The following is a 54454-nucleotide window of genomic DNA, read 5'->3' on the forward strand; positions in this document are numbered from 1 at the left end:
AGGGCGTGGAGGCAACGGCGCGGCGTGAGACGCTCGCGCGCATTACCTATCAAAGGCTTTTCCCGCGCTATCTACGCCTGTCCGGGATGACCGGAACCGGAAAGGAGGTCAGTCGCGAGATCCGGCGAACCTATGATCTGGATTTTGTACGCGTGCCGCTCCATCGGCCGTCGTTGCGGCTTCGCTGTCGGTCGGTCGTGACCCCGTCTCGCGCGAGCAAGTGGCAAGCTGTCGCCGATGCTACAGAGCTTCTTCTGCGCGAAACGGCGCGGCCGATCCTGATCGGAACCCGTTCGGTAGAAGCGTCTGAGGAGATCAGTGCCGTGCTGGGCAGCCGCGGCATTACGCACACCTTGCTGAATGCGAAACAAGATGCAGCGGAGGCTGATGTCATCGCTCAAGCGGGGCAAGCCGCAAGCGTGACGGTGGCAACCAACATTGCCGGACGCGGCACCGACATCAAGCTGGAAGAGCGTGTTGCAGGAACCGGGGGCCTGCATGTCATCCTGACAGAGTACCATGAATCGCGTCGCATCGATCGTCAGTTGATCGGTCGCTGCGCTCGCCAGGGTGATCCGGGCAGCTATGCCACGATCATTTCCTTCGAGGATGCCATTTTCGCCACCTACGCGCCTCGGGCTCGTCGTCTTGCGCAGTGGCTCTTTCGCATTGATCCACGTTTGTCGTTGGGCGCAAACGGCCTTCTACGCTGGTCCGCGCAGGCGGCTGCCGAAGCACGCGCCCGCCGCGCGCGGATGGAGACGCAGGCGAATGATCGCCGTTATGACCAATTGCTCGCCTTCATCGGGCGCGGGGAATAGTTGGTGTGCGTCGGCGACACTGCAGTCGTTCTCGCCCAGCTTGTCGACATGCGAGCTCAGGAAAAGGCGATCGCCTTCCCGACTGACGCGAAGCTGATGCATTGCAATCCTGATCATTCCTGGCTGGATCGGGACTGCCACGGCGGATTCATGGGAACATGAACGCGGCAAGGGCCGCTGGCGTGGCGGTTATGAACGGGACTGGGAAGACGGAGAACGCAAGGTGACGTTCCGCACCGCTGACGGCTGCAAGGTCGAGCGGAAGTGGAAGCACGGCGAGTTCGAAGAGAAGATCAAATGCAAGCGCTGGTGAGCGCAGCGCCCGGCGAACTGGCGGCTATCCGGCACGCAGCCTCCGGCCCGAGGTCATGGGCGTCATGGCCCGGGCCGGAATCTGCGCTGGATCAGTAGTACTCGACCCAGGTGTCGTCGACGTAAACCTCATCTGCCGTGAACCAGTAATACCAATCCTCGGTCCCGTCGGTGAATTCGTAGCCGTAGTACCAGTCGGCGTATTGCGCGACCCGGAAGGCGCCGTCGTCCGCTGCGGCAAGGACGAGGTTCGGCCCGGCGAGCTCAGCGAGCCTCTGCTTGGACTTTACCTTGCGCACGGGGAGATTGCCCTTCTGCGCATGCTTGGCCGTCAGACTGGCGACCTTGCCGCCCTTGACCTCGACCTCGACGTCCACGCTCCCGGACTGAGCGAGCTTGTGTTTGCCGTTCTGTTTGACCTTGGCGCCGAGAAGCTTGCTGCCGCTCTGGTGCTTCTTGGGCTTCTTCTCCTTGCCATCCTTGTTGGCGGGCTGGGCGAGCGCGTTGGCGGCCAGGGCGACGGTGCCGGCGGAAGCCAACAATCCGAGAGCTGCACGACGATTGATCATGAACAATCTCCTTTGCATTACTGCTTTTGCGGTGACCTCAAGCCTGCGCACACAATCAAGTGCGCCTCTGACCGCCGGGTGAGCATTGAGGTGCGCGATGGTCCATTTATGTTTTTAAGTTGACCGAATTCGATATTATCGTTCATTCAGCATTCATTGATTGGCGCCAACGAAATATCTAACCTTCTCCGGATAAGAAACTTACATACCGTTTCAAATTCAGAAGTATTTTCTTGAGTTAGCTTCGAAGTTGCAGTGCCGTTACGCCTCGCAGCTACCGCCGCGGGCCTTGGAGATCGGACGGTTGCGAAGCGATGCCGTGGCTCGACGAGCTGCAAGGAGATTCTCAGCCGATCACAACCTCGACGCACCGGGGTCACGCAAGAGTTTCCGCGAGGGAAGCACAGCCGCAGCGTCTCGTCTTGACAGCCACGACGATCGGCTGGTTGCGCGAGTTGATCGAAACCAGATCGGACATCGATGCCGCGCTTCGCAATGCCAGCGAAGAACTCGCCGAAGCTCGCCGGGGAACAGTACACGGCAGAGATTGCTTCCGGACGTTCCGGGCCCGCCTGTGCCGGCGATCTAAGGAACAGCTCAAGGCCGGAAAATCGGAGTCCGAGGCGATCCGGGAAGCGGGCCTCTTGAAATCTGCCCTATGACATCCATATGCCATCCAGATGGATGGTATATGGATTGATGATGAAAACTCCCGATAGCGAAAAGCTGACACTGAATCTCGGTTTCGTGGATCTCGGCCGCATCGACCTGCTGGTTCGGGACGGCTTCTATTCCAACCGCTCCGACTTCATTCGCACAGCAATCCGCAACCAGCTTTCGACGCATTCCGACGTCGCGGCGAAGGCGACGACGCGATTGGCGCTTGAACTGGGGCTTCGGACATTCACGCGGCGGGACCTGGAGGCGGTGGTTGCCGCCGGGGAACAGCTCGAAATCCGGGTCCTCGGCCTGGCCGTGATCGATAACGACGTCTCCTCGGAGTTGGCGCGGCAAGCTATTGCATCCCTCACGATCCTTGGAGCGCTGCACGCATCGCCTGACATCAAGGCCGCCCTGGCCGATCGACTGACATGACTCAAAGGAAATTCGCCATGAATCCGCGCTTTCACGCCGCCATCGGCGAAGCCATGAGCCGCCTGCGAACAGCCGATGTGACGGGCGCAACGGCTGCGGTGCAGCGCGCTCTTGCCGGGCGCGAGCCTATGCGGAGAGGAGATCCGGATAGCGGCACACAAAGCGGTGACGGTTTCGAAACGCCTTCGGCGCGCGGTCTCCGAGCAATCCTGCAGAAGCTTCGAAATGAGCGGGCGAACTTCGTCCCTACGCCCAGCCATGGCGACGCAATCGCGGAAGAGGCTCGTGACAGTGAAAACTTCCGAGCGCGCAGGTTCCAATCGGCCGTCGGCTCGGTGGCATACAAGCTCTACCTGCCCTCCGATCACGCCGACCGTGAACTCGCGCTGGTGATGATGCTGCATGGCTGTACACAAAACCCGGACGATTTCGCGCGCGGGACCCGGATGAACGCATTGGCCGAGGAATTTGGCCTGATCGTCGCCTATCCTCTGCAGCCGAAATCGGCCAATGCCCAGGGTTGCTGGAACTGGTTCGACGCTCGTCACCAGGAGCGCGGCGCCGGCGAGCCGGCAGTCTTGGCCGGACTCGCTCAGGAATTGGCTTCGGAATTCAAGATCGATCGCAAGCGGGTCTTCGTTGCCGGCCTGTCGGCGGGCGGAGCTATGGCCGACGTCCTGTCCTCGGCCTATCCTGACGTCTTTTCCGCAGTCGGCATTCATTCCGGTCTGCCTCACGGCGCGGCCTGCGACGTCATGTCGGCATTTGCCGCGATGAAGGGAAATGGGAAAGCGGCGGCGAAAGGCCGTTCGCCCATCAGAAAGATCATTTTCCACGGAGGGGCCGATGCCAGGGTTCATCCGTCGAACGGCAAGCGAGTGTTCGATCTCGCACGGTCCGCACATGGCGAACCACCCGAGTTTCAGACCGATACGGTGATCAATGGTAAACGCGTGACCCGGTCGCTGCTCGGACATGGCCAGGATCCCGCAATCGCCGAGCACTGGCTCATCCATGGCGGCGGTCATGCCTGGTCGGGAGGTGATCATCTGGGAAGCTATGTCGATGCGACGGGTCCCGATGCCTCCCGCGAGATGATCCGCTTTTTCCTCGAAGCCTGAGACGATGTTTCGCGATGCGAAAATCTTAGCTCAGTCAAATCCAAGCGGTGCTCGTCACCGATCTCGTGTCAACGAGGAACAAAGGACACTGCGGGCCGTCCGCCATTCATGACCAATCCGATCAAATCTCGGGACGGCCAGTTGCGCGGCGCAGCTCATGCCCCAGTCCATGACATGGATCAGTCGCTTCCGGTCGATTCGCTCAAGAATGTCGCCCGCAAGAGCCAGCAGCTGAAAGCTCGTGCGGTTGCAGGGCGGCATATCGACGAAGCGCTATCCGGCTTGCCCATCTCGGACGACACAAAGGCTTCACGGAAGGCGAAGCTCATCGATGTGCCAGCCGCACGCCGAGATAGAGTTTCAGCCTCGATCGTCAGCGACGGCCGAGGCGGAGCGGCTCGTCACGATGAGGCCTCGTCGCCGCGGTCTCTGGAATGGGCTCGCCTGCAGGTTCCGCGGGTGAAGCGCTCGATCTCGGCGAGCGCCTCGTCGAGTGTCCGGTAAGGCTCCAGCTTCATGGTCGCCATCGTCTGCACAGCATGCCCGGCGGGATGGATTCGGAATGCGCCGGCGGGTTCTTCCACGACGCGTCCCATCTCCCGACCGAGCAGGTCGGTCAGCAGCCAGGCTGACTCCCCCGGTTCTGAAGTCACGTCGATGTCCAAGACAAATCCCTTCGATCAAGCGCCCGCGAACGCCATCAACTTCGCGTTCACTCCGGATTCTTGCGGGTCTTCGACCCAGGCGGAGCTGCCGCGGCGTCCGCGCGCTCAAGTGCCTCCTTGCGCAGCCGCTGTTCCTTCAGCCGGGCCGTGTTCGCGTCTCGCGCCTGGTTGAGGCTTTCGACCTCCGACAGGACGCGATTCCGCGAGAGCGATTGAGTCTGCGTCTTCAGGAACGCAGCCTCCGCCTGAGTGCGGGATTTCGAGTGCTCGGTCATGCTGCTTTCCTCCTGATTGGCGGCTACAGCCGCCCCTTCCGCCCGGTCGCCGATGCCGAGCTGCTCTTGATCATCCCCGAGAGCCGGATGCCGGCGATTTTGCCTTCGCTTTCGAAACGATGATCTGGTTGTGACCGATCGCCCTTTCGCGGCCGTCGATGCCTCGAATCCGGTACTGGCGTTCACCGCTCTCCCGCGCCGGCATCACGCGGATAATCTCGTAATCGCCCTCTCCCGAGCGATCGGCGAAGCCGAATGACAGGCGCACGATGTCGCCGACCTTGATGGGGCGTTCGGTCATGGCTTTTCGCTTTCGAGGATGGGCTGCCTGGTGGAAAGCCGCTTGTCTTCGCCGCGTGCATCTGTCAGCGCGTCGCAAACTTCCATCGCCTCCAGCAGTGCGGCGATCTTCACCGTGGCGAAGTGGCAGAAGGTGTCCGAGACCGCATAGGGCAGGACAATCATGTCGCCGTGACGCATCGCGCCGCAGGTGTAGACGACGTTGGGAACGTAGCCTTCCCGTTCCGACGGCTCGGGCTGGACGAACGGCTCGCGCAGGCGACCCAGCACTTTCGAGGGGTCCGCCTTGTCGAGCAGAACCGCGCCGATCGTGTATTTTCGCACCGCCCCGACGCCGTGGATCAAGAGCAGCCAGCCTTCGTCGAGCTCGATCGGCGAGCCGCAAGTGCCGATCTGCACGAACTCCCACGGAAACTGCGGCTTCAGGATCGCGACCCCGCCGGCCCAGGTCAGGAGGTCGTCCGAATAGATCAGGTAGAGGTTTTCATTGTCCTGCCGGGAGATCATCGCATAGCGGCCGCCGAGCTTGCGCGGAAACAACGCCATGCCCTTGTTCACGGCGGCGGAGCCTCGCAGCGGCGACAGCCGGAACGACAGGAAGTCGCAGGTCTCGATCAGCTCCGAGCGGATCGACCTACCGTCATAGGCGGTATAAGTAGCACGGTAGACGCTCTCGCCGCCGTCCTGAAACGCGACGAAGCGCGCATCCTCGATGCCGTTCGACTGCGATGCGGTGACGGGAAAAATCACCCGCTCGCTGATGTCGCTATCGGCCGCGAAGACGACCTCGACGTCCTCGCCATCGAGGCGCGCCATCCGGTTGTGCAGGGTGGCGATAGTCGCCAGGCGCGAGGTCGGGTCGACGCTGACGCCGCCATCGGCCGCGATCGATCCGGAACGGAACGTCAGGGACGAGATGTGTCCCTCTCCAACGGCGCGAACGCTGAGGATGAAGCGAAGCCCGCCTGCGGGAGCGCCGGACTGGTCGGGATGCAGCACGATGCTCGGATTGAAGAGCGCCGCCGCCTCGAACGAATACTCGTGCATGAAATAGGAGCCGACCAGTTGGCGCTGGACCTTGGTGAAGGCGCCATGACTGGCGAAGACATCCTCCATCTCGTCGGCGCGCGTCTCGAATCTCTCCAGCAGGTTGCGATGCCGGCCGTTGAAATTCTCCAGCACCTCGGCAAGCAGGCTCGCTGCCGCCTCCGGGGCGAGCGACAGAACCCGATCGACGATATGGTTCGCTTTGGCCTTGTCGGCAGCACCGAAATCTCTGGGTTCGCCTGCGGGGCCGAACCTACGCACGACGACCCTCGATGGATCGGGATGCAGATACAGGGCCTGCCTGTTCAGAAAAGTGGGCTGGGACAAGACGTCCGCCGATCTGTTTGTGCAAGGTCACCGAAGGCTCAGGCATGCAAGGCCCGAAGCGGCGCCAATTTCGGGCGATCCCCGCTGATGCGGGCAAGCTGGCGAATCTCGGCGAGGCCGAGCAGATAGGATACCACGGATTCGCCGCCGCGGTTCTCATTTGGCCGATCGCGATGCAGGCCGTCTCGGCAGGCGCCGGTGTCCAGGTCAACCAGTGGCGATGAGAGATCGTTATCGCCCAGGAACCAGGCGAAAGCGCGTGTAGCTTCAGTGCGCCATTGCGGATCGCCATCGGCCCGCCAGGCTGCGAGGCAGGCGGAAATCGTCGCCGTCGCTTCCAGTGGCTGCTGGTCGAAAGCCTTCGGCGCAGCACGGCGGTCACTGAAGCTCTCCGAGCCAACCGGTCTGAACAGGCCCGCCGGCGTCGTCTGAAGATGCGCGAGCCACCGCAGCGAGCGCAGGCCGGCCTCTACATAGGCTGGAACCTCCATCGACATCCCGGTCGCGATGAGGGCTTGGGACAAGCGCGCATTGTCGTAGGAGAGCCCGTCCTCGAACCAGACCCAGTCCGGCGTCTCGACCGTCGAGATCAGGCCAAGCAGGCGGTCGGCGAGAAGCGTGCGCGTCGAGGCGGCAACGGCGGACGCACCGGCAATGGTGCAGTACGCATCGAGGCCCAGCAAGGCAAAAGCCCAGGCGCGCGGGGAGCTGAAACTCTCGATGACGGGCAAGGCTTCGGCGAACAGCGCGGCAGCCCAGCGCCGCCGCGAAGCGCTCGCGTCGTCACGCGCGCAGATACCGAGCGCCCAGAGCGTGCGTCCATGGCTGTCTTCCGACCCGGCATCCTCGAGCCAGCGCCGGTCGAAGCTCATGAAGTTGCGGAAGCGCCGTCGATCGGGATTCCAGGCATGCTGGACGAAGGAGGCGAAGCGCGCGGTAAGCGCGTCTGCCAGACGTGGCTCGCCGGCGCCGTTCAGAACGCTGGCGAGGAGCAGAGCGCGGGCATTGTCGTCGACGCAATAGCCATGCGTGCGATCCGGCACGGAATGGACGGCGTGCTGGAACAACCCGGTATCGTCGCACATGCACAAGAGGTGGCCAGTCTGCATCGCGGGCGGTGCCGCTGCTGCCGGCAGGGCCCTTGGTTGGCTGGAACCCGCAACAACGCTCAGCGCACGGCCTCGGCGGGCAGTCTCGAAGGCTGCGAGGTAGCGCTTCGCGGTTCGCTCCCATGTCATCGAACGGCTGCTCGCATAGGCGCGCAGCCTCATGGCCTGGCGTCGGGGAGCATCGGTCAGCAAGCCTGCTATCTCGTCGCCGATGGCGACGGCATCGCCGAAGGGCACGAGGATGCCGCGCCCGTCGGCGAGCAATTCCCTCGCATGCCAGTAGGGCGTCGAAACCACCGCCTTGCCGAGCCCGAAACTGTAGGCCAGCGTGCCCGACGTCATCTGCGCCTCGTTGAGATAGGGCGTGACATAGACATCGCACATCGAGATGAAGCCGAGCAGCGTCGCCTGATCGACGAACTGGTCGAGAAAGACGACGTGGTCCTCGACCCCAAGCTCACGCACACGGGCCATTAGGCTCTCGCGATAGGCTTCACCATGCTCGCGAACGAGATTGGGATGCGTCGCGCCCAGAACGACATAGATCGCATCGGGGCGGCGCCTCAGGATCGAGGGCATCGCGTCGATCATCACTTCGATGCCTTTGTTGGGCGACAGAAGGCCGAAGGTCAGGATGATGGAGTGACCGCTGAAGCCCAGCCGCTCCTTGGCTTCATCCGGCTCGACAAAGGCGAATTCGGGAATGCCATGCGCGATCACCTCGATCTTGTCGGCCGGCAGCCGGTAGACGGTGCGCAACAGATCGCGCCCCTTCTCGGCCATGACGACAACGCGGGCCGAGGCATCGACGATCCGTTCCATTACGTTGCGCTGCAACGGCGTCGGCTCGGACAGTACAGTATGCAGCGTGGTGACGACGGGCATCGTCAGGCGCGACAGCAGCGCCATGATGTGCCCCCCGGCCTCGCCACCGAAGATGCCGAATTCGTGCTGGAGGGAGACGACGTCGAAGCGGCCTTCATTCAGGAAATCGGCGGCGCGGGCATAGTCCTCGAGCCGGTCGTCGACGATCTGACAGTGCACGGAGAACGGATAATCGTAGCCGTCGCCATGGTCGTTCATGGCGACGATGGAGGTGTCGACATCGGAGGATGCTATCGCCTGCTGAAGATCCGTGGTGAAGGTCGCGATACCGCAGCGACGCGGTAGCGAGTTACCGATGAAGGCGACGCGCGTGGCCTGGTTCATGACAGCGCCTCCGTGGACGAAACCTGGGATGTTGCAAATGTCGGAGGCGGCCCGGTCGGCGGTGAAACCGTCTCGCGGAGCGCGGGAACGTCGCTGCCATCGACACGACGCAGGAGGTCGCGGTTGGGCGCTGCGGCGTCGTAGGCGACAAGACAGGACATGCCTCCCTCGCCCGGCACGATGCGTACCGTCTGCGCCTCGATGAAGCAGCCTTGGCCGACACCGACCTGCAAGACGCCGACACCGCCATCGCCGGCGATGATGGCAAGCCAGGTCTCGCATCGGGCATCGAGGTCCCAGATCGATCCGGCAGGCAGGTCAATCCGCTCGAAGACGAAATAGGGGTTTGCGACGAGCACGGTCCGGACGTAGCTCAGGCGCCGCACCGGCACGGCGCGTTTCGCAGGTCCGGCATGAGCGACCGCGATGCCCTGCTCGATATGAAGCTCGCGGGGACCGCCGTGGTCGAAGAGACGGAACGTCGTGTCGCTGCGCTGCTGAATCTCGGCGAGCACGAGGCCTGCGCCGATCGCGTGGATCGTTCCGGCCGGGACGGCGATGACGTCGCCCTCGAACGGCCTGTGCCATGCGACGAGCTGGGCGATCGAGCCATCCGCAACAGCGGTGCGCAGTTGCTCCGGAGTGATGGCCGCGTTCAGGCCGAGACCGACAGTAGCGTCGGCCGCCGCGGACAGGATGTACCAGGCTTCCGTTTTGCCACGCGGCAGCCCCATCCTATGGGCGGCAGCGTCGTCCGGATGCACCTGGATCGACAGCGCTTCCTGTGTGAACAAGAGTTTGAGCAGCAAGGTGGGCTCCGGCGCATGCGGATCGCAGCGCTGGAACCAGAGCTCGCCGATCGGAACGCTCGGGTGCCCGGCCGCACTCCAGTGAAGCAGATCGGTCGTCCCCCAGGGCTTGGGGATCATCTCTATGCAGGCCTGTTCGAGCGCCATGTCGGGCTCCTGGTGCGTATTGGCCGGCAATCGAACGGCGGAATGCCGTACGATGCAGCCATGGTAAGCAGCGGCTTGTCGTGACACCGGTGCGTCGGTCGTTCTTCGCAAGCGACATCGGGGGAATGGCGCGCGTTGGAAGGGCACCACCTGCGCTCCAAGCTTGGAGCGGTTTTGCGAGTGATTACGTCGATAGAGCCGCCTTCGATGTGGCGGCGAAATCCTCGGTGCCAGAGCAGGGTCGCCGAATTTCCTCGTCGGAGAAACCGCATGCGCGGGGTCCGCAGAAATTATCCCCGCCGTCCCTCCGCATCGATGTCAGTCTCAGCGCCGCCATCGGTTTCCAAAGCGTGCGCCAGTCCGCTGGAACTCACCGAGAAGACCTGTGGGCGGTCGGGTGTCGAGAGGGCCGGGGCGGACAACCGGTGGCGATCTGTCGATAAACGAGGAAGAGATGGCCGGAATCTCCTCTTCGTCCACCACCACGCGATAGTCCCGGCAGGCTGCACATGGTCGAGCCCGCTCAGCCTGAACGGGTTCGTGAATGAGACTGTGGTCTCCCGGCTGCGGATGTTCACGTCAGCTCTTCTTCTTCGGCTTACTCGCTAGTGTGAGCACCGCCGGAATCCCCTTTGCCGATACGGGCACTGCCGCAGCTTCCTTCTTCTTTTTGGGCTTTTTGGCCTCCCGATTCCCACGCATTTGTCCCTTGGCCATGATGATCTCCGATCGCGTTGGCGACATCGGCTCTGCTCCGCGCCGATCACGCGAAGCGGCTCATGTCCGCTCGACAGATGTTGCGTCCTGCCCGGGGGGGAGGGTGGTGCTCAGGTCTTAGGCATGCCGAGTGTTTCGGCGCAGGCTTTGGCCACCCCCGAGTCCGGCGACGAACTACCGACCATCGTGGCCCAACCGCCCTTGGCGATGAAGTCTCCCTGACTCCACGAACTGATCTTCTTCAGTTCAGCGAGGGCGGCATCGGCATTGGGTTGCTGTTGGAAGTTGCTCACGCAGATCGGCGACAACGCAGCGATGACGGCATTCTCGGCTCTCAGCTTCGCGAGGCGTTCACTTGACGAAGCCGTTGACCAGCCACCCCAGGTGAATCCGACAACTGCGAGGGCGATCGCACCGCCAACCGCGCCCCAGATTGCAGGTTTGGTCTGTGAGGGGATTTTCATGGAAGATCCTTCCGTTTTGCGGAAGAAAATCTTCCGTAAAATATAATAACACACTATGCGAAAATTATTCAGAATAATTATTGCGCGAAAGTGTGTTCTAATATTTTACGAATTTCAGAATTTTCATGAATTTCCGAATTGGAAATTGCGATCCTCTCACACAAAATTCAGCATGGCGCAGCCATTATCCGCTTGAAACCTGTATTAATATTGAATTCATCAGAATTTCGGCGTGAAGCAAAGCGTGGCGGCAAAAGGTCGTTCGCCTCAGATTCCGGTTCTCAAGAGAAATTCTCGACGGTCAGCCGGTAAAATCCCGAGCGATGCCTCCCATAAGCAGATCGAGCTGCTTGCAGTATCACCTCGCGGTTTTGATCGAACACGACCAAGGCTGCGGCCTCCCTGGCGTCGAACGGAGCGGGGCTGAGCTTCCGCAGCGCCTCGAAATCAATCTGGAATGCTACCTCCAGCGAGGAGTCGGAGCCCCAAAAGCTCACGCATGATCGCCCTGCTTCAAAGCGCCGAACGGTATTGGGAAAATTGAGTGGCATCGCATCGCTCCCAGGTGGACATCCAAGCTAAACGGGGAAGCCGCATCGGCTTCGGCCGACTTGCGCATTCGCCCTCCGCTAGCAGGCCTTCTTTCCTTGGCCAGCATGAGCGGCCGGTTGCTGATCCAAATCCGCTCGATAGGCCCGAATGTGACGGCTTTTCCGCGTTCTCCGCAGCCAGACACCGATGACGAACGAAGCGGCGGCGCAAATCCCCAGCAGCGCCATATGAGGCAACATGGGCACGTCGTGGAAGCGGCTTATGCCCTGTGCCCCGACACCGAACAGCGGGATGCCAACGATGCCATACATCATCGTCGACTCTCGGGGCGCCGGTGCATATCTGGATGCAGCATTCAGCGCGTCGTTCTTGCGCTGCTCGAACCTCATCACAGCAGCACGACGGCGAAGGCGAGAGCGAAGGCCGCGATCAAGCCCAGATGGGCGATCCAGCCGAGATATCGCGCGGCTATCCAAACGCGATAGAAATACCAAGGTATTGAGATCGTTGCCATATCGGGCTCCAAATGCTGGGCCCAAGGCAGAAAATCTGCCGAGTCATCATAATGACCCTCAAACAATAAGCAAGGTCATATGAGCCATGTTTTGATAATAACACTCGATCAGGGAAAAGTCCATTTTCATAATTTTATTTGGTGAGATCGACGGATTTTTGATTTTATTATTTTGTTTTATTTCGAAGGCGGCCTATGATGCGTTTATCGGCAGTCTCTTATCAGGGCGCTGTCGGCTGAGGGCGTTCGCGCTCTGGCCCTGACCGGGGAGGGCGCCATGTCCTCAACCTTTCTGACAACAGGCAACACAAAATTGATCGAGCACCTGCTCGATGAGATTTACGAATCCTGGGTGCAGCGCGGCATCGATGTCGAGCAAGCCCGTGCTGAACTCTTCGCCCGCGCTCATGATATCGGTGCTCGCATCGATACCAACTTCGGCCGACGCTTGGGAAATCAGACGGGAGGGGCCGACAGGGGGGATACCCCCTATCTTCGACAAGAACACATGCTCCCTTCGCCAGATGAGGAGCTCAATGCGGCGGCGGAAATTCTGCCAATTTCAACAGCTCGTCATACCGATGTCCTGATCATCGGACGGAATTTCAGCGGCGAAGCGGCTTTGATCCGATGGCTCTCGGACGGTCCTTCGCCTCGGACAAATGGATTCTGGGCGCGATGCGACAACGACGAACCATTCGCGGCGACGCATTGGATTCCATCAACCTGGACGGCTGATGAGGAGCAGAAACATTCTGGCCGACGGGCGCACGAAGACGCCAACCCGGAACTCCTGTCCCGCCTTGATCTTCAGTCGGCTATTGCGGCGTTTCTAACGCTCTGCCAGGTCGAAGCTGGCGCGGTATCTGCGGCGACTGCGGCAGACGCTATTCGACGTATCTTCCCCAATTGGAAGGCCGCGGGGATCGACCTTGCCACAGCAATCGCAGAGGAAGCACGCCGCCAAGGCTTTCCGATTGATGAGGGAGTGAAACCGCCCATCCCACTCTCTCTGGAGAACTGGGAGAATGAAGGTGGTGCCGTAGCCGAGGAGAAACGTCATCGAGCCATTGCTAGCCAAGCCCTCTGTTTCTCCTCCATGAGGCCAGGCTGATTTGCGAAGACGGGCAGGTCGTGAACCTCGCGATCACCGACCACAGTAGCGATGGAGCGACCTTCGTTGGAAGGCTGCTCGACGAACGCTGCAAGACTGAGGAACTGAGTCATGCCCAGCAACTACCAGCAAGGTGATGTCATCAGCCTGACCTTCGGCTTCCTGGACCGACCGGGTGTGGGAAATTTCCAGATCATACGGGTGCTGCCGGTGAACGAAAAAGGACAGAGGCAATACCGGGTTCGCGGCGCCGATGGTCGCGAGCGCGCCATCGAAGCGCATCAGATCCGGTCCCGCTCAAAAAGCCTTTCGGAAATCTGAGATAGGCACGGCTTCAGCGGGGTGAACAAGCGGCCATGATCATCGCAGAGAATTGCAGGCGCGGATTATGACGGACCGGACCACAGTCGAGATAAATTGGCCAGCGGCATCATACCTTCACGACTGGCTGTGTGCAGACATTGAGGTGCGATGTCGAGGCGGGTTCGAGGATCTCGTGACCGAACGCTTTGAGCCTGACTCGCTCAGACAGCACAGCGCTCAACTTCGGAGCTTCCTGGGCATGTCCTCCAGAGCCCAGGCCTTGTCCGTGAGAAGCTGCGCCACGGCCAGACCCATTGCGATGGCGCCGAGGACGAAGCCGGCTTGGGCCCCGGTCGTGAGCGCTGCGCTCTCACGTCGCCGCGGTTGAGCAGCGTCATGGTGTCGTAGGCGAGGAGGCCTGGAAACATCACGATGACGCCCGGCACGGTCAGCGCGATGCGCGGCTTCTCGACATGGGGACCAACCCTGGTCGCTGCCAGCCCGACGACGAGAGCGCCGATCGCCAGCCCCGCGTGCCATGTGCTGTTGTAGAGAACGGCAAATCCCACGCCGCCGGCGAAGCTCGCAGGCGCGTAGATCAGGGATGGCGAGGCTGGACTGCCGATGTTCGCCGTCGGCATGGTCGGCGCCAGTCCAGCTGGCGACCGATGCGTTCCGCACGCTCACTGCATGAACCAGCCATGGCTTACGACGAGGGACTGGCCGGTCAGCGCGTTGTTCTTCGCCGCGGCGAAATAAAGCACCGCGTCGGCGACATCGTCGGTCGTCGTGAACTCGCCATCGACCGTGTCCTTGAGCATGACCGTCTTGACCACCTGCTCCTCGGTGATGCCGAGCTCCTTGGCCTGCTCGGGAATCTGCTTGTCGACGAGCGGCGTGCGCACGAAGCCGGGGCAGACGACATTGGCGGTGACGTTGTGCTCGGCGCCTTCCTTGGCCAGGACCTTGGCCAGGCCGACCAGCCCGTGTTTGGCCGTGACATAGGGCGCCTTCAGCTTCGAGGCTTCCTTGGAATGCACCGACCCCATGTAGACCACGCGGCCGTAATTGGCGGCGTACATATGCTTGAGGCAGGCGCGCGTGGTCAGGAAGGCGCCGTCGAGATGGATCGAGAGCAGCTTCTTCCAGTCGGCATAGGGGAAATCCACGAGCGGCTTGACGATCTGGATGCCGGCATTGCTGACGAGCACGTCGATCTTGCCATACTTCGCAACGACGTCGGCGACGCCCTTCTCGACCTGATCCTCGTCCGTCACATTCATCGCGATCGCAAAGGCATCGGCCCCCGTCGCCCTGATTTCGGTGGCCGTCACGGTGGCAGCGTCGAGATTGAGGTCGGCGATGACCGGGATGCCGCCCTCGGCGGCGAAGCGGATCGCGATCTCCTTGCCGATGCCGCTCGCGGCGCCGGTGATGATGCCCACTCTTCCATCGAAACGAGCCATGATGCCGTTCCCTTTCAGGTGTTTGAGGTTTCGGTTGCCAGGTAATCGAACACGACTTCGCCGAGACCGAGCGTCAGATCGGCGATGTAGTGGCTCGCGGAGACGACTTCGCGTACGGGTAGACGCGCCACGTCGCACATCGCATGCTCGAAGAGTTGCAGCGCGGCCGGGCCGGTCCAGGCGCCTTTCAGCGTCACGTCTTCCATGTAGTAGCGCACCAGCTCGCAGATGCGCGGCGTGCCGTCGACATGCGGGATGATCTTGACCATGAAGGCGGGCTTTTCCATCGCCTTGGCCAGTGGCGCGAGCGGCAGTTCGCGGTGCTTGTAGCCCATGGTCGCTGTGACACAGAGCACCGAGCCGTAATGCAGGGTGCCCACCAGCGTCTCCTGCTCATGCATCAGCTTCGGCGTCGCCAGCTTCTTGGGAAAGCCCCAGATCTCGCGGCCGCCGGCGATCGGCGAATTGTCGTCGAGATACATGGCGTGCACGTAGCTGCCTTCCTGCACCTCGCCGGACGGCGTGGTGTAGCGCACCGGAATGACCTGCCCGGTCTCGGTATAGTCGCCGAAGCCGGTCGAATCCGGCATGCGGATGAACTCATAGGCCACGGTGTCCCCGACGAGCTCAAGCGGCTCGGGCACCACCGAACGCAGGCGTTCGGGATCGGTCCGGTAGGTGATGACGACGAATTCGCGATTGTAGAACTTGTATGGCGGCTTCGGGTAGGCGGGGTCGTGCAGCGGCATGGCGAAAGCCCTGGCGCGGACATCGGCGATCTTCATCGGTGCTGGCCCTTTTTTCGTGTTCCGTGACTGGGGCGGAGGGAAAATGAGCGGAGTCGGCGATCACCACGGGCCGTTCGCAAGCCGCTATTCGCGCGCCCGCGCCGCCGCTCCCGCGAGGTCGAATGTTGCGACGCCGTCCGGCGTCTGCGGGCGCCGGAACACGTCCGGATTCCTCAGGTTGAGGAGCGCGTCCTCATAGCCGGACGCCCAGTGCTCCTCCATGGTCGCGCGCGAGAACTCGTAGTCCTTGGAGGAGCCTTCGTAGCTCTTGGCGCGGTAGATCAGGTGGACGATGTTGTAGACTTTCTCGTCGGCCTCGGCGAGCAGCGCCAGCACCTCGGGGTCAGCCTCAGCCAGCGCCGCCTCCGGAATCCGCTCGATCAGATGCCCCAGCGCGCGACGCAGGCTCTGGGCCTTGCGGAACTGATCGGTCGCAGCGCGGGTGCGGCTCGAGAAGCGGATGTCCTTCAGTCGCAAGTCCTGGCTGGCCAGATTCTCGGGAAACTCACCCTTTGCGCTCCACAGATCGACCTGGAAAGCGAGGGTGTCCTGACGCGGCTTGCTCTCCAGGACCCATTGCAGCGGGGTGTTCGAGATCAGCCCGCCGTCCCAGTAGTGCTCGCCGTCGATCTCGACGGCCGGGAAGCCGGGAGGTAAGGCGCCACTGGCCATGACGTGCTCGGGACCGATGACATGGCTCGTCGTATCGAAATAGACGAAGTTCCCGCTGCGCACGTTGACCGCGCCGACGCTAAAGCGCATCGGGCCGGCATTGATGCGGTCGAAATCGACCAGCCGCTCCAGCGTGCCCCGCAGCGGGCCGACATCGTAGAAGCTCTGGGCGGCTGGTCCACCGGTAATCGACAGGAAGGGAGGGATCGGACGCGGGCTGAAGAAGTCCGGCGCGCCGCCCGTCAAGGTGATGAAGGCGCGCATCTGGTTGAGCCAGCCATGAGCCAGGTCGTTGTTCCATTGGGTCACGCCCAGCATGGAGGCGAACAGGGATGGAAGAGCTGCGGGCGGCGCTGTGATTGCCTCCCAGAATGCGCGTAGTGCATCGACGCGCCGCTCGGGCGGGTTTCCGGCGATCAAGGCGGAATTGATCGCGCCGATCGAGATGCCCGCGATACAGTCGGGATGCAGCCCGGCTTCGGCAAGCGCCTGATACACCCCGGCCTGATAGGAGCCGAGTGCCCCGCCTCCCTGCAGGAGCAGCGCGATGCGTTCGAACGGCGGTCGTTCGCTCATGGGGCAGGTCTCGCTCGTGACGGATGAAGGGCTGCTGCACCGCAAGCAAAGGCGATTGCAGCCGCGCAGGCAAGAAGGACAATCTTCAACACGCAAATCCGTCTCTCATCCGGAACGGCCAACGGAAACCCTATCGGGCGATAGGCGCCGTGGGGACCTATTCCCAGCGAACGGGAGCGGTCTAGCCTGCGCTGCCCCGCAATCGTTACGGTGAGACACCACGCCGACAGAATTGGGACGCCATGCCGAACAGAACGGGCTTTCAGGGCGGTGATGCTGCTTTGTGTTTGGTAATAAACAGACAGCCTAAATATCAAATGCAAAATGATTTAAGAAAATTCGCTTCAATCTTTATCCTGACAATCGCAACGTCTCCGGTCGTTGCCTAAGTCCTCCCTCTGCCGCCCGCTGCTCCTTTGCCGGTAGATGCCAATACCAAAAATCCGGAAAAGCCATTCTACGTTGATCTTACCGGCCTCGATTTCGCGACAAACCCACCGACGCGCAATCCGTACAATCCCGCCTACCCGAAAGCCCTGGAACTAAAGGATGCGACAAAGGTCTGCTAAGGCTCGCGACGGAACGCAGCATCGGTGCCACAGCACCGCCCGCTATGGGGCCGAAACCGGATATCCACTTCGCAGCATGTGAATGTCCGCTCCCGGGCGAGCAGCTAAGGTCTGCTCATGGCGCACTAGCGAATCCAACATCACAGCGTAAGTCTCGTTGCCATATGGTTTGGCTTCCGTCGGCAATCTTGTTGCGATTGGCCGCCGAGTTTGCGGCGCTTCTGCCTGGGTGAGCTGCCCGGATCTGTTGCCCGTCGGATTGTGGCGTCGTCCCGATCAGCGGCCGAAGGTCGCCTTTAGCAGGTTGCTGCCCATCATCAAGGCGCTCAGGCTAATAGCTGCGGCCAGCATCACGTACCAGGCCGGCGCGAGGGCGCTTCCCGTCTGGGCGATCAGCCAGGTGGTGATGAACGGCGCGAACCCGCCGAAGAGCGTGACCGCGAGATTGTAGGCGATGGACAGGCCGGTCGAGCGCATGGCCGGCGGGTAGAGCTCCGCCATCGCTGCTGGCGCGGGGCCGCTGAAGCCCGCGATCAGCACGGCGAAGACGATCTGCGCGAGCACGAGGTTGAACACGCTGGGCTGGCCCGTCAGCCAGAACAGCAGTGGCCAGCTCAGCAGGAGTATCCCCAAAGCGGACGCCAGCATGATCGGGCGCCGGCCAACCCTGTCCGACCAGTCGCCGAAGACGGGCGCCAGCACGACGATCAGCACGAGCCCGATGCTGTTGGCGAGAAGGCTCGCACTCTGCGGTACGCCGAGCTGGCGTACTGCATAGGTCGGCATGGTGACGAGGAAGAAATAGGTGCAAACGGTCCAGGCGATGGTGATGCCGAAACCGGTGATCACGGCGCCGCGGTGGCGGTCGAGCGTGTCGCGCAGCGGTGAGAAGGTGGTCTCGGGCCGCGCCGCGCGCTCGCGCAGGATGGCCTTGAACGCCTCGGTCTCGTCGACACGGGAGCGGATATAGAGGCCGACCGGCGCGATCAGGAGCCCGATCATGAATGGCACGCGCCAGCCCCAGGCCTCGAGCTCCGCCTGCGGGAGAAACCCGGTGAGCAGCGCGCCGGTCAGCGACCCCAGTAACAGGGCTCCCGCCTGGCTCGCCTGCTGCCAGCTCGCATAGAGGCCGCGGCGCTCGGGGGGAGCATGCTCGACCAGAAAGGCGGTGGCACCGCCGATCTCGCCGCCGGCGAAGAAGCCCTGGATCAGCCGCGCGAGCACGATGATCGCTGGCGCCCAGGCGCCGGCCGTCGCGTAGGTCGGTGCGAAGCCGATCATGGCTGTGCCAAGTGCCATCAGCAGGATCGTCAGCGAGAGCGCCGCCTTGCGGCCGCGCCGGTCGGCGAGCGTTCCGAGCACCAACGCACCGACCGGACGCATGACGAAGCCGACGCCGAACGTGGCGACGGTCAGCAGGAGCGATACTGTGGCGTCGCCCGTGGGGAAGAAGAGCTTGGCGAGCGTCAGCGCGAAGAAGCCGTAGACGGCGAAGTCGTACCACTCCAGCGTATTGCCGACGACCGCGGCAATCACCGCCCGTCGCCGCGAAACCTTGCCGGTTGCCGTTGCAGTCGCAGGTTCGGAATCGGAATGGGTAGCGGCGAGTTCTGTCATGGTGATCCCCTCTTTAGAACGAGCCCTGGCGTCGAGGCCGTGGGCTGTCAGGTTGCTTCGCGACTGGCCCAGCCGGTGAGACGGGCGAGGAAGGCGTCGGTAGCCTCGAGCTCGGCGCGCGCGATCCACTCGTCCGGCTGGTGCGCCTGCGCGATCGAACCAGGCCCGCACACGACGGCTGGGATGCCCGCCGCCTGGAAGAATCCCGCCTCCGTACCGAAAGGCATCGGGAGGGGAGGCGTGATGCCGCCGAGTGCGGTCGCCACGGCGAGCGCGGCCTGTTCGCTACCCGCAGACAGCGGCGGGACATGGATGTCCCGCAGGATCGACAGACGGATATCGTCCGGGACCGCGCGCGCGAGATAGGCGCGGGCGAGCGCTTCGATCTCGGCAGCATCGATGGCCGTGACCGGCCGGAATTCCCAGAGCACCTCGCAGAGGGACGGCACGATGTTGATCGCGGTTCCGCCCTCGATCCGGCCGACATTGATCGTCGTCCCGTCGGCTCCCGCACCCGTGCGGTGTCCGATGGTCTTCAGGAAGCCGACGAAATCGGCGGCCGGATAGATCGCGCTGGCGCCGGCGCCGGGGTCGCTCGAATGCGCGGCCCGGCCTTCGAAGCGCGTGCGGAAGCCGAGGAAGCCGCGATGGCGGTCGCCTATCCGCATGCCGGTCGGCTCGCCGATGATCGCGACCTCCGGCTTCTGCTCATGCGCGAGCAGGTCGTCGAGCAGGCGCGGCACCCCGAGGCAGCCGACCTCCTCGTCATAGGACAGCGCGATGTGGATCGGCCGCGCGAGATCGGTGCGCGCGAAGCCCGTGGCTGCCGAAAGGCAGGCCGCTACGAAGCCTTTCATGTCGGCGGTGCCGCGCCCGTGCAGCCTGCCGTCGCGCTCGGTCAGGCGAAACGGGTCGGAAGACCAGGCCTGGTCGGCGACTGGAACGACGTCGGTGTGACCCGACAGGACGACACCGCCCGATACCTGCGGCCCGAAGCTGGCGAGGATGTTCGCCTTGGCGCGGGTATCGTCGTAGCTCAGCCGGACTCGCGCACCGAGGCTGTCGAGCCGGTCGGCGACGCGACTGACAAGAGCCAGATTCGACCGGCTCGATGTGGTGTCGAAGCCGACAAGCTCTTCCAGCAGGGAGATGGTTGCGCTAGTCACTTAAGCCGCCAGCGCGTGCTGCGCGGCGCGGGCGCGTGCGAGGCGGGTCTGCGCAAGGCGTCGTGCAGTCGCCTGAGTGGGCACGCCATCCGTTTCCGCGCTTTCGAAGATCGCGCGCAGCGTGCTGCCGATGCCCTCGACTCCCCGATCGACGAAAGCCTGATCGTAACCGTCGCGCTCTGAGGCGACGCGGATCATCCCGCCGGCATTGATCACGAAGTCCGGCGCATAGAGGATCCCACGAGCGCGCAACTGTTCGCCGTGCTCCTCGTGGGCAAGCTGGTTGTTCGCTGCTCCGCCGACGATGCCGCAACGCAGTTGGGCGATGCTCGCACCGTCGAGCACGGCGCCCATGGCGCAAGGGGCGAAGATGTCGACCTCGGCCACATCGATCGCGTCGGGAGCCGCTGCGCGGGCCGAGAATGTCGCGACGGCATTCGCGACGCGGCTCTCGTCGATGTCGCTGACCACGAGCGACGCGCTCGCTTGGTGGAGGAGCTGGCAGAGATGCCAGCCGACATTGCCCAGCCCCTGGACAGCGATCGAGCATCCGGACAGGCTCGTCGCACCCCAGCGATGCCGCGCGGCCGCGTTCAGGCCATGGAAGACTCCAAGCGCCGTGGTCGGCGACGGGTCGCCGCTGCCGCCAAGCTCGATCGGCAGGCCGACGACATGGCCCGTCGTCTTGCGGACCTCGGCGAAATCGGCCACCGAGGTCCCGACATCCTCGGCCGTGATGTAGCGGCCGCAGAGCCGCTCGACTGCCCGGCCCATGGCGCGGAGGAGCTCCGGTGTCTTCTGGCGGCGCGGATCGCCGATGATCACCGCCTTGCCGCCGCCGAGGTCGAGCCCCGCTGCCGCGGCCTTGTAGGTCATCCCGCGCGAGAGCCTCAGCACATCGCGCAGCGCCGCCTGTTCGTCGGCATATGGGTACATGCGGCAGCCGCCGAGCGCAGGGCCGAGCGATGTGTCGTGGATCGCGATCAGGGCCTTCAACCCGACGGCCTCGTCTGAGACAAACACCACCTGCTCGTGATCGGCGAAGGCGTCGTGAGAGAAGACGGTCATGATCTGAGTGCTCCGGAGGGGCGGGATGCGGTGGGGCGGCCGCTGGTGGCCGCGAGGCCGAAGCCGCAGAGGATCAGAACGGCACCGACGAGATGAAACGGGTGCACGGGCTCGCCCAGCAGCAGGAAAGCGAGCACGGCGGTGAACAGGGCGACGAGGTGGAAGGAGGCCCCGGTGACGCTTGGCCCCAATGTCGCGACGCAGCGATTCCAGATGACGAAGGCCAGCAGCGAAGCGAAGACACCGATGTAGAGCACGGCCGCGAGCGGGCCGGGCGCAGTCGGAATCGCCGCGCCGCTGGCCAGTTCCCAGATCCAGAACGGCAGCAGCACGAAAAGCCCTGCCACCATCGTCGCCGCCAGGAAGACGAGGGGATCGAGATCGGCGGGGCGGCGGCGCAGCAACACCGAGTAGACCGCATAGTTGGCGACCGCGATCAGGACCAGCGGCTCGCCGCCGCTGAAACCTAGCCGAGACAGCGTCGACGGCTCGCCGCGCGCGACGATCCAGGCCACCCCGACGAAGGAGATGGCTATGCCGGACAACGTGCGGGCTGAGACCTTCTCAACCCCGAGCACAAAGGCCGCAAGCGGTACCATCAGGGGCAGGGTCGAGTTGAGGAAGGCGACGCTGGCTGCGGGCGCGCTCTGCAGGGCGAGATAGCCGAGCGCATTGTAGCCGGCGATGCCGAAGGCCCCGCAGGCCAGGACGAGCCAGCGGGCGCGAAGGAGTGCCTGCCGCTGCGCACTGATCGCTCCGAGCACGAAGGGCGCGAGGCAAACGAGCGCGACGAGCCAGCGTCCGACGGCGAGCGAAACCGGCGGGAACGAACCGGCCAACGCCCGTCCAAGCACGAGGTTGCCGGCCCAGAACAGGGGCGGCAAGGGGAGCAGCAGCAGCGGCTGGTTCCAGAGGCGCTGGAGGAGTGTCATCGCCGGTCTCACAGAGTGCCGGCGAGGCCGATCCGCAGGCGGCGGTTGTGCCGGCCCTTGTTGTCGATCTTCAGGATGCGGATCGGCGGCGAGCCGCCGGTCGAGGCGAGATGGGTGCCGCCGCAGGCCTGACGGTCGAGGCCAACAACCTCGACGATGCGCACCCGCCCGTCCGCGGTGGGCGGCGGGGCGACCGAGCGCGAGCGGATCAGGCCCGGCTCCGCGAAGGCGGCCTCTTCGAGAAGATAATCCTGGCGGATCGTGAGGTCTCGCCGGATGAACTCGTTGACCGGACTTTCGATCGCGCGCACGCGTTCGTTGTCGGCGTCCGGCAGATCGAAATCGATGCGCGCGGTGCCGTCCTCGTTCATCTGGACGCCGGTGACGAGCGCCCCGTCGAAGCCCTGAAAGACGACGGCGTTGACGATGTGCAGATCCGTGTGGAGCGCGCGCATCAGCTTGCGAAACGCTGGGTCGACCCGTGCCTCTACGGCGCCGCTCTGGAGCTCGACAGGGTCGGCGAGCAGGTGGCGAAGCCGGTTTCCCTCGCTCTCGAAGCCGGAGATCGCCACTTCGCCGCCGGCCCAGGTCAAGGAGCCGCGATCGGGCAATTGCCCACCGCCGCCCGGATAGAAGGGGCTTTCCGCGAGAACGACCCAGCCTGGCCCCGCCTCAACGACCTGCGTCGCGAGCGTCATGACCTCCGGATTGTCGAGGCAGAAGTAGCGGGACATGCATCTCATCCTTTCCGCGATGCCGACGGGGCATCTGCTCGGGGACGAGATTGGCGCGCCGAACCGCGCGGCTATTGGCGGAAATTGAGAAAGCGGGTCAGCCGGTGGTCGCGCGCACCCATTGCAGCGGGGTGATGCCGTAGCTGCGCTTGAAATGCCGTGTCAGCGCGCTCTGGTCGTAGAAGCCTGCGTCGAGGGCCGCGGCGGCGATGCTCGTGCCGCGGCCGAGCGAGGCGATTGCGGTCTTCAAGCGCAGTTGCGTGAGATAGGCGTGCGGCGTCAAGCCCGTCGTGCGCTTGAACAGCGCGATCAGCTGGAACGGCGTGAGCCCAACCATGGCGCCCAGCTCCTCGAGGGTGAGCTCCGCCATGTGACGTTCGCGCATGATCTCGCGGACATGGGTGGCCTTGTTGGCATCGCGCCCCGGCAGCGACAGGCTGGGCTTGCCAGCGGCGTGGCGTCGGATCAGGGCCCCGAAGCTGCGCAACAGCAACTCGCGCTCCTCGAAAGGATCGTTGCCATCGTCGAGCACACGGTGCAATTCGAGGAAGGCCTCGATCAGATCGGCGTCATGAAAGGTGTTGCGGCAGAAATAGGCGGTTGCCTCCAGGCCGAGCGCCGAATTGAGTGTCTCGATCGCGGACGGAGTCAGATAGAGCCCGCGATAGCGCCAGCGTTCGCTCCAGCCCATGCGTCCGGAATGTGGCTCGTCGGGGTTGAACACGAGCAGCGTCGAAGTCTTGGCCTCGTCGCTCCGTCCCCGGCTCTTGAACTCGGCGCCGCCGACCTCCGTCACCGCGACGACGAAGGCCTCGTGGCTGTGGGGCGCATAGTCGTGGCTGGTGAAGTCGGCAACGAGACAACTCAGGCCTGGAACCCGAGGGTCGCGCCAGTAGCGGGACGAATTGCGCAGGTCGGTACGGGCCAAGATCCGATCCGGTCTTCAGGAGAGCCGCGATCGTGCAACGATCGTGCCGAGATCGCAAGCGTGAGGAGGGCTACTGAGGGCACGATTGAGCTCGTTCTGTTCTATGCCGAGCGGCTCATGGCTATGGACCGGGTATCGGGGCTGGAGCATCCGATTGAGACGCACCTGCGCAGAAATCTCGATGTGACGGCGAGCGGGATGTTCCTGCCGCATTATCTCGAACGTGCCGCCGCCCTTGTCGGCACGGATCGGCTGCTGTTCTCCTCCGACTATCCCTACCAATACCGCTCCGGCGGCGACGCGCGGCAGTTCGTGGAGACTTGCGGCTTCGATGAGCCCGCAAAAGCCGGGTTCGCGCATGGCAACTGGCTACGCCTGGTCGGTGACGACGCGCAGTCGTCCCGCGGCCAGCGAGCGGAGAGGCAAGCGTCGAGCTTACCAACTGGCGTACTGAGCGCGAGAAGTCCGACCGGACGTCGACGATCCCGATGTCCGCATTCGGGAACCATGTCCGTTCTTGATGCTGTGGACGGCTCTCCAGCCCCGCGGGAGCATAAGCTCTCGCAGAGATGGAGGAGAGCATGGATCAGGCAATCACGATCGGGTTGGACATCGCGAAGTCGGTCTTTCAGGTTCACGGTGTCGACCGGAGCGGCACAGTCGTGGTCCGGCGGCAGGTTCGGCGAGCGCAACTCCTTCCGTTCTTCGCCAAGCTGCCGGCTTGCCTGATCGGGATCGAGGCGTGTGCCACGGCGCATCATTGGGCGCGCGAGCTGATCAAGCTCGGCCACCAGGTCCGGCTGATGCCGCCGAGCTATGTGAAGCCGTATGTCAAGCGGCAGAAGAATGATGCGGCCGATGCGGAAGCGATCTGCGAAGCCGTGACCCGCCCGACCATGCGCTTCGTCGAGGTGAAGAGCGTCGATCAGCAGGGCATCCTGGTGCTGCATCGTGTTCGGCTCATGCTCATGCGCCAGCGCGTCCAGCTGTCGAACGCGATCCGAGGCCACATGGCGGAGTTTGGGCTGGCGGCGCCGATCGGGAGGGAAGGTCTGGGGGCTCTCATCAGGCTCATCGCCGACAAAGACGAGCGTGTGCCCGCCGAGGCGCAGATGTGTCTTGGAAGGCTGGCTGCTCAACTCGCGCTGATCAACGATCAGATCTTGGAAACGGATCGCCGGATCAGAACTAACGCCCGCGCGACCGAGATCGGCCGCAGGCTGATGGGTGTGCCGGGCGTCGGTCCTCTCCTGGCGAGCGCTCTCGTAGCCACCATACCGGATCCCAAAGCGTTTCGGTCAGGCCGAAACTGGGCGGCATGGATCGGCCTCGTGCCTCGGCAGAACTCAAGCGGCGGGAAGGAGCGCCTGGGCGGCATCACCAAACAGGGCGACCGTTACCTGCGCCAGTTGCTGGTTGTCGGGGCTCTGGCTGTCGTGCGCTACGCGCAGCGGAACGGAACGCGGCGGCCATGGCTGGTCCAACTGTTGGCCCGGCGAACGACAAAGATCGCGACCGTCGCCTTGGCCAACAAAACGGCCCGGATGGTCTGGGCGATCATGACCACCGGTGAGGCCTATCGCGAGCCGGTCTCGCGGGCCGCATAGAGATCAGGCGAACCGCACCGACGAGCTTGGGAAGGGCGAAACGAACGTAACGCAGCCAGCCGGTCGAACCGAAGAACGGGAAAACCCACACGCGCCACAGCGCCTTCAAGCGCGCGGTTTTGGTCGGGACCCGTCCTCGCGGAAGGCATTATGGCCAGCGGCCATGCGCGCCGCACCAACAGATCCCATGATTGCGGCGCAGGCGGATACGCTGCGTCATCCAAAAGAGAGGGATCCCCGGCCATGTCGCAGTCATCCAACACTCTCGGCCCTGTTCATTACGATGGAACGCTCGTGCTCGCGATCGAGCTGAGTAGCAAGAGTTGGGTTCTGGCGGCGCAGATCCCCGGTCTTCCGCAGACGCGGGCGAAGCGCACCATCGATCCGGACAAGCTCGCCCTTCAATCCGCGATCGACGGCTACCGCGCTCGTGCGGCTGCTGCCGGCCACTCGGTCGACCGGGTCATTGCGACCTATGAAGCCGGGTGGTCCGGGTTCTGGCTGGCAAGATGGCTCATCGCGATGGGCGTAGAGGTCCATGTCATCCAGCCTTCGAGCGTGCCCGTGGATCGGCGTATGCGCCGCGCGAAGTCCGACGGCATCGATGCCGAATTGCTCCTGCGCACGCTGCTCGCATGGCTCCGCGGCGAACCCCGCGTCTGTTCGATGGTGCCGATCCCTGATGAAGTCGACGAGGATGCCCGGCGCTGCGTCCGGGAACGGACCGAGCTGGTCTCCGAGCGTGTTGGCCTTGTCAACCGGATCGGTGCTGTTCTGGCGACGCTCGGAGCCGGCGACTACAATCCCCTTCTCCAAAATCGCCGCCGCCGGCTGGCTGAGCTGCGGACCGGGCTTGGCAAGCCGCTCCCGCCAAACGCGCTGGCCAAAATCGAACGATTGCTCACCAGGTTGGAACTTGTGATCGCGCAAATGGCGGAGTTGGAGCGCGACCGCGATGCCGTTGCCGAGGCCGTTGCGCCAGACGAAGGCGGCAAGATGATCCAGCAACTTTGCAGCCTGCGCGGCATCGGTGTGCAAAGCGCGACCGTGCTGGTCCGCGAGGCCTTTGTGCGCCGCTTTGCCAACGGGAAGGCGCTTGGCTCATACGCCGGTCTTGCTGCGACTCCGTACAGCAGCGGCGGGATCGAGCGCGAGCAAGGGATCGGAAAAGCTGGCAATCGACGGCTCAGAACCGTGATGGTCGAGCTCGCCTGGCTCTGGCAGCGCTATCAGCCTGGTACAGCGCAAGTGGCCTGGTTCCGCGATCGCGTCGGCTCAACCGGCCGGCGTGTCCGCAAAGTGATGGTGGTCGCCCTCGCGCGCAAACTCCTGATCGCCCTGTGGAGGTTTGTCATTGACGGTATCGTGCCCGAGGGCGCGATCATGAAGCCCTCGGCGTAGACCATCTCCGAGATCGGGCTGCACTGCTACGGCATTGCGGCCCGGTGATCCGAGGGAACGTCGCCGTTGTTCGGCGTGGCGCCTGGCGCCGTCTTCACAGAGTGGTGCCGTTCCTTTGGAGCTCTCCCGTCCCGTATGCGGGACAGTGGTCGGGATCGCCATCCCGCCGGATGTGAGGTTTGCAGGCAGGTCCTGCCGCGAGAGAGCTCACCTCGGTTCATGATCGGAAAAAACCGTTGACCGGAGAATCATCATGTGAGGTCGAACACATGGCCGCACCGACCAGCCCTGCAGAACGCTCGAAAGCCCTTGCCAACGGAGAGCCGTCCACACATGGCGCGGTTGGGTCGCTTGGGAACGGAAGGTTCGCTGCTTTCGCTTGCGCGTTCCAGTCCGACACATCGACAAATATGGTGGCTGCGGGTGTTACGAGTCGCTATTTGAGCGGCGTTCTCGCATATCGACCCGGCGGCTGGCCGACGTGGCGGCTGAAGGCCGTGCTGAAAGTGCTCGCGGAACCATAGCCGACACGCTTGGCGACTTCGTCCAGCGCAACATCCTGGCCGCGCAGAATGTCCTTCGCCACAGCCATGCGCCAGGCGAGAAGATATTCCATCGGACGAAGCCCGACCGTGCGGGTGAAGCGGTCGAAGAAGGCGGAGCGCGACATTCCCGCTGCATCGGCGAGTTCGACTACCGTCCAGGCGCGTTGCGGATCGCCGTGCATATCGCGCAATGCCTTTGCAACGCGTGCATCCGACAGCCCGCGCAGCAGGCCGGGCGGCGTATCCTTTCCTTGCGACGACCGCAGCGCTTCGATCAGAAGCACTTCGACGAGGCGGGCTAGCACGAGGTCGCGGCCGACATTCTCTGCGTTCGCCTCCTCGCCGACGAGCCGCACAAGCGTGGACAGCCGCTCGACGCCGCGGATGTGCACGATTGTCGGCAGCAACGACACCAGCAGAGCGGTATCCGGCGAACCGAACTCGAAATAGCCACCGAGCAGGCGGACATCGGGTGGGCCATCGGGGCGGCCATGCCGGACCTCCTCCGTCGGGGCAGGCGTCGCCTTGGGATCGATGCGCTTTGGCGTCGCCCGCTCGAAGCCCGACATGGTGAAGGCCGGCGTTGCCGGCAGCAGCACGAAATCACCGTTCTCGAGCGTGACAGGCTGCTCTCCATCGACCGCAAGGCGGCATCTGCCCTCTAGGACGGCACAGAAGCCCGGCTTGCCGAAGGCGGAATAGCGAACGGCCCAGGGACCTGCGCCGCTCATGCCCTTGGAGAAGACCGCGCGCGGCCGCAGCAATTCGATGACTTGGGTGAGCGGATCGAACATTCGGACTATTACAAATGAAATGCGGACTTATGATTGATGATAGTCCTGATTGTGAAGGCCATTTCTCTCTCGTCAACACGAAAGAGGACCTTCTCCATGAAAACCGTGCTCATCACCGGCTGCTCGTCAGGCTACGGCCTGGAAACCGCACGCCATTTCCATGATCAGGGCTGGACCGTCATCGCCACCATGCGGAATCCGCGCGAGGGCAACCTGCCGAAGTCGGACCGGCTGCGCGTGCTGCCGCTCGATGTCACCAAGCCTGAAAGCATTGCCGCCGCCCTCGACGCGAGCGGGCCCATCGACGCTCTCGTCAACAATGCCGGCATTGGCGTGGTCGGCGCCTTCGAGGCCACGCCCATGGCGCATGTGCGCAAGGTCTTCGAGACCAACACATTCGGCGTGATGGCGATGACGCAGGCAGTCATCCCGCAGTTCCGCGCGCGCCGCTCGGGCGTCGTCGTCAACGTGACATCGAGCGTGACGCTTGCCCCTATGCCGCTGGCAGCGGCCTACACCGCGAGCAAGCAGGCCATCGAAGGCTTCACGGGGTCCCTGGCGCACGAACTCGGACACTTCGGTGTCCGGGCCAAGCTGGTCGAGCCGGGCTACGGGCCGACGACACGCTTCGCGCAGAACACCAATGTGCGCATCGAGGACCTGATTCCGGAAGCCTATGCCGCATTTGCTGCCCCGATTTTCGAGGCGTTCGCAAAGCCGGCAATGGTGACGAAGGAGACCGATGTGGCAGAAGCCGTCTGGCAGGCGGTCAATGACGTCTCCGGGCAGCTCCGGTTTCCCGCAGGTCCCGACGCCATAGCCCTGGCGCAAGCGCTCCCGGGCTGAGAACCGCCCGGAGATAACGAAAGGCGGCGCGACTTAAACGACCTTGCCGCCATCGTAACCTTTCAGCGCAACAATCCACCGAGGATGCCGGCGACGTGCTGAAGCGCGGCATCCTTCGCGCGCCAGCGATGCCAAGCGAGATGCAGCAGAAAACCGGGCACTGGAACAGGTGGCAGGAAGGATACGAGCCCTTCGAAGTCGGGCAGGATGCGCGAGGGCAGCAGGGCGATCATGTCCGAGCCCAGAAGCAAGCCCGGCACCATCTGGAAGTTCGGCGCCGTGACAGGCCACGGCTTACCCATTCGGCGTCGACCGGCGTGCGCGTGTCGCCCCGGCCCGAAAGGATATGTGGATAGCCCTGAAATGTCCGGTTACGGACGGCGAGGCAAAGTCCGCAAATGGCGCGGGGCTACCCCGATCGTTGGCAACTTTGAATTGGCATGTTGATGAGGCGTAGCCAGCGAGTGCCGGCCACGAGGATAAGGAGCTATCATTCGAAAGGGCTCATAAGGCACTCTAATTAATGGCGCAGCCGAACTTCAACGATCTCGCCGCCTTCGCCATGGTCGCAAAGGAGCGTAGCTTCACCAAGGCTGGTGCCAAGCTGGGAGTCTCGCAGTCCGCTCTCAGCCAGACCATCAAGGCTCTCGAGGAACGCCTCAGATTGCGGCTTCTGACGCGCACGACCCGAAGCGTCGCCCCCACCGAAGCCGGCATGCGGCTTCTCGAAACCATCGCGCCGCGCTTCGACGAGATCGAGGCGGAGATTGCGGCGCTTGGCGAATTGCGGGGCAAGCCGGCCGGGACGATCCGCATCACGGCCGGAGAACATGCTGCGATCGCAGCCCTGCAACCCGCCCTGAGGCGCTTCCTACCGGATCATCCCGACATCAAGGTCGAGATCATCGTCGACTATGGCCTCGTCGACATCGTGGCGGCGGGCTACGATGCGGGGGTGCGCTTGGGCGAACAGGTTGCAAAGGACATGATCGCCGTCCGGATCGGCCCCGAGATGCGCATGGCCGTGGTCGGATCGCCGGCCTATTTCAAGCGCTACGGTATTCCGGAAACGCCGCAGGATCTGACCTCTCACAACTGCATCGCGTCTCGTCTCCCGACCTATGGCGGGCTGTTTCCCTGGGGCCTCGAAAAAGATGGCCGCGAGGTCAAGGTGCGTGGCGAAGGGCAACTCGTGTTCAACAGCCTCGCGCTCCGCCTGAGTTCGGCGATCGACGGCCTTGGGCTGGCCTACATCCCTGAGGATCAGGCGATCCCTCATATCCGTGCGGGCAGGCTCATACGGGTGCTCGAGGATTGGTGTCCGCCATTCCCCGGCTATCATCTCTACTATCCAAGCCGGCGGCATTTCTCGCCGGCCCTGTCGGTGCTCGTCGACGTCCTGCGCTATCGCGGTTGATGCCGGATCCAAAAGCGGATCGCGTCGTCGATCCAGCCTTCGGCGCTCGTGCCGATGCCCAGGCCGAAACCATGGCCGACGCCGGGATATTCGCGATAAGCGACTTCGGTCCCGGCACGACGCAGCGCGCTGACGCGCCGCTGCATGGCGGAAGGTGGAGAGATGCCGTCCTGCTCGCCGATCACGACGAAGGTCGGGGGCTCATCGGCAGCAAGGTCGGAATGGGCCGTATAGGCGATCACGACGGCTGACGGCTTGGCGAGCTCCGGGTGGCCAAACTTTGCCGTTCCATGGCTACCGATCGAAGCCGCCATGCGGGCGCCGGCGGAGCTGCCCCAGAGCGAATAGCTGGCCGTGCCGACGCCAAGCCTGTCCGCGTTCTGGGAAACGAAGCTGATCGCGGCGGCGAAATCCTGTGTCGCCACCGCGCCACCAAGTCCGGCGCGATACTTCAGCATGAAGGCGTTGAAGCCGGCCTCGCTGATCTTGGCGGCGTAGGGAAAGCCCTCATGGACGGAGCCGACATAGGCGAAGCCGCCGCCCGGGCAGATGACGGCGAAAGGAGCGCCGGGGCGTCCGCGGAAAAAGAACAGCCCTGTCTGGGCCTTCGGCTGCTCGCGCTTGTCCGCGTCGGAGTAGATGTCGAAGAAGATCGTCCGGCCTTGGCCTGCATCGTCGATCATGCGGTTCAGCGCAGCGACGGTCGACGCCGCATCGACATGATTGTGATAGGGCAGCAGGCTTCCGATCGCATCCAGCGGCGTGCGCTCGTTGTAAGCGCGATCATCCCAGGGCAGGACCCGGCCTGCAAAGCCCGTGAAGGCAGGATGACGCAGCAGGTCGCCGATCGTGCTGTCGGGATTGAGATGAGGGTATTTGCTGTCGATCTGCGAACTCTCTGATCGTTCCTCGCCACTCTGGTGCGGCCGGGCGATGCCAAGCCTGGATGGCGCGACGAGAAGCGCCAGGGCGAGGCAGCCCCGTCGCGATGCGCGGCTCGGGAATGGAACGCGAATGCCGGCGTTCATCGTCGCTCACTTGATCGGCGCGCGCTGGCGCTCTTCGCCGACAGCCAGGCGTTCCGACCTATGCCCCTTCGCCGACAGGCCGAGCTGGAGCAGCTTCAGCCCGTAATATGTGACGACCATCACGAGCCCGGCGACGGCTGCGCAATGGATGAAGAAGCCCGCGACCGCTTCTTCAAAGTTCCACCAATCCAGCGTCATCTGCATGGAGAGCTTCGTACCCAGGCCGAGCTGGTGGAAGCTCCAGACACCATGGATCGCGATGGCCACCGCGATCGCCCGCAGCACGAGCGTTCGCAGCGGGTTGGTTCCTTTGATCCCGAGCAGGTTGCGCGCCACGCCCATCAGCATCGGCCAGCGCAGGCCGAGATGGATCGCGACGATAACGAGGCCCCAGTAGGCTGCCAGCGTATGGATCTGGCGCACCGTGAAGCCACCCCAGGGCGGGAGATACGGAGCCAGCGCGTTCGAGATCAGCACGCTGGTGACGAGCAATATCAGCATCGCGGTCAGCAGCGCGAAGGTGAGCCCGGCATTGAAGATGCTGCGCGGCTCTCGCCGCGTACGCGACAGGCTCCCGTACCAGCGCCGGTTGAAGACGTTATGGGCGATGAGGAGCAGGAACATGACCGTTCCTGCGAGCTCGTGGACCGCATTGCCCAGCCACCAATAGGCGAGGGCGAGCAGCAGCAAGACTGCGGCGAGGCCATCGAGCCACAGCCGAAGGAGGAAGACCCGGCTCACGACACGCTCCCTTATTTGACCGGCGTGCCGTCGAAGCGCGGGATGCGATAGCCGGTGAACAGGTACTCGCTGCCCGACTGGCTGCTGTGGCAGGACTGGCAGCGCGCCGTGTTGTCGCTGGTGTTGATCGTGCGGTCCGGCCAGAACCACTGGAACTGCCAGTCGCCGGTGCGGCGGCGTTCATCGTAATCAGCGCCCCAGCCCTGACCTTTCTCCATCACGAAGTAGCGGAAGAGCTTGCCGTCGCGGTGGTCGACGAGCACGAAATGCGTGCCTGCGGGCACCGGTTGGCGGTTTTTGATCGCCTGGATCGCCTCGGGCGTCGTCATGATGTGCTCCATGACGTTGCCGCGCCGCACCGTGGTGTAGTGCACCAGCTTGTCGAGCTGTGGGAAGGTGACCTTGTTGGCCTCGGCATGGACCTGCCAGCCGACTGTAAGCACGACGGCCATGGACAAGCTCGTCAGGATGATCTGGCGTGTTGGGATTTTCATGATGGTCTCGTGAGGGGCCAGGGGTGCTGCACGCGGCCGCTAGCGCCGGTACTGCTCATCCGTGACGTGCTCCAGCCAATCCACGGTCTTGCCGTCGAGCGCCTCAGAGATGGCGACATGTGTCATTCCGGTGGTCGGCGTGGCGCCGTGCCAGTGCTTGACGCCGGGCGGAATCCAGACGACGTCGCCTTGGTGGATGTCCTGAATCGCTCCACCCCAGTGCTGCACCAGCCCAGCGCCAGCCATGACGATGAGGATCTGGCCAAGCGGATGCGTGTGCCAGGCGGTGCGTGCGCCGGGCTCGAATGTCACCGTGCCGCCGCTGACCCGCGCCGGTGCGGTGCCCTTGAACGGACCGTCGACGCGCACGGATCCCGTGAAATTCTGGGCGGCGCCGACGCTCGGCTTCTGAGAGCCGGCGCGTTGGACGACGACCTCCTGGCCGGTCTGGGCGAAGGCCGAAGCTGCGGGCAGCAGCATGGCGATGAGTGTGAGTCCTGGAGCGAACATCCTGGCCATCATTTCGGCTTGAAGACGTCGCGGGCGACCGTGATCGCCGTGATGGCGTTCGGCCAGCCGGTGTAGAAGGCGAGCTGGGTGATCGCCTCGACGAGCTCCTCCTCCTTGACACCGTTCTGTCGCGCCAGCGCGAGATGGGAGCGGAGCTGGTCGGGACGGTTCAGCGCGATCAGCGCGCTGACGGTGACGAGGCTGCGATCGCGCTTGGCGAGGCCCGGTCGCTCCCAGATGTCGCCGAACAGCACGTTGTCGGTGAGTTCCGCCATCTTCGGCGCGATGTCGCCCATCAGTTGCTGAGCGCGAGACGGCGACTTGGCCGGAGCTGTATTGGAGGCGGCGGGAGGCTGGTTTTGGGCGATCGCCATCGTGGACATTCCTCCGGAAAGAACCAGGCCGGCTGCGGCAAACAGATTTCTGGCGAGCGTCTTCAACGTGCGTGTCTCTTCAGATCGGGGGAAGAACACGGCGTCTCGAAACGGGCCCGGGACGCCATGCTAGTGACAGCTTTCACTGGAGACCCGTCGGCAAACGAGGTGGCCGCGGGCTATGAGCGGTCAAGCAAGGGTTCGGGCGAAAAACGGCGTCAGCTTGCCCAGCGCGGCGTCGACATATTTGGGAACCCAATAGGTCTCGATGTGCGTTGCGCCGTCGATCTTGAACAGTTCCTTGTCCTTCGTGCCGGTGGCCTTGGGGAACGCGTCCTCCGTCATGTACAGGCTGTCGGCCTTGCTACCGGCGATCATTAGCAGCGGCTGGTCGATCAATTCGATCTGGTCCGTGGCATCCCAGCGCATCAGATCCAGCAAGCTGCTCATTGTGTATTTGAACGTGGAATTGGGATGAGCGTGCGTCTTCCAGTAGTACTCGTAGCCCTGCCGGTACATTTCAAACGGCAGTTTGGCGATCTGCTCGTCGGTCAGGTTCGCATCACCCGCATAGAGAATTTCTCCGCCGGCCATCTCCTGGGCGCGAGCCTGCGAAACCTGCCGCAGTCGCTCCTGGATCGTCTTCAGCTGCGAATCCGCGAAATCGTTGCGACGAACCCGTCCGGAGTTGAACATGCTCAGCGTCGCGATCGACCTGAAACGCTTGTCGGCCTTCGCCGCGGCCAGCGCGTAGCCGCGACCGCCGCAGATGCCGAGCAGGCCGAGGCGCGCGACATCGGCGCCCGGATAGCGGGTGATGAAGTCCGCCATGCCATGGATGTCCTCGATGCGATATACCGGCTTGTCTACGCTGCGCGGCTGGCCGCCGCTCCCGCCCTGATAGGCGGCATCCGCAGTGATCGTGATGTAGCCCTTTTCCGCCAGGCGCTGAGCATACAGGCCCGCGACCTGTTCCTTCACGCCGCCGTTCGGGTGCGCCACCACGAGGGCGGGATATTTCTGCTTCGCGTCATAGTTCGCCGGGGTGTAGACGTTGGCGACGATGTCCAGCCCGTTGAGCTTGTAGGTGACCGGGTGGATATTGACCTTGCCCGGCTCGTTCTTCGTGATCGCGCCCTCATAGACCAGGGTGAACGGATTCTGCTTCCGCTGCGACAGTGGTGGGATTGGCCATTGCTGAAACTCCTAGAACTGTACCGGAGAGCACAAGCGCAGAGGTTCCGAGGAACTCGCGCCTGCTTGTGTTGATGACTGTCTTGGTCATTTCGACCTCCAATCCTTGATCCGAGGGAGTGCGATGCCCGCGCCGTGCCGGGCGTCGCGCAGGTGGGTCAATCCAGCTTCTTCTCGGTCAGAAACTTCGAGACCTGATCTGCGATCGCGACATTGTTCAGGTCGGAGAAGGGGAAGTGCGTGTTGCCCTTGATGCCAATCTCGGGGAGATGGACCAGAGTCACCTGGCCGCCATGCTTGTTGACTGTGTCGCGCCAGATCCGGGCCATTTCCAGCCGGCCGCGCCAGGCATCCTGCGTCGGCACCTCTGTCCGTTCGGCCGGGATATTGTCACCGTAGAAGACGATGATCGGCAGCTTCGTCAGCGCCATGAAGTCGGACATCGGCACCGGGACGCCTTCGAGCGTGTCGAAGGAGGTCGACACCGGCTTGGGCAGTTCACCCTCCGGGAAGACGAAGCCGCTGCCCGGCTCGAAGGCGACGACCGCCTTGACGTTCTGGTTCTTGATCGCGGTCAGCCAGCCCGGCCCGCCGCTCTGCGAGTGGGTCATCAGGATGCCGGGGCCGATCTTCGTGAACAGCGCGGACACGCTGTCGGAGATCAGCTTTGCGTCGTAGGAGCCGGTGTTCGGCGTCATCGCGCGGAAGTACTGATTCAGCGTCTCCGGCTTGCGGTCGAACTGGACGCCCTCGAAATAGTTCGGCCAGATGCCGACCCGGAACTGGCCGAACCAGAAGTTCTCGTCGGGCGTCGGCTTGATCGTCGCCTCGACCGTGCTGCGCCCGGCATTGCCGCGACGCGGCTGGTCGATGAGGTAGGTGGCGAAGCGGCGGCGCAGGAAGATGGTCTGGAAGCCCTCGCGCCCGTCCGGCGTCGTTTCCCAGGTCTTCGAGAACTGGCCGGCACCGTGCCACATCACGATGGGGAATTTCCGGACGTTCACCGGCACCTGGTAGAAGGCGTAGAGATGATCGCCGTGGAAGGTCTGGCCGCCCGGCTGCAGCGGCTCCAGCGGATCGAAGATGCCAGACGCGGTCGTGACCGTGCCGCCGACAGCGAAGCTGCCTTGGTCCTGAATGACGAGCGGTTCAGGCTTGCCTGCCTGTTGAGCGAGCGCCTGCGTCGAGCCCATGAGACCCACCGCGAGAAGGACGGGCGGGATAAGGAGTTTGGTGTCGATGGCAGGCATTCGCCCCTCGTTCGCTATGTCAGCTCGCGAGGAACCTAATCACCGGCTCACTCTTCGATTAGCCATCTCGATCCAATAGGACCAATAAGCCTTGCTAATGAATGCGCAGGCGACCGTAAGCGCTCAATGCCTGCTCTCCGGGAGATGTCTAAGTTCCGCTTTTGGCGCTACGCCGCCTCGAGGCTCCACCCGCGGCTAACGACTGACTTGGGTGGATCGCTGGCCTCGGATGCTCCGATCTGAAAGCCCGGCGCGCGCCCACGACCTGAGATCGGCTCTCGACCTGAAGGCCGAGATCAATCTGCTATTGTCTCGCCGACACCGTGCCAGATTTGATCCTTTAGCGCTATGAGCGGGGGCGCGGGAATCGTCACAGGCGGCTCGTTTCGCCTGACGCCATCGATCACCAAGGTGGCGATATGGATCTCCCCATCGGTATAGTAAGGATCGCCTTCGCCATTCCGACCGAACAAGGTTGGGCCTACCCCGGAAATCTGGAAGACGTTCTGGACCATGCCGGCCTTGCTGAGATCACGCATCAGCATGTCACGCTCGGCGTCGATGTCGGGTGCAATGTGGTGCGTCACCTGACCGGTGTCATGGCTGAAGCCGACGCCTCGGTCGAAAGTAACCGAGCCAAGCCAGACCTGCCGCCCGCTGCCACCCTTATCGAGGACCATCCAGAACCGCACGTGGTGTCGACGGTCCGCGCTCGTGCCCTCGGGCTTTTCGAACGCGAGCTGTTCTTTTCTTCCGTCGTAGTACAGCGGACTGACAGGCGCTTCATGATAGGGCCGGTCGAGTACCACGCTGCCGACAATCTCGATGCTCGTCCGCAACGTAATCGGGTCGGCCGGATACCAGCCTGCCGCATGCATGGCGCGGAGGGCATCTTCCTTGCTGCCGACGAACCCGACATTAAGCGCGTCGCCTGGGATACCGCTTGCGGTGCGTGTCACCATGGGCAAGGAGGCGAGGCCCGGCTCATGTTCGTAATGACGCCACAGGAGGGGCAGTATCAGATAGGCAAGCAGCAGGTAGCCGACGAGCGCACCTGTCAGAACGAGCCACCACCGTCGCCTGCTCGCGATCTGTCCCATCTGACATCCACTCGATTGCACTCACTGCATTCTGCGGGGCGTCCCACTGGGGAAGCTCCGTACCTTTGCAGGCTAGTCCCCGGCAAAGTGCGCCGGCTATTGTCCCTTGGTGTTCACCCCGTCGCCTTCAGCGTCGCATAGCGGTCGACCTCGGCGCGCAGGTGATACGGGCGCTACATGGCTGAGATCGAGCTGGAAAGCGGACCATTCCAACGTCCGAGTTGGGTCGTTTGCTGACGCTTAGAGCGCTTACCCATAGGCCATTGTTGCATCTCTTTCGACGTGACAGGTTGAATGCTGGGAGGTTCGCATATGCCTTCGTCTCCAAAGCGAGCCATGCTCGCCATCCTAACGATGCTGCTTCTCGGGCTAACGACAAATTCGCATGCTGAGGAGGTCGTTCAGTTCCCCTCGATCACCTATCGCCTGAGCGATTTCCAGAAGGCGCGGGCCACGGCTCGGGGAGAAAGTGTCGAGAGTTCTCCGGGGCTTGTGATCACGGGGTATCTCTCGAAGCCAGCGGGAGAAGGCAGGCACCCGGCAATCGTTCTGCTACATGGTTGCGGTGGGTTGAGCACGTTCCATCGACGCGAGGCCGAAGCAATCCGCGACTGGGGCTACGTTGTGCTGGCGCCGGACAGTTTTACCCCGCGAGGTATGAAAGACGCCTGCGTGCCGGAACGACGTGACATGGCGCCTCGGATCGAGGACGCATTCGGAGCGTTGTTCTACCTGTCAAAGCTCCCCTTCGTTGATCCAACTCGGATTGCTGTCGTGGGCTATTCGCATGGAGGTGGGGTAGCGCTCAGGATTGCGATGCAGTCGCATAAGACACTCTATGAAATGCCCGATGAACTCAGGTTCAAGGCGGCCGCAACATACTACCCGCCTTGCGAAATCCTTACCGAGCGCTTGGTCATCCCAACACTCATTCTCATCGGTGACAGGGACGATTGGACTCTCGCATCTAACTGTGAAGCAGCCGCCCGGCGCCAAGTCGGCGGGCCCGCCCCGCTGAGCCTCACCGTTTTCCCAGGAGTGTACCACTCATTCAATTTCCCCGGTTTCGTAGAGCCACGTCAAATCTACGGGCACTGGAGCAAATTTGACGAGGGGGCGAGCAAGCGCGCGACATCCGAACTTCGCGACTTCCTTGAGCAGGAATTGGCTAGATAGCCTACTTCAAAGGGCGGGGCGGGCTGTGAACCCGCCATCCGAGTATTCGTGGGCAATGCCCGCTAAGGGTCGTAATCCGGCAGTTCCGCTTGGATGGGTTTCGACGCGACAGAGCCGCCATCGGCGAGGCCGGCCGGGGCGTGCGGACGCAAATAGGGAGGATAGGAGGCTGGCAATCTCCTCGGGCCATCGCCGTCCCGCCGAAGATCGGGATTGCTGCATCGTATCGAGATCGCGTGTAAGGTTCTCGGCATCGGAGACGGTTGGCGCGGCAGCGCCGGCCGCAGGCTGCGCTTCTGCCAGGGATAGCTGAAGCGCAGTTGCGCGCAGGCCGGCGTGGGCGGGACATCGTTCTTGGGAACTGCCCTTGTCATGCAGCGCCACCACCATTGGTGGAGGTTGTCATGAGGAAACTCGCAACCCTGGCCACTGCCGCTTTGATCATGACCGGCAGTATCGGAGCCGCCAACGCGCAATATTGGCGCGGGGGCGGTTGGGGATATCGCGGCGGATATTATCATCGTGGCTGCTGCGGCGGCGGTGCCGTTGCGGCCGGGCTCATCGGCGGGGCGCTCCTGGGAGGCTTGCTCACTGCGGCAGCAACAGCCCCGGCCTACGGTTATGGATATGGTTATCCGGCCTATGGCTATGGTTACGGATATGGCTATCCAGCCTATGGCTATCCAGCTTATGGCTATGGTTACTATCGTCCGCGGCTCTATTATGGCCCGCGCTACTATGTGCGGCCGGTTTACTACGCGCCCCGCTATTATGGCTGGCGTCGCGGATACTATGGCCCGCGCTACTATTACGGCCGATACTATTGAAGCCCTTGTCGCGTCGGAGAGGACAATCCGGAAGCGGTCTCATCGACCGCTCGCCGGCGCCTACTCCATCACTGCCGCCTTGAGGATGCAGACCATCAGGGCATGGCCGGGCTCGTTGCCGACGCAGCGGACGACGTGACGGCGGTCGCAGCGATAGCGCAGCGTCTCGCCGGCCTTGGCGCGCTGGATGATGTCGCCGACCTCGACTTCGAACTCGCCGGCCGTGACCGAGAGCGACTCGATCGAGCCGCGCTGGTGCCCTTCGGAGTCGAGCTCGCCGCCGGGTTCGGCGGAGACGTCGTACCATTGCAGCCATTCGACCGTCTTGATCCAGCCGATGATGCCGAGGCGCAGCTTGCCGTCTTCCGAGACCAGGATCGGCGTGTCGGCGCGCGTGGTCTTCTCGATGAAGGGCTCTTCCTCGCCGCTGGAGAGGACGCGCTCGATCGAGATGTCGAGCGCCTGCGAAAGCCGCCAGATCGTCGCCAGCGTCGGGTTGGTCTCGTTGCGCTCGATCTGGCTGATGATCGACTTGGCGACGCCCGACTGCTCGGCGAGGTCCGAGAGCGAGAAGTTATAGGCCTTGCGCAGGCGCTGGATGGTCTTGCCGAGCTGGCCCGAGATCACCTGAGCCCCGGATTCAAGCTCCCGCCCGCCGCGCTCTTTCGTCTCGATTCCCATGAATTCGGCCCCTTTCGACTGTGAAGTCGTTTGTAACGGCGGACGATCGTTTGAACAAGCGAACAATGCCCGAAGGCCGGCGAGAGACCGGGCCATCCGCGACAGAAGGTCCGTGTCCGCTCTCAGGTGATGCGGCTGGGGCCGACCTCGCGCTGCTCGCGCCGGGCGAGGCCGAGCTGGTGCTCGCGCAGGATCACATAGATGCCGGAGGTGATGACGATGAAGGCGCCGATCAGGATCGCCGTCGCCGGCCACTCGCCGAACCAGATCCAGCCGATCGCCACCGCCCAGAGCATGGTCGAGTATTCGAAGGGCGCGATCAGCGAGGCGTCGCCATAGCGGTACGCCTGCACGATCAGGATCTGGCCGAGCCCGCCGAGGATGCCGATGACGACCATCAGCGCCGCATCCTTGAGATCGGGCATGTTCCAGCCGAGCAGGATGGTCGAGAGGCCGAGCAGGCTGGTCAGCAACATGAAGTAGAAGACGATGGCGCCGGTGCGCTCGGTCTGGGTGAGGAGCCGGACCTCAACCGAGGCGAAGGCGGAGCAGAACGCGCCGGCAAGGCCCAGCGCCGCGCCGATCGCAGCGTTGCTGCCGACCGGATGGCTGCCGGCGCCGAGATGCGGCGAGAGCATGATCAGCACGCCGATGAAGCCGATCATCACCGCTGTCCAGCGATAGATGCGCACCTTCTCCTTGAGCACGAGCGCGGCGAGCACCACCACGGCGAGCGGCGCGGCATAGCCGATGGCGACCGCCTCGGAGAGCGGCAGGAACTGCAGGGCCGCAAAGCCGCAGAACATGCCGGTCGAGCCCATGATGCCGCGCTTGAGATGGCCGCGCAGATTGCTGGTCTTCAGTGCCGCCGGCAGCTCGGTGCGCCAAGCCAGCCAGATGAGCAGCGGAATCATCGCGAAGAAGGAACGGATGAAGACGATTTCGCCCGTCGGATAGCGCGTCGAGATCGACTTGATGCCGGCCGACATCAGCGTGAACGCCAGCGCCGAGATCAGCTTGAGGGTGATGCCGAGAAGAGGAGACAACGGAGCGCGCGACGGGAGGGCAGGAACGGTTTCGGCCGAAACCGTTCCTCCTTAGACCATGCCGAAGCGGGGCGGCGAAGCGTGAACTCTGCAACCCCGCCACGCTGCAGGCGTGGGGGGCAAGACGTCATTGCGAGGAGCGAAGCGACGAAGCAATCCAGGCCGCGAGGCTGAACGATTCAGCCCAGTCCCCCTGGATTGCTTCGCTTCGCTCGCAATGACGGTACGCGGCCGGCAGGCGGCCTGTCGAACTCAGAACGTGCCGCGGAAGGCGCCGCCGTCGATCAGGAAATTCTGGCCGGTGAGATAGCCGGCATGGGCGCTGGCGAGGAAGGCGCAGAGCTTGCCGAATTCGTCCGGCGTGCCGAGGCGGCCGGCCGGGACCGAAGCGAGCCGCCGCTTTGCCGCTTCCTCGATGCTGATGCCCTGCATTTCGGCGACCTTGCTGGTCGCGGTCTTGATCCGGTCGGTGTCGAACACGCCCGGCAGGATGTTGTTGATGGTGACATTGGCATGCGCGACCTCGCGGGCGACGCCGGAGAGGAAGGCGGTGAGGCCGGCGCGCGCGGCCGAAGAGACGTCAAGGCCGGTCAGCGGCGTGACGACGCTCGCCGAGGTGATGTTGATGATGCGGCCGAAGCCGCGCTCGATCATGCCGTCGATGACGCGCTGAACCAGTTCCAGCGGCGTTGCCATGTTCTGCACGACGCCTTCGAGCAGGCCTTCACGCGTCACCTGGCGGAAGGGCTTCGGCGGCGGGCCGCCATTGTTGTTGACGAGGATGTCGGGGTTGGGCGCCGCCGCCAGCAGGGCATCCTGCCCGGCCTTGGTCGAGACATCGGCGACCACGGCGATGACGGTCGCGCCGGTTTTGGCACGGATCTCGCTGGCGGTCGTTTCCAGGGTTGCGGCATCGCGGCCGTTGATCACGACGGTGCAGCCGGCTTCCGCCAGGGCCTCGGCGCAGCCGCGGCCGAGCCCCTTGCTGGAGGCGCAGACGATGGCCGTGCGGCCCGAAATTCCAAGATCCATCACGTTCCTCGGTAAACTCAGCAAGCTGCCATCACGCGGGCGCCTGTCGGCAAGCCTGATCATGGATTGGCCGCGCCGTCATCAAAGCGCAACGCAAATCAGACACACGCCCGGAGCATCGCAACAGCGGGGGCTCTCCGGAATGGCCGACGAGGACGACGCGAAGCAGGTTCGCAGCATCTTCATCTCGGATCTGCATCTGGGGACGCGTGGGGCACAGGCCGATCTCGTCCTGGAATTCCTGCGCGCCTATGATGCGCCGACGATCTATCTCGTCGGCGATATCATCGATGGCTGGCGGCTGAAGAGCGGCTGGTACTTCCCGCAGACGCATAACGACGTGGTCCAGAAGCTGCTGCGCAAGGTGCGCAAGGGCTCGAAGCTGATCTATGTCACCGGAAATCACGATGATTTCCTGCGCGACTTTACCGGGTTGCAGTTCGGCGGCATCACGCTGGTCGACGAGATCGTCCATGAGACGGCGGATGGCAAGCGCCTGCTCGTCATCCATGGCGACCTGTTCGACCTCGTGGTGCGCAACGCCAAATGGCTCGCCCTGCTCGGCGACTGGGCCTACACGGTCGCGCTTGCGCTCAATATGGGGCTCAACAAGGTGCGCCGCGGGCTGCAGCTGCCGCACTGGTCGCTCTCGGCCTGGGCCAAGCACAAGGTCAAGAACGCCGTGAACTATATCGGCGAGTTCGAGACCTGCCTCGCCAGCGAAGCGCGCCGGCACAATGCCGACGGCGTGATCTGCGGCCACATCCACCATGCCGCCTATCGCGAGATCGAGGGACTGACCTATATAAACACGGGCGACTGGGTCGAAAGCTGCACGGCCTTCGTCGAGCACCATGACGGGCATTTCGAGCTGATCCGCTGGCCGCAGGGCCGCCTGAAGGGCGAAACGGCGGTGCCGGTCGTCGTGCCGACCCGTCCTGTCGCCGTGCCGGAACTGGTCGAGGCAGCCCGAGGCAAGCTCCGGCCTTTCGAGTTGGCGCGCGTTCTCGGCGTTCAGCCGGAAGCGGCCGAGCGGAAGGCGCGCTGATGCGCGTCCTCGTTGCGACCGACGCCTGGCGCCCGCAGATCAACGGGGTCGTGCGCTCGCTGGAGCGGATGATCGCGGCGGCGCCGGATTTCGGCGTGACCGCGCAGGCGCTGACGCCGGAGGGCTTCCATCAGATCGGCCTGCCGAGCTATCCGGATATCCGCCTGGCCCTGGCGACGCGCCGCGCGCTTGCGGCGCGGATCGCCGAATTCGGGCCGGACCATATCCATATCGCGACGGAAGGACCGATCGGCTGGCTGACGCGGGCCGTCTGCCTGGCCCAGAAGCGCCCGTTCACGACCAGCTATCATACGCGCTTCCCGCAATACATCGCCGCTCGCTGGCCGATTCCGGAGAGCTGGAGCTACCGGCTGCTGCGCCGCTTCCATGACCCTGCTGCCGCGGTAATGGTCTCCACCGCGACGGTGGAGGACGAACTGCGCCAGCATGGCTTCCAGAATCTGGTGCGCTGGGGGCGGGGCGTCGATCTTGGCCTGTTTCATCCGCGCCCGCAGAGCGTGCTCGATCTGCCGCGGCCGATCTTCCTCAGCGTCGGGCGCGTGGCGGTGGAAAAGAACCTCGAAGCCTTCCTGCCGCTGCGGCTGCCGGGCAGCAAGGTCGTGGTCGGCGACGGGCCGGCGCGGGCCGACCTGCAGCGCGCCTATCCCGACGTGCATTTCCTCGGCGTGAAGGAAGGCGAGGAGCTGGCGGCGATCTACGCCTCTTCGGACGTCTTCGTCTTCCCGAGCCTGACCGACACCTTCGGCATCGTGCTGCTGGAAGCGGCGGCGAGCGGCCTGCCGGTCGCGGCCTTCCCCGTGCAGGGGCCGCGCGACGTCTTCGTCGGCAGCGGCGCGGCCGTGCTCGACGAGGACCTGCGCAGCGCGGCGATGCAGGCGCTCAGGGTGCCGCACGAGACTTGCCTTGAGCTGGCTGCCCGATACAGCTGGACGAGCAGCGCGGCGCAGTTCTACGGGCATATCAGGCGGGTGGCGCAGCAGGCCGGCTACCTGCCGCGCGAAGCGGGAGCTACCGGCTTCACAGCCTTCGCGAGCGGGCGTGGCGCGGAAGGGCGGGGGCTTTCGCAGCGCCTGCCGGCTTGAGCTGGGCGCGGAAACCGTCGCGCCGCTCGTGGACCGAGGCGATGACGAGGCCCATCGGCACACCGAGACCGACCAGCGCCGCCTCCGACAATTGCAGGCTCGCTTCGATCGTCTCAGGCACGGCATCGTTCACGCCGATCTCGTAGAGATGGCGGGCATGGGCTGCATCGCGGGCGCGGGCGACGATGACGATATCGGGCCTCAGCGTGCGCGCGGCCTGGACGATGGCGTCGACGGCGCGCGCATTGTCGATCGTCACGATCAGGGCCGTCGCTTCCTCCAGGCCGCAGAGCCGCAGGAACTCCGGCTTGCTCGCATCGCCGTAGAAGGCCGGGCGGCCGGCTCGGCGCTGGGCGGTGATCAGTGCGGCATCCGAATCGATGACGATGTGGGACTTGCTGTGCTCGTCGAGCATCGAGGCCACGAGCCGGCCAACGCGCCCGCCGCCGACGACGATGGCGCGCGGGGCATGGTCGGCCGGAGGCGGGACAGTCGCCTCGTCTGGCAGGATCACGGGCGGCGCCAGCTTCTGCGCGAGATTCCGAGCGATCCTGGCAAGGAGCGGCAGCGCGACCATGGTCAGCGACACGGCGGCGAGCGCGATGCTGGTTGCCCGATGACCGATAAGACCGGTGCCCGCCGCGGCATTGAGCAGGACGAAGGCGAATTCCCCGCCCGGCGCGACCATGATCGCGGTTTCGAGCGCGGCCGCGGCCGACAGCCTGAAGCGGCGGGCGAGGATGAAGATGATCGCGGCCTTGGCCAGCACCAGCCCGGCGGCAACGGCGAGGATGGTGCCGGGATTGGCCGCGATCTCGGCCGGGTTCACGCCCATACCGACGGTGAGGAAGAAGACGCCGATCAGCAGCGACTTGAACGGGTCGATGGTGACTTCGATGGCGCGGCGGAACTCCGTTTCGGCAAGCAACAGCCCGGCGATGAAGGCGCCCAGCCCCATCGAGAGGCCCGCCGCAGCGGCGATCAGCCCGGTGCCGAGCGCGGTCAAAAGCGTTGCCGCCATGAAGCTCTCGGCCGACTCGGTCGAGGCGACGAGGCGGAAGAGCGGGCGCAGCGCCAGCCGGCCGATGACGATGATGGTGGCGATGGCGGCGAAGGCCTGGATGAAGGCCTGCGCCAGGCCCACAAGCAGCGAGCCTGAGCCGTTCTGCGCGTCGAGCACGCTGATCAGGAAAAGCAGCGGGATGACGGCGAGATCCTGGCAGAGCAGGATCGCAAAGCTGGTGCGGCCAGCCGAGGTCGTCATCCGCTTCTTGGCGGCGAGCAGCTCGACGACCATTGCGGTCGAGGAGAGGGCGAGGCCGAAGCCGATGATGAGGGCTGCCGCCGCAGGCTGGCCGACTGCAAAGGCGACAAGGCCGATAATCGCGGCGCTGAGACCGACCTGGCCAAGGCCGAGGCCGAAGACGAGGCGTTTCATCGTCATCAGGCGCTCGAAGGACAGCTCGAGCCCGATGACGAAGAGGAGGAAGGCGACGCCGAGCTCGGCCGGGCCGGCCAGGGCCTCCGCTTTCGAGACGGTGATCGTGCTCAGCAGCGGAAGCTTGGCTGCGAGACCGCCCAGGCCATAGGGGCCGAGCAGGGCGCCGCAGGCGACGAAGGCGATGATCGAGTTGACCCGGAGGCTCTTGGCGAGCGGCACGATCACGCCCGCCGTCGCGAGCACGACGACGGCATCCTTGTAGACGGAGGGATCGACTGTTCCGGCCAAAGGGCGACCCTGCGATTCGAATGAGTAGAAATGGTCCGGCAATTCTTGCGTTTCGCGGCGGCGCAACACAACCTTGGAATCGCTATGGCGGGGAGAATTTTGCCTTACCTGCCGAGCCCTTAGGCAAGAAGGCTCAGGTCGTCGCTCGAAAAGCGGTTTCCGCCATCGATCGGGATGGGATAGCGTCCGCAGCTCGATCAGAAGGACTGTCCATGCGCTTTTCCGGCACCGAGAACTATGTCGCGACCGAGGACCTCACCGTTGCGGTCAATGCCGCGATCCGGTTGGAGCGCCCGCTGCTGGTGAAGGGGGAGCCGGGAACCGGCAAGACCGTGCTGGCGGAGGAGGTGGCAGCCGCGCTCGGGGCGCCGCTCATCACCTGGCACATCAAGTCGACGACCAAGGCGCAGCAGGGTCTCTACGAATACGATGCGGTCAGCCGCCTGCGCGACAGCCAGCTCGGCGACAGCAGGGTCTCGGACATCGCCAACTACATCAAGCGCGGCAAGCTCTGGGAGGCTTTCGCCTCGCCGGTCAGGCCGGTGCTGCTGATCGACGAGATCGACAAGGCCGATATCGAGTTCCCGAACGACCTCCTGCTCGAGCTCGACCGCATGGAGTTCCACGTCTACGAGACGGGCGAAACCATCAAGGCAGCGCAGCGGCCGGTGATGATCATCACCTCCAACAACGAGAAGGAGCTGCCGGACGCGTTCCTGCGTCGCTGCTTCTTCCATTACATCCGCTTCCCCAACGCCGAGACGATGCAGGCGATCGTCGAGGTGCATTTCCCCGGCATCAAGAAGCGGCTGATGGAGGAGGCGCTGCGCCTGTTCTTCGAGGTGCGCGAGGTGCCCGGCATCAAGAAGAAGCCCTCGACCTCGGAACTGCTCGACTGGCTGAAGCTGCTCGTCGCCGAGGATATCGGGCCGGAGGTGCTGCGCGAGCGCGATCCGCGCAAGCTGATCCCGCCGCTGCATGGGGCGCTGCTCAAGAACGAGCAGGACGTCTCGCTGTTCGAGAAGCTCGCCTTCATGGCGCGGCGCGAGAGCCGCTGAGGGGCGGCGTCAGCCGACGCCGAGGAGGGGACGGGCATTGAGCGCTGCGATCAGCGCCGCTGCCGTCACGCAGCCATAGACGAGCGCGAAGGCGTCGATGGCACGCGGCGCTGCCGCCTTGCCCAGCAGCGCGGCCAAGAGTGCGAAGGCCGGCACGTTCTGCATTGCGTGCAACGCCAGGAAATGGGCGAGGCGCAGGTCTCCCGCGGTCAGCGACCAGCCGAAGAAAGGGACGACGGCAGCCGAAGCCGCCGGTGCTCCGACCGTGTGCCCGCCGGCCGCACTCAGGACGGCGCCGGAGAGGATGCCGAGAACGCTGGTCAAGGCGAGGCCGAGGACGAGCGAGCGGCGCAGAGCCGGTGGCAGAGGCGCTGCGTCCTTGCGGGCGAGGCCATAGGCGAGGATGCCGCTCGCGGCGGTGAACAGCACGGCAGCGACCCCCATCGCTGCGTAGAGGATGATGGCGACCAGGCCGTCCCGGTTGTAGTGGGACGCTTCCCCGCGCGAGGCGCGCCAGGCGATGTAGACGAGCTCGAAGAAGAGCAGGGCGATCACCGGCCAGACCGTGAAACGGCCGAGCCGCGAGCGCTGGAAGGCTTCTCCGGTCAGCGGCAGAAGCAGCGCGAAGGAGAAGAGGTAGATCGCGATCGAGATCTCGAACTTCAGCGGCTTGAGCCAGACATTGTCGCCGTTGAAGAGGCGCGGATCGACGGCGTAGGCAAGCGCCGTCGGGATGATGAGCAGCGTCATGGCGATCGCGGCTGCAGTGAGCCGAGGCTCCCATTCCAGGGCGCGGAACGGCGCCGGCAGTCGCGCAAGGAAGCGTGGAATCCGGTCCTCCGAAACGACGTCCCGGCTTGTCGCGACGAGGCGATAGAGCAGATAGCCGATCGGACCGAAGAGAAAGGTCAAAGCGAGGACGGGCACCATCGCCCAATGCGGCACATATTCGCGCTGCGAGCAGCGCAGCAGCCAGGCGCCGATCAGCAGGTCGAAGGCGAGGTAGTGCACCCAGCCGGCAAGCAGCAGCGGCCGCGAAGTGAAGAGAGCGGCGACGTTCGCGAGCGAAGAGAAGCCGCCGCGCGCCTCGTGCCAGTGCACGCTGATCAGGACGAAGTAGCTGACGGATAGCAGGGTTGGGACGGCGAGGCCGGCGATGACTTGGCCAGCCCGCCAGCGCGGCGTGGCGATCAGCAGCAACCAGCCACAGACGGCCAGCAGATTGGCTCCGGAAAAGGCAGCATCCAATGTCAAAGGCGGCATGATGCTCTCCAAACTTGACAGTGTTCAGTTGCGGGGAGGTTCTGACTCGTTATCTTAACGGCGTCAAGATTATTTTGACGTTGTTAAGATTGACGGAGTCTCCGATGGTCGAAGCGCCGCCCCGAGCCGGACGCGAGCACTACCACCATGGCGCCTTGCGGCAGGCGATGATCGCGGCGGCGGAAGAGGTGTTGGCCGAGCGCGGGCTCGGCGGCTTCACCTTGCGCGAATGCGCCCGGCGGGCAGGGGTTTCGCCGGCGGCTCCGGCCCATCATTTCGGCAACCTGACCGGTTTGCTGACAGCGATTGCGACGCTGGGCTTCGACGATCTCTCGACGGCGATGGAGGCCGCCGTCGCGGCGGCGCAGGCAGAGAGGCGTAGCAGGCTTGCGGCAATCGCGCGGGCCTATGTCGAGACGGCGCTCGCCAATCCCGGGCGCTTCCGCGTCGTCTTCGGCCAGCGCGAGATGGACCGGCAGGATCCCGCCTTCCGGACCGCAGCGGCGCGGGCTTTCGGCATCCTGGTGCGCGAGGTGCGGCTGAGCCGCGGCCTGGCGCCGCCTCGTTCTCCGGAGGAGAAGCCCGCGGCCGAGGCCCTCTCCCCCGATCTGCCGGAGGTGCTGCTGGCCTGGTCAGCCGTCCATGGCTTTTCGACGCTGCTGATCGATGGAGCGCTTGATTTTCTTGCCGCAGAAGACAGCCGGCAGGCATTTCTGGACAAGCACGCGGCGCGGCTCTTTGCGCTGCTGGCGTCGGCGCTTTCGGCTGGGAAGGAGCCGACACGACAGAGGAAGCGCGGCCGGGCATCCTCCGGCGAAGCTTGACGCCGATTGCGCCCGGTGTCCGCGGCTGCGAGAGGCTGACGAGCGTTGGTCAGGAAGGCTGCTTCGATCATGCGTTGCATGGCGGAATAGCCGTAGCCAGATCGACCTTGGGGTCGACTGAGCGGACGGCCTCGCCCAGATCGACATCGCGAGTCAGCAGGACATAGTCCTGCGTCTCGGATGTCTTCAGATAACTCGTCATCGGGATCGGCTTGCCGGAGAGGTCGCCGAGCCGGCAGGCCTTGTCTGCGCCGAGTGAGAGGCTGCCGCGATTGCCGCTGTTCTGCGGCCCGACGAACATTTCCTCGCGGAAAGCCCCCAGGCGCGCCGCGTCCGCAGAGCTCAGCCTGAACAGTGTGAAGCGCCGTCCCGGCGCCGCCAGCGTCGGCACGGAGGAGAGTTCTGCCGCGTCGCGCACCTCCTCCAGCACGACCTTGCGCTCGTGACGGCCGCCATCCTCCGGCAAGGCAACGATCGTCATGGTGACGCCGCCCGGGAGCGGGCGGATATCGGCCGGCAGGCTGATCCCGGCGCGCAGCTGCGCGAGGTCCGTCGTCCTGACGTCGATCTTCGACAGTTTCGGCAGCGAGGTCAGCGGGACATGGCCGCAACCGGCGAGCAGGCAGGCAAGAAGGAGGTTGGCGGGCAGGGCGATACGCATGGGAACTCTTCAAGCTTGATTGGCTTTGACATTCAAAAATTCATCTATTAGTTTAATTTTGTCAATCGAGGGAATAATCATGCCGATGTCGTCCCGGCCCGTGACCGCATTTTCTCAGGAAGCGGCCGGCCGCCTGCGCAGGGTCAGCCGGTGGGCACGCGCCTTCAGCTATGCCGCAGCATTGCTCATGCTCTTCGGCCTCCTCTGGCTGTGGACCGATGCGGAAGCGCTCGCCCGTCACGCCCGGAGCACGATCGGGCTCGGCAATGCTCCTCTCGCCTCCTCGGCGAGAGGGTACCGGGCGGCGTTTGCTCTCGCCTGGATCCCGGCCGCGCTCTTCGTCCTGGCGATGCTGCGGCTGGGGAGCCTGTTTCGGGCTTTCGGCGAGGGCAGGGTTCTGGTCGAGGAGAATGCCGCCGGGCTGCTGCGCGTCGGCTGGCTTCTGGCTGGCTTCGGTGCCGCGACGCCGATCGTCCGCACGGCGCAAAGCATGGCGCTGACTTTCGACAACCCCGAAGGGCAAAGGCACATCGCGGTCATGCTCGATCCCGGCATCTTCGCCGCGCTCGCTGCCGGAGCCACGCTCATCGCCTTCGGCCTCGTGCTGCGGGAGGCGATCCGGCTGTCGGACGAGAATCAAAGTTTCGTGTAAGCCGGCGCCATGCCCGTCGTCGTCGAACTCGATGTCATGCTGGCGCGTCGCAAGATGCGCTCGAAGGAACTCGCCCAGCGGATCGGCCTGACCGAGCAGCAGGTCTCGCAGCTGAAATCGGGAAAGGTGCGCGGCATGCGCTTCGATACGCTGTCGCGCATCTGCGCCGTGCTGCAATGCCAGCCGGGCGATCTGCTGCGCTATGAGCCGGGAGAGGAAGTCGAGGGCGATTGACCCCTCGCAAATCATCGACGGCATCGCTAGGTTCTCCCTATGCGACGCCTCATGCTTCTGCGCCACGCCAAGTCCCAATGGCCCGCCGGGGTGGCCGACCGCGACCGACCGCTCGCCGCGCGCGGGCGGGAGGCTGCTCCCGCGATGGGGCGCTACCTCGCCGATGAGCTGCTGCTGCCGGACCTCGTGCTGATCTCGCCTGCCAAGCGCACGGTGGAGACCTGGGAGCTGGTGGCGCCGATGCTGCCGGAGAAGCCCGCGACGCAGTACGAGGCGCGCATCTACGAGGCCAAGGTGGGGCGCCTCCTCGACGTCGTGCAGGACATCGAAGGCGATGTCCGCACCCTGCTGATGGTCGGCCACAACCCTGGCTTCCTCGAACTCGCGACGCTTCTGACCGGTCATGGCGACCGCTACGCGGCGGCGCGGATGAGCCAGAAATACCCGACCTGCGGCCTTGCCGTGCTCGACTTCGCCGTCGACGACTGGCGCGACGTGGCCGAGCGGGGCGGAAGGCTTGACCGCTTCGTTACCCCAGCCTCGCTTGGCGAGGGACCGGACGAGTGAGTCTGTCGTCGTCGTGAGCGACACTTCCTATCTCGACAGCGCCCGCAACGCGGCACTCGCCTTCGGCGACAGCCTGCTCGGGCTGGCGCGGCCGCGTCTGCGCATCGGCGTCACCGGCCTGTCGCGCTCAGGCAAGACGGTCTTCACCACGGCACTGATCCAGAATCTGATGGAAGGCGCGAAGCTGCCGGTGCTGAAGGCGGCATCCCAAGGACGGATCGCGCGCGTGCGGCTGGTGCCGCAGCCCGATCCCGACGTGCCGCGTTTCCCTTACGAGGCGCATCGCGCCGCGATGGCAGGGGCCGACAGGCGCTGGCCGGACTCGACAAAGCGCATCGCGGAGCTGCGCGTCGAGATCGATTACGAGCGCGCCTCCGGCTGGTTCAAGGGCCCGGCGACGCTGACGCTCGATATTGTCGATTACCCCGGCGAATGGCTGCTCGACCTCGCCCTGATCGGACAGGACTACAAGACATGGTCGGCGCAGGCCGTGGCCGATGCGCGCAAGGCCCATCGGCGCGCCGCCGCCGAGGCCTGGCTCGCCGACATGTCGGCGCGCGATCCGGAGGGGCCACCGGACGAACTCGTGGCCGAGGCGGCGAGCGACCTGTTCAAGAGCTATCTGGCGAGACTGCGGGCCGATCCCGAGGCGGTGGCGGTGACGCCGCCGGGGCGCTTCCTGATGCCGGGCGATCTCGAGGGCTCGCCGGCGCTGACCTTCGCGCCGCTCGATCTCGGCCATGACCGTGAGCCGAAGCCCGGCACGCTGGCCGGCCTGATGGCGGAGCGTTTCGAGGCCTACAAGCGCGTCGTCGTCACCCCGTTCTTTCGCGATCACTTCGCCCGGCTCGACCGGCAGATCGTTCTGGTCGACGTGCTGGCTGCACTCGACGCGGGTGCTCCGGCGCTGGCCGATCTCGAAACCGCGCTGGGCCAGGCGCTCGCGGCCTTCTCGGTCGGCCGCAACTCCTGGCTTTCGAGCCTGTTCGCGCCGCGCATCGAGCGGGTGCTGTTCGCTGCGACCAAGGCCGACCATATCCACCACAGCAGCCATGACCGGCTGGCGGCGGTGATGTCGCATCTGGTCGGGCGGGCGGCTTCGCGGGCGCAGGGAGCCGGGGCGAAGGTGGAGGCGATGGCGTTCGCCGCGGTGCGCGCGACGCATGAGGTTCGCATCAAGCAGGGCCGCGAGGAGCTGCCGGCCATCGCCGGCGTGCCGGAAGCGGGCGAGGAGATCGACGGACAGGTCTTCGATGGCATCGCCGAAGCAGCGATCTTCCCGGGCGAGCTGCCGGAGCGGCCGGAGGCGATCTTCGACCCGAAGGCGCATTGGCAGGTGAGGGCGCCGCGCTTCCGGCCGCCGCTGGTCGAGCCGGATGCGGGCGGGCGATCGAAGCCGCCGCCGCAGATCCGCCTCGACCGCGCGCTGGAATTCCTGATCGGCGACAGGCTGGCATGAGGAGGCTGTGGTGAGCAGATTCCGGCCATGACCAAGGCACCGCGCGCGATCCGCCTCGACCATCCGGGGCAGGAGGAGGTTGTGGGGGACCCGATCCGGCGGGGCGATGTCGCGATCCTGCCGGAGAGCGAGCCAATCGACGACATTGCGCCGGTGTCCGCTCCGAAGGCCAGGCGCGGCTTCTCCTGGGGCTCGCTGTTCGTCGCGGGGCTCTCCGGCTTCCTGGCGCTGGCGGCCGGGGTCTGGGTCGAGAACACGATCGCCGCGCTGATGAATCAGAATCCGGTGCTCGGCTATGCGGCGCTCGTCTGCGCCGGCATCGCCGCGCTGGCGCTTTTCGTCATGCTGGCGCGGGTGCTGCGCGACATCCTGCGCGAACGCAAGGTCGAGGCCCTGCGCGAGCGCGCGACGCTGGCGCTTGCGGGCGGGACCCCGGACGAGGGCCGGGCGATCACCGAGGAACTCGTTGGACTCTACAAGGGCCGGACACAGACGGCACAGGGCCGGGCGGCGTTGCAGGAGGCGCTGCCGCAGCTCTTCGCGGCGCGCGACATGCTGACGGTGGCGGAGCGCAGCCTGCTCGTGCCGCTCGATGAGATGGCGCAGGCGCAGATTGCGCAGGCAGCGCGGCGCGTCTCACTGGTCACGGCGGTCAGCCCGCGTGCGCTGGTCGATGTCATCTTCGTGCTGGTCGCCTGCGCCCGCCTGCTGCGTTCGATCGCCGGCATCTATGCGGGACGGCCCGGCACGCTCGGCCTGCTCAGGCTGGCGAGGCAGGTCATGAACCATCTCGTCCTGACCGGTGGCATCGCGGCGGGTGATGCGGTGATTCAGCAGATTGTCGGGCAGGGGCTCGCAGCGCGGCTCTCGGCCAAGCTCGGCGAGGGCGTGATCAACGGCATGCTGACCGCCCGCATCGGGCTTGCTGCGCTCGAGGTCTGCCGGCCACTGCCCTTCGTCGAGGCAAAGCCGCCGACACTCGCCGAGGTCGCGAGCGATTTAGCTTCGTGGCGCGCTGCCAAGGACGCTGAGGCCTGAGCCCGGCAGATTCTGCCGGCCTCAGGCGAATCTGCCTGGTCAGGACTGCCAGAAAACGCTTCATAAACGATCTAACTCACTGAAATAAAAAGAACACCCGCATGGCATGCGCCATGCAGATCACGCCTCGAGTTGTGGGCTGCCCTTGGGGGGCGCCGGTCGAGGTGAGGGTTCCATGGGTGTTTTCAGTGCGCTGACAACAGCGGTTTCGGGGATGACGGCGCAGTCCTATGCGCTCGAGAACATCTCCGGAAACATCGCCAATTCGCGGACCACCGGCTACAAGCGGGTCGACACGACCTTCGCCGATCTGGTGCCGGATGCGGCGCTCAATCGCCAGATCGCCGGCTCGGTCGCGGCCTACAGCCAGTCGACCAACTCGATCCAGGGTGACCTCAACCCGACCCGCATCGACACCAACGTCGCGATCAACGGCGACGGCTTCTTCGTCGTCGACCAGCGCGCGAGCGGCGTCGGCGCCAGCACGCAGTTCGCCAACCAGAATCTCTACACCCGCCGCGGCGATTTCGATTTCGACGCCAACGGCTATCTGGTCAACGGCGCGGGCTACTACCTCAAGGGCCTGAAGATCGACCAGGTGACCGGGCAACTGATCGGCACGCAGCCGGATGTGCTGCGTATCACGAAGGACCAGTTCCCGGCCAAGGCGACGACTTCGATCGAGTATCGCGCCAACATCCCGGCCTATCCGAAGACCAACAAAGCCGACAGCACCATTCCGGGCTCGGAGCTGCTGAACCCGACCGGC

60 protein-coding genes and 1 pseudogene (2 of these 61 only partly in view) are annotated in these 54454 nt (G+C 64.4%); 22 read left to right on the plus strand and 39 right to left on the minus strand.

Annotated elements, in window-relative coordinates:
- Positions 1-821, plus strand: partial view of a preprotein translocase subunit SecA gene (locus FQV39_RS29175; RefSeq protein WP_187640115.1) — the end only. It extends 1204 nt beyond the left edge of the window; only the last 821 of its 2025 coding nucleotides appear in the window; its start codon lies beyond the left edge, outside the window; its stop codon occupies positions 819-821.
- A 404-nt stretch (positions 822-1225) separates the two neighbouring features.
- Here the strand turns inward: FQV39_RS29175 and FQV39_RS29185 are convergent, their stop codons facing one another.
- Positions 1226-1702, minus strand: a complete 477-nt coding sequence (locus tag FQV39_RS29185; protein ID WP_149133482.1) for a hypothetical protein — start codon at positions 1700-1702, stop codon at positions 1226-1228.
- 422 nt (positions 1703-2124) lie between these two features.
- On the opposite strand from FQV39_RS29185, the gene FQV39_RS29190 reads away from it, so the two are divergent.
- Genes FQV39_RS29190 through FQV39_RS29200 form a run of 3 tightly spaced genes read left to right on the plus strand, consistent with a single transcriptional unit; the run spans position 2125 to position 3918 of the window.
- A complete protein-coding gene (locus FQV39_RS29190; protein ID WP_149133483.1) occupies positions 2125-2364 on the plus strand; it encodes a hypothetical protein in 240 nt (79 codons plus the stop codon).
- Between the two features lie 7 nt (positions 2365-2371).
- Positions 2372-2797 carry a CopG family transcriptional regulator gene (locus FQV39_RS29195; RefSeq protein WP_472840616.1) on the plus strand — a complete coding sequence of 142 codons (426 nt, stop codon included), beginning with the start codon at positions 2372-2374 and terminating at the stop codon, positions 2795-2797.
- A 17-nt stretch (positions 2798-2814) separates the two neighbouring features.
- Positions 2815-3918, plus strand: coding sequence for an extracellular catalytic domain type 1 short-chain-length polyhydroxyalkanoate depolymerase (locus FQV39_RS29200; RefSeq protein WP_149133484.1), 1104 nt, complete (start codon positions 2815-2817; stop codon positions 3916-3918).
- A gap of 401 nt (positions 3919-4319) precedes the next feature.
- Here the strand turns inward: FQV39_RS29200 and FQV39_RS29205 are convergent, their stop codons facing one another.
- The 11 genes from FQV39_RS29205 to FQV39_RS34175 all read right to left on the minus strand — a co-directional run bounded on the left by FQV39_RS29205 (position 4320) and on the right by FQV39_RS34175 (position 12053).
- Positions 4320-4583 (minus strand): hypothetical protein, encoded by a 264-nt coding sequence (locus FQV39_RS29205; RefSeq protein ID WP_149133485.1) that lies wholly within the window; start codon positions 4581-4583, stop codon positions 4320-4322.
- A gap of 47 nt (positions 4584-4630) precedes the next feature.
- The gene (locus tag FQV39_RS29210; RefSeq protein WP_149133486.1) at positions 4631-4858 is read right to left on the minus strand and encodes a hypothetical protein; all 228 of its coding nucleotides are present in this window, start codon (positions 4856-4858) and stop codon (positions 4631-4633) included.
- A gap of 70 nt (positions 4859-4928) precedes the next feature.
- Positions 4929-5159, minus strand: coding sequence for a hypothetical protein (locus FQV39_RS29215; protein WP_149133487.1), 231 nt, complete (start codon positions 5157-5159; stop codon positions 4929-4931).
- Positions 5156-6532 (minus strand): glycoside hydrolase family 130 protein, encoded by a 1377-nt coding sequence (locus FQV39_RS29220; protein ID WP_149133488.1) that lies wholly within the window; start codon positions 6530-6532, stop codon positions 5156-5158. The genes FQV39_RS29215 and FQV39_RS29220 overlap by 4 nt, the downstream gene beginning before the upstream one ends.
- Before the next feature lie 38 nt (positions 6533-6570).
- The gene (locus FQV39_RS29225; RefSeq protein WP_149133489.1) at positions 6571-8850 is read right to left on the minus strand and encodes a glycosyltransferase family 4 protein; all 2280 of its coding nucleotides are present in this window, start codon (positions 8848-8850) and stop codon (positions 6571-6573) included.
- A complete protein-coding gene (locus FQV39_RS29230) occupies positions 8847-9806 on the minus strand; it encodes a class I mannose-6-phosphate isomerase (RefSeq protein ID WP_187640116.1) in 960 nt (319 codons plus the stop codon). The genes FQV39_RS29225 and FQV39_RS29230 overlap by 4 nt, the downstream gene beginning before the upstream one ends.
- 579 nt (positions 9807-10385) lie before the next feature.
- Positions 10386-10523, minus strand: coding sequence for a hypothetical protein (locus FQV39_RS33385; protein ID WP_187640117.1), 138 nt, complete (start codon positions 10521-10523; stop codon positions 10386-10388).
- 110 nt (positions 10524-10633) lie between these two features.
- Complete coding sequence (locus tag FQV39_RS29235) at positions 10634-10987, minus strand: hypothetical protein (RefSeq protein ID WP_149133490.1); 354 nt, start codon at positions 10985-10987, stop codon at positions 10634-10636.
- A gap of 281 nt (positions 10988-11268) precedes the next feature.
- Entirely contained in the window at positions 11269-11538 is a 270-nt protein-coding gene (locus tag FQV39_RS29240; RefSeq protein ID WP_149133491.1) for a DUF1488 family protein, read from the minus strand.
- Positions 11539-11616: 78 nt separating this feature from the next.
- Positions 11617-11928, minus strand: coding sequence for a hypothetical protein (locus FQV39_RS29245; RefSeq protein WP_149133492.1), 312 nt, complete (start codon positions 11926-11928; stop codon positions 11617-11619).
- Positions 11928-12053 carry a hypothetical protein gene (locus tag FQV39_RS34175; protein WP_282570131.1) on the minus strand — a complete coding sequence of 42 codons (126 nt, stop codon included), beginning with the start codon at positions 12051-12053 and terminating at the stop codon, positions 11928-11930. The genes FQV39_RS29245 and FQV39_RS34175 overlap by 1 nt, the downstream gene beginning before the upstream one ends.
- Positions 12054-12330: 277 nt before the next feature.
- Between FQV39_RS34175 and FQV39_RS29250 the strand changes: the two genes are divergently transcribed.
- The gene (locus FQV39_RS29250) at positions 12331-13167 is read left to right on the plus strand and encodes a hypothetical protein (RefSeq protein ID WP_149133493.1); all 837 of its coding nucleotides are present in this window, start codon (positions 12331-12333) and stop codon (positions 13165-13167) included.
- Positions 13168-13278: 111 nt separating this feature from the next.
- Entirely contained in the window at positions 13279-13488 is a 210-nt protein-coding gene (locus tag FQV39_RS29255; RefSeq protein WP_149133494.1) for a hypothetical protein, read from the plus strand.
- A 203-nt stretch (positions 13489-13691) separates the two neighbouring features.
- Here the strand turns inward: FQV39_RS29255 and FQV39_RS29260 are convergent, their stop codons facing one another.
- From FQV39_RS29260 to FQV39_RS33390, 11 genes are all read right to left on the minus strand, one after another.
- A complete protein-coding gene (locus FQV39_RS29260; protein WP_149133495.1) occupies positions 13692-14111 on the minus strand; it encodes a threonine/serine exporter family protein in 420 nt (139 codons plus the stop codon).
- Between the two features lie 42 nt (positions 14112-14153).
- Positions 14154-14936, minus strand: a complete 783-nt coding sequence (locus FQV39_RS29265; protein ID WP_149133496.1) for a 3-hydroxybutyrate dehydrogenase — start codon at positions 14934-14936, stop codon at positions 14154-14156.
- Positions 14937-14950: 14 nt separating this feature from the next.
- Complete coding sequence (locus FQV39_RS29270) at positions 14951-15721, minus strand: acetoacetate decarboxylase (protein ID WP_149133497.1); 771 nt, start codon at positions 15719-15721, stop codon at positions 14951-14953.
- An 87-nt stretch (positions 15722-15808) separates the two neighbouring features.
- Entirely contained in the window at positions 15809-16972 is a 1164-nt protein-coding gene (locus FQV39_RS29275; RefSeq protein WP_149133498.1) for a patatin-like phospholipase family protein, read from the minus strand.
- A gap of 845 nt (positions 16973-17817) precedes the next feature.
- Positions 17818-19158 carry an MFS transporter gene (locus FQV39_RS29280; RefSeq protein WP_149133499.1) on the minus strand — a complete coding sequence of 447 codons (1341 nt, stop codon included), beginning with the start codon at positions 19156-19158 and terminating at the stop codon, positions 17818-17820.
- 47 nt (positions 19159-19205) lie between these two features.
- On the minus strand, positions 19206-20324 hold the full coding sequence (argE, locus tag FQV39_RS29285) for an acetylornithine deacetylase (RefSeq protein ID WP_149133500.1): 1119 nt from the start codon (positions 20322-20324) through the stop codon (positions 19206-19208).
- Positions 20325-21392, minus strand: coding sequence for a Glu/Leu/Phe/Val family dehydrogenase (locus tag FQV39_RS29290; protein WP_149133501.1), 1068 nt, complete (start codon positions 21390-21392; stop codon positions 20325-20327).
- On the minus strand, positions 21389-22324 hold the full coding sequence (locus FQV39_RS29295) for a DMT family transporter (protein WP_149133502.1): 936 nt from the start codon (positions 22322-22324) through the stop codon (positions 21389-21391). The genes FQV39_RS29290 and FQV39_RS29295 overlap by 4 nt, the downstream gene beginning before the upstream one ends.
- A gap of 8 nt (positions 22325-22332) precedes the next feature.
- Positions 22333-23058 carry an alanyl-tRNA editing protein gene (locus FQV39_RS29300; RefSeq protein WP_149133503.1) on the minus strand — a complete coding sequence of 242 codons (726 nt, stop codon included), beginning with the start codon at positions 23056-23058 and terminating at the stop codon, positions 22333-22335.
- A 97-nt stretch (positions 23059-23155) separates the two neighbouring features.
- Positions 23156-23986, minus strand: coding sequence for an AraC family transcriptional regulator (locus FQV39_RS29305; protein WP_149133504.1), 831 nt, complete (start codon positions 23984-23986; stop codon positions 23156-23158).
- Between the two features lie 15 nt (positions 23987-24001).
- Positions 24002-24346, minus strand: coding sequence for a hypothetical protein (locus FQV39_RS33390; RefSeq protein ID WP_187640118.1), 345 nt, complete (start codon positions 24344-24346; stop codon positions 24002-24004).
- Positions 24347-24567: 221 nt separating this feature from the next.
- Between FQV39_RS33390 and FQV39_RS29315 the strand changes: the two genes are divergently transcribed.
- Both FQV39_RS29315 and FQV39_RS29320 read left to right on the plus strand, forming a co-directional pair.
- Complete coding sequence (locus FQV39_RS29315; protein WP_149133505.1) at positions 24568-25593, plus strand: IS110 family RNA-guided transposase; 1026 nt, start codon at positions 24568-24570, stop codon at positions 25591-25593.
- A 243-nt stretch (positions 25594-25836) separates the two neighbouring features.
- Positions 25837-26994 carry an IS110 family RNA-guided transposase gene (locus tag FQV39_RS29320; RefSeq protein ID WP_149130259.1) on the plus strand — a complete coding sequence of 386 codons (1158 nt, stop codon included), beginning with the start codon at positions 25837-25839 and terminating at the stop codon, positions 26992-26994.
- Positions 26995-27430: 436 nt separating this feature from the next.
- Here FQV39_RS29320 and FQV39_RS29325 read toward each other — a convergent pair whose 3' ends face one another.
- The gene (locus FQV39_RS29325; protein ID WP_149133506.1) at positions 27431-28333 is read right to left on the minus strand and encodes an AraC family transcriptional regulator; all 903 of its coding nucleotides are present in this window, start codon (positions 28331-28333) and stop codon (positions 27431-27433) included.
- Between the two features lie 96 nt (positions 28334-28429).
- On the opposite strand from FQV39_RS29325, the gene FQV39_RS29330 reads away from it, so the two are divergent.
- Positions 28430-29179, plus strand: a complete 750-nt coding sequence (locus FQV39_RS29330) for an SDR family oxidoreductase (protein ID WP_149133507.1) — start codon at positions 28430-28432, stop codon at positions 29177-29179.
- Positions 29180-29241: 62 nt separating this feature from the next.
- Here FQV39_RS29330 and FQV39_RS29335 read toward each other — a convergent pair whose 3' ends face one another.
- Complete coding sequence (locus FQV39_RS29335) at positions 29242-29481, minus strand: type 2 periplasmic-binding domain-containing protein (protein WP_248313178.1); 240 nt, start codon at positions 29479-29481, stop codon at positions 29242-29244.
- Between the two features lie 221 nt (positions 29482-29702).
- Here FQV39_RS29335 and FQV39_RS29340 point away from each other — a divergent pair, with 221 nt between their 5' ends.
- Positions 29703-30596, plus strand: coding sequence for a LysR family transcriptional regulator (locus tag FQV39_RS29340; protein ID WP_149133508.1), 894 nt, complete (start codon positions 29703-29705; stop codon positions 30594-30596).
- Here the strand turns inward: FQV39_RS29340 and FQV39_RS29345 are convergent.
- From FQV39_RS29345 to FQV39_RS29380, 8 genes and pseudogenes are all read right to left on the minus strand, one after another.
- A complete protein-coding gene (locus FQV39_RS29345) occupies positions 30584-31624 on the minus strand; it encodes an alpha/beta hydrolase (RefSeq protein WP_149133509.1) in 1041 nt (346 codons plus the stop codon). The genes FQV39_RS29340 and FQV39_RS29345 overlap by 13 nt on opposite strands.
- A 6-nt stretch (positions 31625-31630) precedes the next feature.
- Positions 31631-32365, minus strand: coding sequence for a DUF4405 domain-containing protein (locus tag FQV39_RS29350; protein WP_149133510.1), 735 nt, complete (start codon positions 32363-32365; stop codon positions 31631-31633).
- An 11-nt stretch (positions 32366-32376) separates the two neighbouring features.
- Entirely contained in the window at positions 32377-32859 is a 483-nt protein-coding gene (locus FQV39_RS29355) for a cytochrome P460 family protein (RefSeq protein WP_149133511.1), read from the minus strand.
- A 39-nt stretch (positions 32860-32898) separates the two neighbouring features.
- A complete protein-coding gene (locus tag FQV39_RS29360; RefSeq protein ID WP_149133512.1) occupies positions 32899-33369 on the minus strand; it encodes a (R)-mandelonitrile lyase in 471 nt (156 codons plus the stop codon).
- A gap of 8 nt (positions 33370-33377) precedes the next feature.
- Positions 33378-33743 (minus strand): carboxymuconolactone decarboxylase family protein, encoded by a 366-nt coding sequence (locus tag FQV39_RS29365; RefSeq protein ID WP_149133513.1) that lies wholly within the window; start codon positions 33741-33743, stop codon positions 33378-33380.
- A 189-nt stretch (positions 33744-33932) separates the two neighbouring features.
- Positions 33933-34938: pseudogene (locus FQV39_RS29370) on the minus strand (alpha/beta hydrolase).
- 157 nt (positions 34939-35095) lie between these two features.
- Positions 35096-36130 carry an alpha/beta hydrolase gene (locus tag FQV39_RS29375; protein ID WP_210251269.1) on the minus strand — a complete coding sequence of 345 codons (1035 nt, stop codon included), beginning with the start codon at positions 36128-36130 and terminating at the stop codon, positions 35096-35098.
- Between the two features lie 353 nt (positions 36131-36483).
- A complete protein-coding gene (locus FQV39_RS29380) occupies positions 36484-37287 on the minus strand; it encodes an LssY C-terminal domain-containing protein (RefSeq protein WP_149133516.1) in 804 nt (267 codons plus the stop codon).
- Between the two features lie 336 nt (positions 37288-37623).
- On the opposite strand from FQV39_RS29380, the gene FQV39_RS29385 reads away from it, so the two are divergent.
- Both FQV39_RS29385 and FQV39_RS29390 read left to right on the plus strand, forming a co-directional pair.
- Entirely contained in the window at positions 37624-38463 is an 840-nt protein-coding gene (locus FQV39_RS29385) for a dienelactone hydrolase family protein (protein ID WP_187640119.1), read from the plus strand.
- A gap of 404 nt (positions 38464-38867) precedes the next feature.
- Positions 38868-39290, plus strand: coding sequence for a hypothetical protein (locus FQV39_RS29390; RefSeq protein ID WP_149133518.1), 423 nt, complete (start codon positions 38868-38870; stop codon positions 39288-39290).
- A 60-nt stretch (positions 39291-39350) separates the two neighbouring features.
- Here the strand turns inward: FQV39_RS29390 and FQV39_RS29395 are convergent, their stop codons facing one another.
- The 3 genes from FQV39_RS29395 to FQV39_RS29405 all read right to left on the minus strand — a co-directional run bounded on the left by FQV39_RS29395 (position 39351) and on the right by FQV39_RS29405 (position 42049).
- The gene (locus FQV39_RS29395) at positions 39351-39971 is read right to left on the minus strand and encodes a helix-turn-helix domain-containing protein (RefSeq protein WP_149133519.1); all 621 of its coding nucleotides are present in this window, start codon (positions 39969-39971) and stop codon (positions 39351-39353) included.
- Between the two features lie 122 nt (positions 39972-40093).
- A complete protein-coding gene (locus FQV39_RS29400) occupies positions 40094-41017 on the minus strand; it encodes a DMT family transporter (protein WP_149133520.1) in 924 nt (307 codons plus the stop codon).
- A 252-nt stretch (positions 41018-41269) separates the two neighbouring features.
- Complete coding sequence (locus tag FQV39_RS29405) at positions 41270-42049, minus strand: SDR family oxidoreductase (protein ID WP_149133521.1); 780 nt, start codon at positions 42047-42049, stop codon at positions 41270-41272.
- Positions 42050-42191: 142 nt separating this feature from the next.
- Between FQV39_RS29405 and FQV39_RS29410 the strand changes: the two genes are divergently transcribed.
- Positions 42192-43097 carry a UDP-2,3-diacylglucosamine diphosphatase gene (locus FQV39_RS29410; protein ID WP_149133522.1) on the plus strand — a complete coding sequence of 302 codons (906 nt, stop codon included), beginning with the start codon at positions 42192-42194 and terminating at the stop codon, positions 43095-43097.
- On the plus strand, positions 43097-44200 hold the full coding sequence (locus FQV39_RS29415) for a glycosyltransferase family 4 protein (protein ID WP_149133523.1): 1104 nt from the start codon (positions 43097-43099) through the stop codon (positions 44198-44200). Before FQV39_RS29410 ends, FQV39_RS29415 begins: the two co-directional genes overlap by 1 nt.
- On the opposite strand, the gene FQV39_RS29420 is transcribed toward FQV39_RS29415, so the two are convergent.
- Entirely contained in the window at positions 44136-45929 is a 1794-nt protein-coding gene (locus FQV39_RS29420) for a cation:proton antiporter domain-containing protein (RefSeq protein WP_149133524.1), read from the minus strand. The two genes, FQV39_RS29415 and FQV39_RS29420, sit on opposite strands and share 65 nt — an antisense overlap.
- A 212-nt stretch (positions 45930-46141) precedes the next feature.
- On the opposite strand from FQV39_RS29420, the gene FQV39_RS29425 reads away from it, so the two are divergent.
- The gene (locus FQV39_RS29425; protein ID WP_149133525.1) at positions 46142-46987 is read left to right on the plus strand and encodes an AAA family ATPase; all 846 of its coding nucleotides are present in this window, start codon (positions 46142-46144) and stop codon (positions 46985-46987) included.
- Positions 46988-46996: 9 nt separating this feature from the next.
- Here FQV39_RS29425 and FQV39_RS29430 read toward each other — a convergent pair whose 3' ends face one another.
- Positions 46997-48250: an ABA4-like family protein gene (locus FQV39_RS29430; protein WP_149133526.1), complete on the minus strand. Its 1254-nt coding sequence runs from the start codon at positions 48248-48250 to the stop codon at positions 46997-46999.
- A gap of 104 nt (positions 48251-48354) precedes the next feature.
- Between FQV39_RS29430 and FQV39_RS29435 the strand changes: the two genes are divergently transcribed.
- Positions 48355-49074 (plus strand): TetR/AcrR family transcriptional regulator, encoded by a 720-nt coding sequence (locus tag FQV39_RS29435; protein WP_149133527.1) that lies wholly within the window; start codon positions 48355-48357, stop codon positions 49072-49074.
- A gap of 67 nt (positions 49075-49141) precedes the next feature.
- Here the strand turns inward: FQV39_RS29435 and FQV39_RS29440 are convergent, their stop codons facing one another.
- Positions 49142-49735: a hypothetical protein gene (locus FQV39_RS29440; RefSeq protein ID WP_149133528.1), complete on the minus strand. Its 594-nt coding sequence runs from the start codon at positions 49733-49735 to the stop codon at positions 49142-49144.
- Positions 49736-49814: 79 nt separating this feature from the next.
- On the opposite strand from FQV39_RS29440, the gene FQV39_RS29445 reads away from it, so the two are divergent.
- The 6 genes from FQV39_RS29445 to FQV39_RS29470 all read left to right on the plus strand — a co-directional run.
- Positions 49815-50387, plus strand: a complete 573-nt coding sequence (locus FQV39_RS29445) for a DUF2975 domain-containing protein (protein WP_149133529.1) — start codon at positions 49815-49817, stop codon at positions 50385-50387.
- 9 nt (positions 50388-50396) lie between these two features.
- Positions 50397-50621 (plus strand): helix-turn-helix domain-containing protein, encoded by a 225-nt coding sequence (locus FQV39_RS29450; protein WP_149133530.1) that lies wholly within the window; start codon positions 50397-50399, stop codon positions 50619-50621.
- A gap of 39 nt (positions 50622-50660) precedes the next feature.
- Positions 50661-51188, plus strand: coding sequence for a SixA phosphatase family protein (locus tag FQV39_RS29455; protein WP_149133531.1), 528 nt, complete (start codon positions 50661-50663; stop codon positions 51186-51188).
- A 13-nt stretch (positions 51189-51201) separates the two neighbouring features.
- Positions 51202-52647, plus strand: a complete 1446-nt coding sequence (locus tag FQV39_RS29460) for a YcjX family GTP-binding protein (RefSeq protein WP_149133532.1) — start codon at positions 51202-51204, stop codon at positions 52645-52647.
- Positions 52648-52674: 27 nt separating this feature from the next.
- Positions 52675-53685, plus strand: coding sequence for a YcjF family protein (locus FQV39_RS29465; RefSeq protein WP_149133533.1), 1011 nt, complete (start codon positions 52675-52677; stop codon positions 53683-53685).
- A gap of 175 nt (positions 53686-53860) precedes the next feature.
- A protein-coding gene (locus FQV39_RS29470) for a flagellar hook protein FlgE (RefSeq protein WP_149133534.1) crosses the window boundary here: on the plus strand, positions 53861-54454 show its 5' end (the start). 804 nt of this gene lie beyond the right edge of the window; 594 of the gene's 1398 nt are visible here — the first part of the coding sequence; it begins with the start codon at positions 53861-53863; its stop codon lies beyond the right edge, outside the window.

This window comes from Bosea sp. F3-2, from assembly GCF_008253865.1.
Taxonomy (GTDB): Bacteria; Pseudomonadota; Alphaproteobacteria; order Rhizobiales; family Beijerinckiaceae; genus Allobosea.

What these genes read in the sequence shown, in the direction of transcription:
- FQV39_RS29185 (WP_149133482.1), bottom strand. Translation starts at nt 1,702, where the DNA reads ATGATCAATCGTCGTGCAGCTCTCGGATTGTTGGCTTCCGCCGGCACC.
- FQV39_RS29195 (WP_472840616.1), top strand. Translation starts at nt 2,372, where the DNA reads ATGCCATCCAGATGGATGGTATATGGATTGATGATGAAAACTCCCGAT.
- FQV39_RS29200 (WP_149133484.1), top strand. Translation starts at nt 2,815, where the DNA reads ATGAATCCGCGCTTTCACGCCGCCATCGGCGAAGCCATGAGCCGCCTG.
- FQV39_RS29210 (WP_149133486.1), bottom strand. Translation starts at nt 4,858, where the DNA reads ATGACCGAGCACTCGAAATCCCGCACTCAGGCGGAGGCTGCGTTCCTG.
- FQV39_RS29215 (WP_149133487.1), bottom strand. Translation starts at nt 5,159, where the DNA reads ATGACCGAACGCCCCATCAAGGTCGGCGACATCGTGCGCCTGTCATTC.
- FQV39_RS29225 (WP_149133489.1), bottom strand. Translation starts at nt 8,850, where the DNA reads ATGAACCAGGCCACGCGCGTCGCCTTCATCGGTAACTCGCTACCGCGT.
- FQV39_RS29230 (WP_187640116.1), bottom strand. Translation starts at nt 9,806, where the DNA reads ATGGCGCTCGAACAGGCCTGCATAGAGATGATCCCCAAGCCCTGGGGG.
- FQV39_RS33385 (WP_187640117.1), bottom strand. Translation starts at nt 10,523, where the DNA reads ATGGCCAAGGGACAAATGCGTGGGAATCGGGAGGCCAAAAAGCCCAAA.
- FQV39_RS29235 (WP_149133490.1), bottom strand. Translation starts at nt 10,987, where the DNA reads ATGAAAATCCCCTCACAGACCAAACCTGCAATCTGGGGCGCGGTTGGC.
- FQV39_RS29240 (WP_149133491.1), bottom strand. Translation starts at nt 11,538, where the DNA reads ATGCCACTCAATTTTCCCAATACCGTTCGGCGCTTTGAAGCAGGGCGA.
- FQV39_RS29245 (WP_149133492.1), bottom strand. Translation starts at nt 11,928, where the DNA reads ATGAGGTTCGAGCAGCGCAAGAACGACGCGCTGAATGCTGCATCCAGA.
- FQV39_RS34175 (WP_282570131.1), bottom strand. Translation starts at nt 12,053, where the DNA reads ATGGCAACGATCTCAATACCTTGGTATTTCTATCGCGTTTGGATAGCC.
- FQV39_RS29250 (WP_149133493.1), top strand. Translation starts at nt 12,331, where the DNA reads ATGTCCTCAACCTTTCTGACAACAGGCAACACAAAATTGATCGAGCAC.
- FQV39_RS29255 (WP_149133494.1), top strand. Translation starts at nt 13,279, where the DNA reads ATGCCCAGCAACTACCAGCAAGGTGATGTCATCAGCCTGACCTTCGGC.
- FQV39_RS29260 (WP_149133495.1), bottom strand. Translation starts at nt 14,111, where the DNA reads ATGCCGACGGCGAACATCGGCAGTCCAGCCTCGCCATCCCTGATCTAC.
- FQV39_RS29265 (WP_149133496.1), bottom strand. Translation starts at nt 14,936, where the DNA reads ATGGCTCGTTTCGATGGAAGAGTGGGCATCATCACCGGCGCCGCGAGC.
- FQV39_RS29270 (WP_149133497.1), bottom strand. Translation starts at nt 15,721, where the DNA reads ATGAAGATCGCCGATGTCCGCGCCAGGGCTTTCGCCATGCCGCTGCAC.
- FQV39_RS29275 (WP_149133498.1), bottom strand. Translation starts at nt 16,972, where the DNA reads ATGAGCGAACGACCGCCGTTCGAACGCATCGCGCTGCTCCTGCAGGGA.
- FQV39_RS29280 (WP_149133499.1), bottom strand. Translation starts at nt 19,158, where the DNA reads ATGACAGAACTCGCCGCTACCCATTCCGATTCCGAACCTGCGACTGCA.
- FQV39_RS29290 (WP_149133501.1), bottom strand. Translation starts at nt 21,392, where the DNA reads ATGACCGTCTTCTCTCACGACGCCTTCGCCGATCACGAGCAGGTGGTG.
- FQV39_RS29295 (WP_149133502.1), bottom strand. Translation starts at nt 22,324, where the DNA reads ATGACACTCCTCCAGCGCCTCTGGAACCAGCCGCTGCTGCTGCTCCCC.
- FQV39_RS29300 (WP_149133503.1), bottom strand. Translation starts at nt 23,058, where the DNA reads ATGTCCCGCTACTTCTGCCTCGACAATCCGGAGGTCATGACGCTCGCG.
- FQV39_RS33390 (WP_187640118.1), bottom strand. Translation starts at nt 24,346, where the DNA reads ATGCGCGAACCCGGCTTTTGCGGGCTCATCGAAGCCGCAAGTCTCCAC.
- FQV39_RS29315 (WP_149133505.1), top strand. Translation starts at nt 24,568, where the DNA reads ATGGATCAGGCAATCACGATCGGGTTGGACATCGCGAAGTCGGTCTTT.
- FQV39_RS29320 (WP_149130259.1), top strand. Translation starts at nt 25,837, where the DNA reads ATGTCGCAGTCATCCAACACTCTCGGCCCTGTTCATTACGATGGAACG.
- FQV39_RS29325 (WP_149133506.1), bottom strand. Translation starts at nt 28,333, where the DNA reads ATGTTCGATCCGCTCACCCAAGTCATCGAATTGCTGCGGCCGCGCGCG.
- FQV39_RS29330 (WP_149133507.1), top strand. Translation starts at nt 28,430, where the DNA reads ATGAAAACCGTGCTCATCACCGGCTGCTCGTCAGGCTACGGCCTGGAA.
- FQV39_RS29335 (WP_248313178.1), bottom strand. Translation starts at nt 29,481, where the DNA reads ATGGGTAAGCCGTGGCCTGTCACGGCGCCGAACTTCCAGATGGTGCCG.
- FQV39_RS29340 (WP_149133508.1), top strand. Translation starts at nt 29,703, where the DNA reads ATGGCGCAGCCGAACTTCAACGATCTCGCCGCCTTCGCCATGGTCGCA.
- FQV39_RS29345 (WP_149133509.1), bottom strand. Translation starts at nt 31,624, where the DNA reads ATGAACGCCGGCATTCGCGTTCCATTCCCGAGCCGCGCATCGCGACGG.
- FQV39_RS29355 (WP_149133511.1), bottom strand. Translation starts at nt 32,859, where the DNA reads ATGAAAATCCCAACACGCCAGATCATCCTGACGAGCTTGTCCATGGCC.
- FQV39_RS29360 (WP_149133512.1), bottom strand. Translation starts at nt 33,369, where the DNA reads ATGTTCGCTCCAGGACTCACACTCATCGCCATGCTGCTGCCCGCAGCT.
- FQV39_RS29365 (WP_149133513.1), bottom strand. Translation starts at nt 33,743, where the DNA reads ATGGCGATCGCCCAAAACCAGCCTCCCGCCGCCTCCAATACAGCTCCG.
- FQV39_RS29375 (WP_210251269.1), bottom strand. Translation starts at nt 36,130, where the DNA reads ATGGGCTCGACGCAGGCGCTCGCTCAACAGGCAGGCAAGCCTGAACCG.
- FQV39_RS29380 (WP_149133516.1), bottom strand. Translation starts at nt 37,287, where the DNA reads ATGGGACAGATCGCGAGCAGGCGACGGTGGTGGCTCGTTCTGACAGGT.
- FQV39_RS29385 (WP_187640119.1), top strand. Translation starts at nt 37,624, where the DNA reads ATGCTCGCCATCCTAACGATGCTGCTTCTCGGGCTAACGACAAATTCG.
- FQV39_RS29390 (WP_149133518.1), top strand. Translation starts at nt 38,868, where the DNA reads ATGAGGAAACTCGCAACCCTGGCCACTGCCGCTTTGATCATGACCGGC.
- FQV39_RS29395 (WP_149133519.1), bottom strand. Translation starts at nt 39,971, where the DNA reads ATGGGAATCGAGACGAAAGAGCGCGGCGGGCGGGAGCTTGAATCCGGG.
- FQV39_RS29405 (WP_149133521.1), bottom strand. Translation starts at nt 42,049, where the DNA reads ATGGATCTTGGAATTTCGGGCCGCACGGCCATCGTCTGCGCCTCCAGC.
- FQV39_RS29410 (WP_149133522.1), top strand. Translation starts at nt 42,192, where the DNA reads ATGGCCGACGAGGACGACGCGAAGCAGGTTCGCAGCATCTTCATCTCG.
- FQV39_RS29415 (WP_149133523.1), top strand. Translation starts at nt 43,097, where the DNA reads ATGCGCGTCCTCGTTGCGACCGACGCCTGGCGCCCGCAGATCAACGGG.
- FQV39_RS29425 (WP_149133525.1), top strand. Translation starts at nt 46,142, where the DNA reads ATGCGCTTTTCCGGCACCGAGAACTATGTCGCGACCGAGGACCTCACC.
- FQV39_RS29430 (WP_149133526.1), bottom strand. Translation starts at nt 48,250, where the DNA reads ATGCCGCCTTTGACATTGGATGCTGCCTTTTCCGGAGCCAATCTGCTG.
- FQV39_RS29435 (WP_149133527.1), top strand. Translation starts at nt 48,355, where the DNA reads ATGGTCGAAGCGCCGCCCCGAGCCGGACGCGAGCACTACCACCATGGC.
- FQV39_RS29440 (WP_149133528.1), bottom strand. Translation starts at nt 49,735, where the DNA reads ATGCGTATCGCCCTGCCCGCCAACCTCCTTCTTGCCTGCCTGCTCGCC.
- FQV39_RS29445 (WP_149133529.1), top strand. Translation starts at nt 49,815, where the DNA reads ATGCCGATGTCGTCCCGGCCCGTGACCGCATTTTCTCAGGAAGCGGCC.
- FQV39_RS29450 (WP_149133530.1), top strand. Translation starts at nt 50,397, where the DNA reads ATGCCCGTCGTCGTCGAACTCGATGTCATGCTGGCGCGTCGCAAGATG.
- FQV39_RS29455 (WP_149133531.1), top strand. Translation starts at nt 50,661, where the DNA reads ATGCGACGCCTCATGCTTCTGCGCCACGCCAAGTCCCAATGGCCCGCC.
- FQV39_RS29465 (WP_149133533.1), top strand. Translation starts at nt 52,675, where the DNA reads ATGACCAAGGCACCGCGCGCGATCCGCCTCGACCATCCGGGGCAGGAG.